A 56,757-nucleotide genomic window follows, 5' to 3' on the forward strand; every position below is an offset into this window, starting at 1 on the left:
CACCGCACGTCGATGGCCCGAGTCGCGCCGAGCCTAACGCCCGCCCCGGGGGGCCCGCCCGGAGGGAAGCGGTGCCGTGGCGCGGCACCAGGACCGGTGCCGCGCCCGCCGACACCTGTTCGGGTGACGACGGTCCAGGTCGCCCGCCCGGCTGCCGATCAGGAGGAGACGGTGGACGGCGACAGGAGGTCGTGTGCGGACGGGACTGCCGTTCGACGAGGTCCTGGTCGCGGCCCAGGCCGGGGCCGCGTGGGCCTTCGAGGTGCTCTACCGGGACCTCGCGCCGGCGGTGACCGGCTACCTGCGCCTGCACGGCGCGGCCGAACCCGACGACCTGGCCAGCGAGACCTTCATCGGGGTCCTGACCGGACTGGCGGGGTTCCGCGGGGACGAGGACGCCCTGCGGGCGTGGGTCTTCACCATCGCCCACCGGCGGCTGGTCGACGACTGGCGGCGCCGGGGTCGCCGTCCACAGCTGTCCGACGACGACGCGCTGCTCGGCGAGCTCGGCGGAGGCGACGCCGAGGACGACGCCATGGCCCGCATCGGCGCCACGGACGTCCACCGGCTCTGCGGCACCCTCCCGGCCGACCAGCGGGCCGTGCTGCTCCTCCGGGTCCTCGGGGACCTCACGGTCGACCAGGTGGCGCAGGTGCTCGGCCGCTCCGCGGGGTCGGTCAAGGCGCTGCAGCGCCGCGGACTCCGCAGCCTGCGCGTCGCCCTCGAGTGCACTCCACCCGGACGAGTGACCCCTGGCGCGCACCCTTCCGCGGCCCTCCGGCGATGACGAGGACGAGATGACCATCCCAGCCGACGCCCGAGCCGCCGAGGAGGCCTTCGAGGCCTGCCTCGCCGGCCGCCCGGTGGCCGACGGCGCCTCCGGCCTGGCCGCGTTCACCGACGCGGTCCGGGCGGGCGCCACCGCGCCGGGGCGGCCGAACGCGGCCCTGGCCGAGCTGCTGGCGACCGGTCTGCTCACCCCCACCCAGGAACCGTCCCGCGGGACGGCCGGGCACCCCGCCCGGACCTCACGGAAGAGGCCACGCATGTTGCTCACCACCCTCGTCGCAAAGATCGCCTCGGCCGGCGCCCTCGCCAAGGCGGCCGCCGGCACCGGCGCCGTCGTCGTCGCCCTCACCGGCGCCGGCACCGCCGGCGTCCTGCCCGATCCGGTGCAGGACGCCGTCTCCGGCGCCGTCGAGACGATGACCGGCGCTGACCTGCCCGACTCCGGTGACGCCACCCAGGGAACCGGCGACGCCGACGCGCCGGGAACGGCCGACCCGGCCGACGAGACCCCCGTCGAGGACGGCGTCACCGTCGACCCGGTCATCGACGACGGCTCCGGCACGGAGGGCGGCGACGGGACGACCGACCCCGCCGACCCCGGGACGGAGCCGGTGGACGAGCCGGTGACCGAGCCGGCCGACCCCGCCATCGAGGCGCCGGAGCCCACCGAGCCCACGGAGGGCACGGTCGGCAAGGCCCACCCGGACAACCACGGCGCGACGGTGAGCCAGCAGGCGCACGAGCGCAACGCGGCCCGCAAGGCGGCGCACGACCAGCGCAAGGCCGAGCAGAAGGCCGGCCGGGACGCCGCTCCGGCCCCGGCCCCGGCCCCGGCCCCGGCTCCGGCTCCGGCTCCGGCCCCGGCTCCGGCCCCGGCTCCGGCTCCGGCTCCGGCTCCGGCTCCGGCTCCGGCTCCCGTCGAGGAGGCGGTGCCCGTCACCTCGCAGCAGTCGGTCCCCGTCGAGCAGCCCGCCCCGGGCAACGGCAACGGCAACGGCAGCGGCAACGGGAACGGGAACGGGCACGGCCGGAAGTGACGCGGCGGGTGGGGCCGCGATCAGGTGACCGCGGCCCCACCGGCAAGCAGGAGGACGACGTCCAGGACGGTCAGCAGCATGACCGCCGGGAACGCCAGCCGGCGGAACCGGGCGCTGCCCGCGAGGGCGGCGACCGCGACGGCGGGCACCGCGAGCGCCAGCCCCACCCAGGCGGCCGTGGTGGGTGGACCCTCGGGGGCCAGGACGAGGACCAGGGAGGCGCCGCCCAGCAGGAGCGCGCCGAGGACGGCGGAGACGCGGGCGCCCAGCCGGTGGGGGAGCCCCCGCACGCCGGTCGCCAGGTCGTCCTCGATGTCGGGCGCGACGTTGGCCAGGTGCGCGGCCGCACCGAGCGCGCCGCCGGCGGCGACCAGCCACCACGGCGCCGTCGGGCCTCCGGGCGCCGCGGCGACGACGCCTGCCGGCAGCGCACCGAACCCGGTCACGTAGGGCACGACCGAGACGGTGGTGCGCTTGAGGCCGGCGTTGTAGGCCCAGCCGCTGGCGACCAGGACCAGCAGCAGCAGGCCGGGCACGAGGCCGAGGAACAGCGACAGGACGACGGCCGTGGCGGCCGCGCCCAGGGCCAGCGAGCGCAGCAGCGAGGGGGCGACCTCACCCTGCACGACCGGCTTGTCGGCGCGGGCCACGGCGCGGTCGCGGTCGGCGTCGAGCCAGTCGTTGCTCCAGCCGATGGAGGCCTGACCTGCGAGGACCGCCGCGCCCACCAGCAGGACCCGGCCCGGAGGCGCGCCGGCGGCGACGGCGAGGAGGGTCGCCACGACGGTCACGGCGGCGGCCGGTCCGGGGTGGGTGGCGAGCACCAGGGCGCGGCCGGTGACCCTGGGCCGGGCGGGATCCGCAGGCACATCGACCATGCTGCTGTCAACCCCTCCCGGGTAGTTCACGAGGCCGCTGACCTGCGGGTTTACGAATCTCGGCCGTCCCCTTCGTCAGTTTGCCGTGGTAACCTGTTGACAGCGAAAGGGGTCACACACACATGGGCTTCACTGTCGGCGAGACCGTTGTCTACCCGCACCACGGTGCCGCGCTCATCGAGGCGATCGAGAAGCGGGTCATCAAGGGTGAAGAGAAGGCCTACCTCGTGCTCAAGGTCGCCCAGGGCGACCTCACCGTGCGCGTGCCGGCCGACAACGCAGAGATCGTCGGCGTCCGTGACGTCGTCGGTCAGGAGGGGCTGAACAGGGTCTTCGAGGTCCTGCGTGCCCCGCACACCGAGGAGCCGACCAACTGGTCGCGGCGTTACAAGGCCAACCTCGAGAAGCTCGCCTCCGGTGACGTCAACAAGGTCGCCGAGGTCGTCCGCGACCTGTGGCGCCGCGACAAGGACCGCGGCCTCTCCGCCGGTGAGAAGCGCATGCTCTCCAAGGCGCGCCAGATCCTGGTCAGCGAGCTCGCGCTCGCCGAGGGCACCAACGAGGACAAGGCCGAGGTCCTGCTCGACGAGGTCCTCGCCAGCTGAGCTCGGCTCGGCTCACTCCCCGCACGTCCCAGACCACTCCCGTGCACGCCGTCGGCATCGTCGCAGCGGCCGGGAGTGGTCTGCGTCTGGGGGCAGATCGGCCGAAGGCGCTGGTCCCGCTCGGCGGGCGCGCGCTGGTCTGCTGGGCCGTGGACACCCTGCGCGACGCGGGCGTGGCCGACGTCGTCGTCGCCGTACCGGCCCCGGAACGGGGGGCCTTCGCGGCCGTGCTGCCGGCGGACGTGCGGCTGGTCGTCGGCGGCCCCACCCGGACCGCGTCGGTCCGGGCCGCCCTCGCGGCGGCCCCCGACCGGTCCGACGCCGTGCTCGTGCACGACGCGGCGCGCCCGCTGACGCCGCCCGACGTCGTCCGGCGGGTGCTCGATGCCCTCGCCCACGGCGCCGCGGCGGTGGTGCCGGTCCTCCCCGTGGTCGACACCACCGTCACCGTGGACGGCGACGGCGTGCTCACCGGCGCCGTGCCCCGGGAGACGCTCCGCCGGGTGCAGACGCCGCAGGGCTTCGCGCGGGCCGTCCTCGCCGACGCCTACGCGGCGCTGCCCGACGACGCCGAGTTCACCGACGACGCCGCCGTGGTGCGTGCCGCCGGCACCCCGGTCGCCACGGTGGCCGGTGACGAGCGGGCGGGGAAGGTGACCGTCGCCCACGATCTGGCGCTGGCGGAGCTCCAGGTGGCCGGGTGAGCACCGCCCTGCCGCGGGTCGGCCTCGGGGTCGACGTCCACCCGATCGAGGCCGGCCGGTCCTGCTGGCTGGCCGGGCTGGAGTGGCCGGGTGTCGACGGCTGCGCCGGCCACTCCGACGGCGACGTCGTCGCCCACGCCCTGACCGATGCGGTGCTGTCGGCCGCGGGGTTGGGCGACATCGGGGGGCTGCTCGGCACCGACGACCCGCGCTGGGCCAACGCGCGCGGCGCGGCGGTGCTCGAGCACGTGCGCGCGACCCTGAGAGCGGCCGGCTGGCGGGTGGGCAACGCCGCCGTGCAGCTGATCGGGAACACCCCCAGGGTCGGTCCGCGCCGGGCCGAGGCGGAGGGGGTGCTGTCGACGGCCCTGGGCGCCCCGGTCAGCGTCACCGCCACCACCACCGACGGCCTGGGGCTCACCGGCCGGGGGGAGGGGCGGGCGGCGCTGGCAACCGCGCTCGTCGTCCGGGCGGACGCCGGACCGAGCTGAGCGCCGCGGCTCCGTGGACTCCGCGCAGAGCTGGTGCTGTGCTCCGTAGACTCCGCGCGGTGAGCCTCCGCCTGTACGACACGGCCGCACGCGCGGTCCGCGACTTCACGCCCCTGCGTGCGGGCCAGGCCTCCATGTACGTCTGCGGGCTCACCCCGCAGGGCCCGCCGCACGTGGGGCACGTGCGGTCCGCGCTGGTCTTCGACGTGCTGCGCCGCTGGCTCACCGCCGGCGGGCTCGAGGTCACCTACGTCCGCAACGTCACCGACATCGAGGACAAGATCCTCACCAGGGCCGCCGAGCACGGCGTGCCGTGGTGGGCGTGGGCGTACCGCTACGAGCTGGCGGTCACCCACGCCTACGACGCCCTCGGCGTGCTGCCGCCCACCTACGAGCCGCGGGCCACCGGGCACATCCCCGACATGGTGGCGCTGATCGAGCGGCTCATCGAGCGCGGCCACGCCTACGCCGTCGGCGGCGACGTCTACTTCGACGTCCGCAGCTTCCCCGGCTACGGCGAGCTGACCCGGCAGACGCTGCGCGACCTCCAGCCGGCCGCCGACACCGAGACCGACGAGCGCAAACGCGATCCCCGCGACTTCGCGCTGTGGAAGGCCGCCAAGCCCGGCGAGCCGGAGACGGCCGCCTGGCCGACCCCGTGGGGCCGTGGCCGGCCGGGCTGGCACATCGAGTGCTCCGCGATGGCCGAACGCTATCTGGGTGCCGAATTCGACGTCCACGGCGGCGGGCTGGACCTGCGCTTCCCCCACCACGAGAACGAGCGCGCCCAGTCGATGGCCGCCGGCGACGATTTCGCTCAGTACTGGCTGCACCACGGCTGGGTCACCCTCGGCGGCGAGAAGATGAGCAAGTCGCTGGGCAACACCGCGCAGGTCGACGAGGTGGTCAAGCGGGTGCGGCCGGTGGAGCTGCGCTACTACCTGGTCGCCCCGCACTACCGGTCGACGATCGAGTTCACCGACGCAGCACTCGCCGAGGCCGGTGCGGCCTACCGGCGGCTGGAGACGTTCGTGCGGCGGGCGGCCGAGCGGGTGGGGGAGGATGCCGGCAAGCCCGAGCTGGTCCCGGAGTTCCGCGCCGCGCTGGACGACGACCTCGGCACCCCGGCCGCGGTCGCCGCCGTCCACGAGGCGGTCCGGCAGGGCAACACCGCGCTGGCCGACGGGCAGGACGACGCCGTGGCCGCCGCACTCGGGTCGGTGCGCGCGATGCTGGCCGTGCTGGGTCTGGACCCGCTCGACCCACACTGGTCCACCGGCGGGAGCGACGACCGGCTGACCGAGGTCACCGGCGGACTGGTGGGGCTGGCGCTGGAGCAGCGCCAGGCCGCCCGCGCGCGCCGGGACTACGCGGCCGCCGATGCCATCCGCGACCAGCTCACCGCCCTCGGCGTGCAGGTCGAGGACACCCCGAACGGACCCCGATGGGAGCTGAGCCGCTGATGGCCGGCAACAGTCAGCGACGAGGCCGCAGCAGCGGTGCCGGCAAGAAGACGGCCACTGCCGGCACCGGCGGGAAGAACCGCCGGGCGCTGGCCGGGCGCGGCGCGACACCGCCGGCCGAGGCCCGCACCGGGCACCCGGCGCAGCGGCGCGCGCAGGCCGACGCGCGGCGCCGGGCCGAGCGTGACCGCAGCCGACAGCGTGCCGAGGAGAGCCCGGAGCTGCTGCTCGGCCGCAACCCGGTCGTCGAGGCCCTGCGGGCGCAGATCCCCGCGACGGCTCTGTACGTGGTCACCGGCGACACCACGCGGGGCGCCCTGGACGAGCGGATCGCCGAGGCGATCGCGCTCGCCGGCGACCGCGGGCTGCCGCTGCTCGAGGTCGGCAAGGCCGAGTTCGACCGGATGTCCAACGGGGCGCTGCACCAGGGCATCGGCCTGCAGGTGCCGCCGTACCAGTACGCGCACCCGGAGGACCTGCTCGACCTCGCCCGCGACTCGGGCCGGCCGCCGCTGATCGTGGCGATGGACGGCGTCACCGACCCGCGCAACCTGGGGGCCGTGGTCCGGTCCGCGGCGGCGTTCGACGCGCACGGCGTCGTCGTGCCGCAGCGCCGGTCGGTCGGTATGACGGCCTCGGCGTGGCGGACCAGCGCGGGTGCCGCCGCGCGGCTGCCGGTCGCGCGCGCGGTCAACCTGGCCCGCGCACTCGCCTCCTACCAGGACGCCGGGCTGATGACCGTCGGCCTGGCAGGGGACGGCGACGTCGACGTGCACGAGTTCGACGGCTTCGCCGACCCGGTGGCGCTGGTGGTGGGGGCCGAGGGGACGGGCCTGTCGCGCCTGGTGCGGGAGCGCTGCGACGTCGTCGTCCGCATCCCGATCGCCCGCGACACCGAGTCGCTCAACGTCAGCGTCGCCGCCGGGATCGCCCTCTACGCGGCGGCGTCGGCCCGGCGGTGACACTGACGGCCCACCGGACGGCACCGCAGTCAGGTGCCGTCCCCCTGGTGCGCTGAGCCCCACCGCCACCTCGTCGCGGATCCCTCCGGGGGTCCACGCCTCACGACAGCAGTTGGGCGACGGTGTAGATCACCAGGCCGGCCAGGCCGCCGACCACGGTGCCGTTGACGCGGATCCACTGCAGGTCCCGGCCGACCTGCAGCTCGATGCGGCGGCTGGTCTCCTCGGTGTCCCAGCGCGCGACGGTGCCGCCGACCAGGTCGGCCAGATCGCCGGCGAACCGCTCGACCAGGTAGCCCGCGACGGTGTGCGCGCGCCGCTGGACCAGCTCCCGCACCGTGGGGTCGGTCTGCAGCAGCCGCGCGCCGTCCCGGATGAGCTCGGTGACCCGGGTCCGCAGGACCGACTCCGGGTCCGCGGCGGCGGCCAGGACGGCGTTCTTCAGGTTGCTCCACAGCGACCCCGACCAGGTCCGGACGGCGGGGTGCTCGAGCAGCTCCTTCTTCAGTTCCTCGATGCGGCCCGCGGTGGCCGGGTCGGTGCGCAGCGCGTGCACGTAGGCCCGCAGCCGGGCGTCGTAGTCCCGACGCAGCTCGTGCCGGGGGTCCTGGCCGACCTCCTCCAGGAACCCCTGCACGGCGGAGAAGACCCGGTCGAACACCCGGTCGTCCACCCAGTCGGGCACCCACGCCGGGGAGGCGTCGCCCAGCTGGGCGCGGAACACGACCCGGTTGTCCTCGAGGAAGCGGGTCAGCCCCCGCAGCGCGGCCGAGAGCACCTCCTGGTGGCGGTCGCCGTCGACCACGAGCTCCAGCGCGCGGGCGACGACCGGGGCCGCGGGGGTGGCGTGCAGCTTGCGGTCGACGAGGGCGGCGACGGCCGGCTGCAGGTCCTCGTCCTTGATCAGGTCGGCGACGGAGTGCAGCAGGGCCGAGGCGTCCCCGGCCAGCCGCTCCGCCCGCCCCGGGGCGGCGAGGAAGGCACCGAGCCGGCCGGGCACGTCGACCGTGGTCAGCTTCTCCTCGATCACCGCGCGGGTCAGGAAGTTCTCCTGGACGAAGGTGCCCAGGCTGGCGCCGATCTGGTCCTTCTTGCGCGGGATGATCGCCGTGTGCGGGATCGGCAGCCGCAACGGGTGCCGGAACAGCGCGGTGACGGCGAACCAGTCGGCCAGCGCACCGACCATCGAGGCCTCGGCCGTCGCCCGGACGTACCCGACCCACGCCCCGGTCTCCGGCCCCAGCAGCACGCAGATGACGAAGACGACCGCGGCGGCGGCGAAGAGCCCGGTGGCCAGCCGCTTCATGCGGGCGAGGTCACGCGCCCGCTCCGGGTCGTCGAGCGAGGTGGCGAGGGGCGCGGTCGGGCGGGGTGCCGGCACCCCGCCGAGCCTAGGCACCCCGCCGCCGCCCCCGCTCGTGGGCAGGTCAGCCGTTCGTGCTGCCGAGGGCGACGTCGACCTGGTCGGTGGCCTGGCCGCGGCGCACCGTGAGGGTCACCTCGTCGCCGGGCGTCGCGCTGCGGACCGCGGCGGTCAGCTCGGTCGAGGTCGTCACCACCCGGTCGCCGACGGCGGTGACGACGTCGCCGGCCTGCAGTCCGGCGTCGGCCGCCGGGGTGCCGGGCTCCACGCGCACCACCTGCGCGCCGGTGCCGATCTCGCTGTTGTCGCCGGCGGCCGCAGTCTGCGCGCTGACGCCGAGATAGGTCGTCTGCGCGGAGCCGTTCTCGATGATCTCCTCGGCGATCCGCTGGGCGGTGTTGCCGGGGATGGCGAAGCCGACGCCGATGCTGCCGCTCTCGGACTGGCCGCCGGGGCCCCCGGCGGCCACCGTGGCGATCGCGGTGTTGATGCCGATGACCTCGCCGGCGCCGTCGACCAGCGCGCCGCCGGAGTTGCCGGGGTTGATGGCGGCGTCGGTCTGCAGTGCGTCGATCACCGTCGCGTCGCCCTCGGTGGAGCCGGTGGCCACGGCCCGTCCGGTGGCGCTGATGATGCCGTCGGTCACGGTGTCCGACAGGCCCAGCGGCGCGCCGATGGCCACCGCCAGGTCCCCGACCTGGACGTCGTCGGAGTCGGCGAACGTCGCGGGGGTGAGGCCGCTGGGGTCGTCCACCTCGAGCACCGCGAGGTCGTAGACGGCGTTGGTGCCGACGACGGTCGCGTCGTGCAGCGTGCCGTCGGAGGTGCGCACCGAGACGGTGGCCCCCTCACCGGCCCCGTCGAGGGAGACCACGTGGTTGTTGGTGACCACGTAGCCGTCGTCGGTGAGCACGACCCCCGAGCCGCTGCCGGAGCCCGACGAGCCGGTCACGTAGACGGTGACCACGCTGGGCGCCGCCTTGGCCGCGGCCGCGGTCACCGAGGTGGCCGTCTCCGGGTTGGTGATCGTGACGTTCTGCGCGGCGACCGACCCACCGCCCCCGTCCGACCCGTCCGCGAGGACGGCGACGCCGGCGCCGGCCCCGCCGCCGATCAGGGCGCCGGCCAGCAGCCCGGCGACGCCCATCCGCCACCGGCCGGAGCGCTGACCCGGTCGTGGGGCGGGGGCGGCGGGGAACGGGGTGGTGCCGGGCAGGCCCGGTCCTCCGGGCGCGCCGGGGGTCCCGGGCTGCCCGGCGGCCGGGTACCCGGCGGCGTGGTACCCGGCAGCGGTGTACCCGGCGCCCGGCTGTGGCGCCGTCGGGGCACCCGGGCCACCGACGGGGTGCGCGCCGGTCGGGGCGGGTGCTCCGGGCGCGCCCGGCTGTCCCTCGGACGGCTGGCCGGGGAGCGGCTGCTGCCACGCCGACGGGGGTGCCCAGGTGCCGGGCGCCGGGCGGGGGGTGCCGTGCTCACTCACTGTCCGAGTCCTCCTCACGAGCAGCGGTCCGCTGCCCTCGCCGACCACTGTCGGCCTCGTCGCTGCCCCGGTGCTGGTGACTCGCTGTGAGGTCGCTGGACGCCCCTACCGGGGGACGTCGGCCAGCAGCCGCCCGCGCGCGACCAGCTCGGTGACCGCCCACACGCCCACCACCTGCGCGGCGAGCAGACCGACGAGGACCAGCAGCTGGGCGGCGCCGGCCTCCAGCGGGCTGCCACCGCCGAGGAGGACGCCGACGAACGCACCGGGCAGGGTGACCAGACCCACGGTGCGGGTCTGGTCCAGCGGCGGCACGAGCGCGGTGGCCGCGGCGGGGCGGGCGACCTCCAGGACGGCGTCCCGGCGCAGGAACCCCAGCGCCAGGGCAGCCTCCACCTCACCGCGCCGGGAGGAGATCTCCTCCCGCATCCGGCGGCCGGCCAGGGAGGTCGCCGTCATGGCGCCGCCGATGAGGATCCCCGCGATCGGGATCACCGCCTCGCCGCGCAGCGGAACGGTGCCGCCGGCCAGCACCAGGGCGATGACCGGTGCCGCCCCGACCGCCACCGGCACGGCGGCGGTGCCCACCCGGCGGGGTGCGCCCGGAGCGCGGACGGTCAGCCCGGTGGCCCGGCCGGCCGCGGTGGCCGCCGCGACGCCCAGCATGAGCAGCACGAACGCCAGCGACAGCGGCAGCGACCCCACCACGGCCAGCAGGCCCGCGGAGACGACGCCGAGCTGGACCGTCGCCCGCAGCGCGGCCACGACCACCGGCCGGTCCTGGCGGAGTCCCGACAGCCGGCCCGCGACCGCCGCGAGGGCGGTGAGCAGGCCGAGCACCACGGCGAGCCGGGGGCCGAGGTCGACCACGGAGGAACCCACGGGCGCCGATCCTGCCCGGTGCGTCTCCGCCCGCTGGCGCGCCCGGCGGGCTCACCCCTCGGCGCCGGCCTCCTCCCGGGCGTCCGTGGCGCTCCGACGGTGCCCCGACGGGACGAGCGCCATCGGCGAGGTGCAGTGCCGCAGCAGCCACCGGTGCAGCCCGTCCATCGACCGGTGCAGCAGGCCCCCGTGCCCGGCACTCATCGTCAGCAGCGGCGTCGGACAGGCGGCCGTCAGCACCCGGCCCCCGGTGACATGGGGGAGCGGCTGGTGGGACACGCGTAGATCCGGGAAGCGTTCGGCCCATGCCGCCGCGTCGGCCGTCCAGTCCGCGTCGTCGCCGGGCCGGGTGTGCAGCACGGTCAACGGCCGGCCCGTGCGCAGGGCCTCCTCGGCGGCGAAACGGGCCACCGGTTCGTCGTCCCCCGGGTCGCCGAGCCCGAGGACGGCGACGTGCGGGCGGCTCCCGAGGGTGGACGCCCGCTGGCGGGGCACGACGACGACCGGCCGCGGTGACCGGGCGGCGACCTTCTGGGCCACCGAGGCCAGCACCATCTCGTCGGCCGCCCCGGTGGTGGAGATGCCGAGGACGAGCAGCTGGGCGTCCTCGGCGGCCCGCAGCAGCGCCGTCACGGGGGCATCGGTGACCACCTCGGTGGAGGTGGCCACGGACGGTTCGGTGTGCCGGGCGACGGTGTAGGCCTGCGCGGTGGCCCCGCGGTCGCGCGGCACGTCGGGCGCGATCGCGCCGGCGTGCACGATCCGCAGCGGGGCCCCTCGCCGGGCGGCCTCCTCCGCGGCCCAGCGGACGGCTCGCAACCCGCACTCGCTGCCGTCGGCGCCGACCACGACCGGCGGCGCGGACGTGGCATCCTCCGCCGGTTGTGGCTGGGGCAGCGTGGTGCTGGGAGTGGGTGTCGTCGCGGACACGGGCACCTCCGGAGAGCAGTCGTCCCCCGTGCTGTGTGTCCCGAGCGTCCTACCGGAGACGCCGTCAGGGAAGACCTCGGCGGCCACGGTGCGTGCAAGGTGCCAGCGGTCTGGGTAGGGGCCGCTCGGGTCGCCGCTCCGTGCGGCGGCCGCCCCTGAGTCCGGCCGGCGTCCTGGAGGCTGCCCCGTGCCCATCCGCGGAGCTCTCGCCCGTCTCGTGCTGGGGATCGGCCTCGTGGCCGGTACCGGCTTCGTGGTCGTCGGCGGCCTGGCGCTGCCCCCGACGGGGCTGGCCGCCGTGGGCATAGCCGCGGTGGTCGCCGGGTGCCTGGCCGGGGGCATCGCGCGGGAGTCCTCCGGTCAGGACCGCCGCAGGACCGTGGAGGCGGCCTGGCAGGCCGCCGTGGCGACGGTCGTGGTGCTCCTCGTGCTCTCCGGCACCGCAGCCCTCGGCGGGGCGCTGCTCACGCTCCTGGTCGCCGGGGCGGGGGTCACCGCCGGCCTGGCGGTGTGGGGGATGCGCAGTCGCACACCGGCAGGGCAGGAACGTCCCGCCGAGGCGCCGCCGGCGCCGTCGTCCCCCGTGTCGGCGATGACCACCGGCGAGCTGGGCCGGGAGTGGGTGCGGACGACGGCCGCGCTGGCCGGTCCCCTGGACGCCGCGGCGCGGCAGGTGATCGTGGCGCGCCGCCAGGAGACGCTCGACGAGCTGGAGCGCCGCGACCCGGCCGGCTTCGCCCGGTGGCTGGCGGCCGTGCCGCAGCCGGGCAGCGACCCCGCGGACCACCTCCGCCACGGCGACCCGGCCGCCTGACGCGCACTCGGGGAGCGGCGGGTCGGCCCGGGTGTCCCTGGACCCGTTCCGGGGCCTCCGCAGCGACGGCCGTGCCGCCCGTGGGTCACCCGGTCGGGAGGATGAGATCGGCTGCATTCGCGTGCACGCTGGACCGCCCTGATCCCGGTCCGGAGGTCTGCCGTGAGGCCAGCGTCGGAGGACAGCGCTCCCGTCACGGGCAGCGAACCCCGCTCGCGCCCGAAGTCCGAGGACACCGGCACAGCGGGCGGCGGTACCGCTGTGCGGGACACCTCCGGCGGGGTGATGGAGCTCGTCACGGTGCTCGTGCTGGCGGTGACGACGATCCTCACGGCGTGGTCGGCGTTCCAGGCCAGCAAGTGGGGCGGGGCCATGTCGATCGCCTTCAGCGAGGCGTCGTCGGCCCGGATCGAGGCGGCTCGCTCCGATGCCACCGGGAACGCGCGCCAGTCCAACCACATCGGGTTGTGGACCCAGTGGGTGGCCGCCCAAGGGGCGGGGGACGCTCAGCTGGGCGAGTTCCTCGTCGAACGGTTCCCCGAGCCCTTGTCGAGCGCTCACCGGGACTGGCTCGCGGCGGGCGGTGCCTCCGAGGGCGCCCCCGACTCCCCGTTCGCGATGGCGTCGTACGTCCTGCCGGAGAGACTCGAGGCCGCGGCGGCCGACGAGCGAGCGTCGGATCGGTTTGACGCGGCTCTCGTGAACAACCAGCGCAGCGACGACTACACCGTTCTCACGGTGCTCTTCGCCGCCGTCCTCTTCTTCATGGCGATGGCCGGAAGGGTGCGTGCGCGCCTCTCCCGGGGGGTGCTGCTCGGGACCGGCCTCGTCCTCGGGGCCGTCGGCGTGCTACTCCTCACCGCCTTCCCCAAGCTCGTGTGAGGACCTACCGCACCACCCGCACGGGGATCCGCCGGAGCACGTCGTCGACGCTGCGACACCGGCGGCCCAGGCCGCCGTGCAGCGCTTGGGCCCGAGCTGAACGAGGTGGCCCGCCTCGCGCGGGCCGCAGTACGAGGGCTTCACGCTGAGGCACCCGGACAGCCCGGGCCTGGACGCGTCGCTGCGCAGCTGCGCCACCGTCGAGCGAGGTTCTGCGCGCGGGGGCGCGTCCCCTCCGTGGCCCGGACGTCAACGGCGGCGAGGTCCGGATCGCCGCAGGCGACCACGGACGCCCAGGTCGACGGGTTGCCCGAAGACGGACAGGCGGAGGCCCCGACGCGCCGTGAGAGACCGGCACCGCCTGATCCGCTGGGGACGGACGGTCGGCCGGTCGTCCGGCGCAGGGTCCCTGGTGCGTTGTCCCTATCCTTGTCCCGGGACTCGTTCCCATGTACCGCCGGCGTGGCGCAACTGGTAGCGCACCCGACTTGTAATCGGGCGGTTAGGGGTTCGAGTCCCCTCGTCGGCTCACTGTTCCCGTGGCGGCGGGGGTGCCGGTCCGCACCCCCACCGCCACGGTCCGGCTCAGCGGTCGGCGTGCCCGTCGTGGCCGCCGCTCACGGCTCCGCCACCGGCCGCGCCGCCGCCCGCGACCGCGGCCTCGGCCGGTGCGGCGCCGGGCAGCGTCTCGGCCGAGGCGAACCACAGCGTCGCGTGGGCCGCGGCGTCCCCGAGCTCGCTCAGCGACTGCTCGCTCACGTTCGCGATGTCGTCGCAGGCCTGGTGGTAGCACGCGTCGTAGGCGACGCCTGCCGTGCCGCCGTACAGAGCGACCTGCGCCTCGGTCTTGATCCCCTCGGCGCCGGAGAAGAGGCCGCCTGCCGGGATCCCCACGGCGATGAACGGCCCGTAGTCCGACCGACCGCTGAACTCCGTCGGCTCCGCCGCCAGGCCCGCGGCGGCGAAGTGGTCGAGGAAGACCCGCTCGATGTCAGCGCTGCCCGGGGGGCCGGCCACGGGGGTGTCCGAGCCGTCGCCGTCGTAGACGAAGCGGGCGAAGTTCGGGCTGCCGAGCATGTCGAAGTTCAGGTTCAGGGCGATGTCGGCCCGCTCCTGCTCGGTCAGGCCCGCCACGTAGTGGGTGGAGCCGAGGAGACCGGACTCCTCCGCTCCCCAGAACGCGAAGCGGACGGCGTTGCGCGGCTGGACGTCCAGAGCCGCGAACTGCTCGGCGATCTCCAGGACGGTGGCCGACCCGCTGCCGTTGTCGTTGATGCCGGGTCCCTCGGACACCGAGTCCAGGTGGGCCCCCACGACGACGACCTCCTCGGTGCGGCCGGTCCGCGTCTCGGCGAGGTAGTTGGAGGTGGTCCGCTGCTCGGAAAGGGTGGCGGTGGTGATGTCCACGCGCACCTCACCGGCGCCGAGCAGGGTGGTCAGCTCCTCGCCGATGGCGTAGGTCGTCCCGATCACCGGGATGTCCGACCCCTCGGGGAGCGGGCCGCCGAGGGTGCCCTGCACCACCTCCGTGCGGCCCTCCTGGCCCTCGTTGAAGATGATCAGCGCGCTGGCCCCGGCGGCGGCCGCGGCGAGCGCCTTCTCCCCGAACGTGCAGGTGCCGCGCTGGACCAGCGCGATGTTGCCGGCCTGGAAGCCCGCGTAGTCCTCGGCCTGGCAGCCGGCGTTGGAGCTGTTGGGCTCCGGGGGCGGCGGGACGAGGTTGTCGGCCACGGCCTGCAGCGGCGCCGAGGCGGCGCCCGAGCCGGAGAACTGGGCGACCGCGAACTCCTCCGCGGCGTAGGCCCGCTCGGTCGGCGCCGTGCGCGCGAACGTCGCCGGGGCGGTCTGCTCGAAGTACGGGAAGGTGAACTCCTGCTCGGTCACCCGGTAGCCGGCGTCGAGCAGTCGGTCGGCCACGTAGTCGCCGGAGGCGTCGTACCCGGCGGTGCCGCTGACGCGGGTGCCGCCGTTCTCCTCCGCGATCTTCTGGAGGGCATCCAGGTGCTCGCTGACGCCCTCGACGGTGACCGCGTCGCGGAGGGCGGAGGTGTCCGGGTTGGTGGCCGCGGCGGGGGAGGCGACCAGGGCGGGGGAGACGAGAGCGAGCAGGACCGGTGCGGCCCAGCGGCGTCGGAGGTGTGGGTGCACGGGGGCTCCTCTGTCCGGGGGCGGGATCAGGAACGGCGTTCCGCAGCCCTCCAGCACCTTCTGTGACGAACATCACGCTCGTCAAACCGGCAGGTGGCCCCGGCGAGCCGTCCCCCGAGGTCAGGCCAGCCGCACCTCCCCGGCCGTCAGCACGACGTCGACGGGGGTCAGCGCGGCGGTCGCCGGGCCCTGCAGCACCCCGCCGTCGGCCGGGTCGAACGCCGAGCCGTGGCAGGGGCAGACCAGCCGGTTCCCGCGGGTGGGCCGCACCGCGCACCCCTGGTGCGGGCACTCCGCCTCGTAGGCGGCCACCGTGTCACCGGCACGGACGAGGAGCACCCGCCGCTCGCCCACGGCGAGCTCGAGGGCGCCCTCGGCGGGCACGTCGTCGACGCGGGCGAGGACGGTGCCGCTGCCCGCGTCGGCTACCTCACGCACGCCGTCCCCTCCGCACCCGGCCAGTGCCAGGGCGCCGAGTCCGGCGCCGGTGGCGGCGAGGAGGGCGCGGCGGGACGGGCAGGCGGGCGATGTCACCGGGGGATGGTCTCCCACGCGCTCCGCGGAGCCGGTCAGTCGAAGCTGCCGGCGCCGCCGCGGCGGTAGGGGGAGCGGCGCTCGAGCTGCTCCCGCTCGGCGCGCTCGGCGCGCAGCCGGGCCGCCGTCCCGGCCGGGTAACCGGCCTTCGCGACCCGGTGCTCGATGGTCTCGGTCATGAAGGCGATGGAGAAGACCAGCCCCATCAGCACCCCGCCGGCGACCGCGGAGAGCCGGTAGGCCAGCGGGACCGGCACCAGCACCAGGCAGAGCACCAGGACCGGCAGCAGCTGGACGAGGGCGCGGGTCAGGTGGCGGCGGATCCAGCCCGGTTCGGTGGTGTCGGCCAGCACCCACGGCGACAGTTCGGCGGGCAGGCCGCCGCCCAGGGCATAGCGCACCCACTGCAGCGCGGTGGGGCGGCGCTCGGTCGGACGGGTGTGCACACCTCGACGGTAGGCCGCGACGGCGTTGCCGGGGAGCCGCGACCCGGAGCACACTGCTCCCGCCGTCTCGCCCGGGGAGGTCCCGTGCACATCCGCCAGCTGCTCCGCCGCAAGGGTGCCGACGTCGCCACCGTCGAGGCGTCGGCCAGCATCCGCACGGCGCTCGCCCTGCTCGCCGAGCACCGCGTCGGCGCGCTCGTCGTCTCCGCCGACGGGCGGTCGGTCGACGGCATCGTCTCCGAGCGCGACGTGGTCCGCGCGTTGCACGAACGCGGGGCCGCGCTGCTCGCCGAACCGGTCTCCAGCGTCATGACCGCCGACGTGCACACCTGCCGCCCCGACGCCGGGGTGGAGGAACTGGCCCGCACCATGACCGACCACCGCGTCCGCCACGTGCCCGTGGTGGACGGCGAGGCGCTGGTCGGCATCGTGTCGATCGGGGACGTCGTCAAGGCGCGCCTGGACGAGCTGGAGAGCGAGCGCGCCCAGCTCGTGGACTACATCCAGACGCCCTAGTCACTCCGCCGTCGCGACCGCGCCGCGGCGTACGGTGCCCCAGTGGACGAGCGGCGCGTGGGGGTCGCCTCCGGGCTGGCCGCCTACGGCATGTGGGGGCTGTTCCCCCTGTACTTCCCCCTGCTGGAGCCCTCCGGCGGCCTGGAGATCGTGGCCCACCGGGTGCTGTGGTCGCTGGTCTTCGTCGCGGGACTGCTGACCGTCGTCCGCCGCTGGTCGCACGTCCGCGCGGCGTTCACCGACCGCCGCACGCTGCTGGTGCTGCTCGGCGCCGCGCTGCTGATCGCCGTGAACTGGCTGGTCTTCGTCTGGGCCGTCAACTCCGGTCACGTCGTGGAGACCTCGCTCGGCTACTTCATCAACCCGCTGGTCAGCGTGCTGCTGGGCGTGGTGGTCTTCAGCGAGCGGCTGCGGCCACTGCAGTGGACGGCCGTCGGCATCGCCGCGGTCGCGGTCGTGGTGCTCACCGTCGACTACGGCCGCCCGCCGTGGATCGCCCTCGCCCTGGCGAGCAGCTTCGGCCTCTACGGGCTGATGAAGAAGGTCGTGCGGGTCGAGGCGGCGCCCGGTCTGTTCGTGGAGACGGCGCTGGTCGTCGTCCCCGCGGGGGCCGTGCTCGCCGTCCTGCACGCCCAGGGCGACGGGACCGCCGGCAACGCCGGTATCGGGCACCTGCTGCTGCTCCTGAGCTCGGGGATCGCCACTGCCGTCCCGCTGCTGCTGTTCGCCGCCGCGACCCGGCGCATCCCGCTGTCGACGGTGGGGCTGCTGCAGTACGTCACCCCGCTCATGCAGCTGGCGATCGGCGTCTTCGTCAACCACGAGCCGATGCCGCCGGCACGACTGGTGGGCTTCGTCATCGTCTGGATCGCCCTCGCCGTGTTCACCGCCGACAGCCTCCGCCAGGCCCGTGCCGGCAGCCGCCGGCGGGCCGCGGAGGCGGCGGTCGCGCCGGTCTGACGGCGCGCGCTGCGGGGTGCCCCGACGCGCCCCCGGATGTCGGTGGGCGGCGCTACCGTCGAGTCCTCACCACCTCCTGCGAAGGACGTCCGATGTCTGCCGAACCAGCTCCCGCGGTCTCCCCGCCGGGGGGCGAGGTGCTGCCCCCGCCCGACCCCACACCGCCCACCACGGAGCCGCCGCCGGTCGCTGCCGGCGGCCTGACCCGGCGTGAGCACGACATGCTGGCCTTCGAGCGGCAGTGGTGGCGGCGCCCGGGCGCCAAGGAGACGGCCATCCGGGAGCGGTTCGGCCTCGCGCCGACCCGCTACTACCAGGTGCTCAACGCCCTGGTCGACCGCCCCGCCGCACTCGAGGCCGATCCGCTGCTCGTGCGGCGCCTGCGCCGGCTGCGCGCCGCACGCGGGCAGCGGCGTTCGTCCCACATCCTGGGCAACGGGGGCTCGGCCGATTAGATTTGGTGACCGTGGGCAGGCACGCCGCGTCAGGCAGTGACATGACGGACCGGGGGACCTCCCCGGTCCCCCACGGACGACGCCGTACGGACGGCCCGACACCCCCGGTGGTGGTCGAGCAGGACCTGAGCGACCACCCGACGACCCCCGGCCGCAGCCGCGCCGACCGTCGTCGTGACGGCCTGCTCGACGCGGGGGAGGACCCGGGGCGCCGCCGCCCGCCGCCGCGCCCGGTACCCCCCGCGGCCCCGCCGGCCACGGCTCCGCGCCCACCGCGCGTTCCGCCGTCGGCCGCGCCGACCGGTGGTCGGCGCGACGGCGCCCCGGTGGCCGCGCGCGGGGGCCCTGCCCCGTCGGCGGGCGCCGTTCCGGCGGGCGTGCCCGTGGCCGCCGGCCGGTCCGGGGCGGCCCCCGTCTCCGGCCGCCCCGGCGCCGCCCCCGCCGCGGCGCGCGCGGCCGCCCCCGCCCGTCCCGTTCCTCCGGTCCGCCCCCGGCCGGTGCAGCCGGCGCCGGAGACGCAGATGCGGCTGCCCCTGCCGCCGGCCGCCGCGGGACCCGCAGCTCCACCTGCCGCCCCGGCCGGTCCCCGCACCACGGTGGCGCCGTTCCAGGCCGTCCCACGGCCGGACCCGGGCTCGGAGGAGCCCGCGTCACCCGCCGAGGAGCGCGCCGGGAGCCGTCCGGCCGTCGCGCCGACCGGCCACCCCGCCCCGCCGGCTGACGCGCCGTCGCCCGCCCGCGGAGCCCGGCCGGCGCCGGCCACCGACCCCTCCGACGCCGCTCCCGGCTACCGCGACTGGACCAGCCCGTCCCGCACCCGGGACGCCGCCCCACCACCGCCCACCGAGGCCATCCCCGACCGGGACCCGGCCCGGGAGCCCGCTGCCGCGGCGTCCGCCCGGACCCCCGCGCCGGCCACCGAGGCCATCCCCGACCGCACGCCCGCCGGCCGGGACCGGGACGACGAACCGCGCGACGACCTCGGCGGCACCGATCGCGGGCGGGGCCCCGACACGGGCCCGCACACCGGCACGGACACCGGCGTGGTGGGTGGCCGGGCCGCGTTCCGCGCCGAGCGCCAGGCCGCCGAGGCCGAACGCCGCAAGGCCGCCCGTCGCAGCGGCGGGTCGACGGCGGCCCGCCTCGACGACCCGGACGGCGGGGTGCGCCGCGGCTCGGGGGTCCGCCGCGCCGCCGCGGGACTGCTCGCCGTGGCCGTCGTGGCCCTGCTCGTCCTCGGCGTCTACTCCTTCACCGGCTCGGAGCCACAGGAGGCGTCGACCGGCCGGACCACCCCGGCCACCCCGTCGTCCTCGGCGCCGCCCGCCGCGCCCAGCTCGGCCCTGCCGCCGCTGGAGGTCGCGCCGCTGCCGCCGGCCGACGGGGCGCCCGCCGCCCCGGTACGCGTCCCGGTGACGGTGCTGAACGCCACCGGCGTCACCGGCCTGGCCGCCGACGTCGCCGAGGCGCTCGGGGCCCAGGGCTGGGAGTCGCCGGGCGTCGGGCAGTACCAGGGGGGTGACGTCGCCGTCACCACCGTCTACTTCGCCGCGGGCGACGAGACCCAGCGCCAGGCCGCCGTCCAGCTGGTCGAGCAGTTCCCGCAGATCACCGGCCCCGTGGAGCGCTTCTTCGAGGTGCCCGATGCGGCTGCGCCGGGTCTCGTGGTGGTGACCACCGGCGAGTGGCGGCCCTGAGCCGTCCCGGGTCGGGCGCGCCGGGCCGGAACACCGGGACGGCACCGTCCGTTGGCCGCTCCGTGCGTCCCCTCCGCGGGCCCGCGCGTCCCCGCCCGCGCTCCGGCGCGCGCGCGACGCTCGCCGCCCTGCTCACCCCGCTGCTCTCCGGCGTGCTGCTCGTCGCCGCCCCGGCTCCGCCGGCCGCCGCGGCGGAGGACGTCGGCACCGAGGAGGCGCTGGTCTCCTCCGGGGCGGGCGCGGACGCCGTCGAGCTCGACACCACCGTGTACGTGCCGGCGTCGGCGAGCGCCGAGGACCCCGCGCCGGCCGTCGTCCTCGCCCACGGCTTCGGCGGCAGCAAGGACTCCGTCGCCGACGACGCCCGCGACCTCGCCGGCCGCGGCTACGTCGTCCTCACGTACTCCGCACGCGGGTTCGGCGCCAGCACCGGCCAGATCGGCCTCAACGACCCCCGCTTCGAGATCGCCGACCTGTCCACGCTGCTGGACCGGCTCGCCGAGCGCGACGACGTCCTCCTCGACGGGGACGGCGACCCGCGCGTCGGCGTCGCGGGCGGCTCGTACGGCGGCGCGCTGGCCCTGCTCGGCGCCGCCTACGACGACCGGGTCGACGCGATCTCCCCGCAGATCACCTGGAACTCGCTGACCACCGCGCTGTTCCCCTCGCAGGTGGGTGCCGACGACGCCGGGACGCTCGCCGCCACCCCCGCCGGCAGGGACGCCGGCGTGTTCAAGCGCGTGTGGGCCGGCCTGTTCTTCAGCATCGGCGGGGCCCCGACCGGCGGGCTGCTGCCCGGGCTGGGCGGCGACGGGCCACCGGAGAACGGCGACGCCGGCGGCGGCACCCCCACCCTGCCCCCCGTCGACCCCGCGTCGGTCGACCCGGCCGCGGTGGAGCAGCTGCTGACCTGCGGCCGGTTCCGCGCCGACATCTGCGCCGCCTACCAGACCGCCGCGGCCACCGGCACCCTGACGCCGGAGATCGCCGCGGCGCTCGACCGGAGCAGCCCCGCGACCGTCCTGGACCGCATCGACGTGCCGACCCTGCTCGTGCAGGGCACCCGCGACTCGCTGTTCGGCCTCGACCAGGCCGACGCCAACGCCCGCGGCATCGCCGCGACCGGGGCCCCCGTGAAGGTCGTCTGGTTCTCCGGCGGCCACGACGCGCAGGCCTCCGAGCGCACCACCGAGCGGCTGCGCGAGCAGGTGGCCGGCTGGTTCGACTGGCACCTGCGCGACAGTGACGATCCCATCCGGGGCACCGACCCGGGCACCGGCTTCGAGTTCCCGGAGCCGACGGGCGTGAGCAGCGGCCTGAACGTCCAGGGCGGCTCCCAGACCGTCACCGCCGCCGGCTACCCGGGCCTGGCCGGTGGGGCACCGGCCGAGCGCACGCCGGTCGCCCTGGCCGGCGGCGTCCAGCCGGTCGTCACCCCGGCCGGCGGGTCGCCGTCGGCGCTGACCACCTACCCGGGGCTGGGCGCGGTCACCGCGGCGCTCGGCGGGACGGCGATCGAGATCCCCGGCCAGGCCGCCGCCTTCGACAGCCGGCCGCTCGACGACGCGGTGGAGGTCGTCGGTGCCGCCACCGTCGAACTCGCCGTCGCCTCGCCGTCGGGCACCGCGACGCTGTTCGCCAAGCTCTACGACGTCGGCCCGGACGGCGGGATGACCCTGCCGTCGGGCCTGGTCGCCCCGCTCGCGCTGACCGGGCTGTCCGCCGACCCCACGGCGCCGACCACGGTGCCGGTGACCCTGCCAGGGATCGTGCACCGCTTCGAGGCCGGGCACACCATGCGCGTCGTCGTCTCCTCGACCGACCAGGCCTTCGCCCTGCCGGCGGAGTCGGCCGTCTACTCCGTCGCCCTCGCCGGCGGGGACGATGCAGCGCTCGCCGTCCCGCAGGTCGAGGCGCAGGCCGAGGGGGCCGGCGGCACGTCGCGGTGGTGGGTCCTGCTGGCCGTGCTGGCGGCGCTCGGCCTGCTCGGCTGGGGCGTCGCGGTGCTGTGGGGCCGCCGGCGCCGCCGCCGCGTCTCGGCCGTCGAGCCCGACGGTGAGGACGTCCCCCTGCGCTTCACCGGCGTCACCAAGGCCTACAAGGACGGCTTCGTCGCCGTCCGCGACCTCTCCTTCGAGGTGCGCCGCGGCCAGGTGCTCGGCCTGCTGGGCCCCAACGGCGCCGGCAAGACGACGTCGCTGCGGATGCTCATGGGCCTGATCCGGCCCACCGAGGGCCGGATCAGCATCTTCGGGCACGCCGCCGGGCCCGGTGCGCCGGTGCTGTCCCGGCTGGGCTCCTTCGTCGAGGGCACCGGCCTGCAACCGCACCTCTCCGGCCGGGACAACCTGCGGCTGTACTGGGCGGCGACGGGCCGGCCGGCGGAGGACGCGCACATGGACGAGGCGATCGAGGTCGCCGGCCTCGGCGCGGCCATCGACCGGCCCGTGCGTCGCTACAGCCAGGGGATGCGGCAACGGGTGGCGATCGCCCAGGCGATGCTCGGCCTGCCCGACCTGCTCGTGCTCGACGAGCCGACCAACGGGCTGGACCCGCCCCAGATCCACGCGATGCGCGAGGTACTGCGGTCCTACGCCGCGACCGGCCGCACGGTGATCGTCTCCAGCCACCTGCTCAGCGAGATCGAGCAGACCTGCAGCCACGTCGTCGTCATGGCCAAGGGGCAGAAGATCGCCCATGGCACGGTCGAGGAGATCGTCGGCGTCGGTGGCGCGGTGCTCGTCGGGCTGGCCGACGACGCCGACACCGACCGGGCGATCGCCGTCCTCGAGGGGCTGCCCGGGGTGTCGGCGGGCCGCACCGACGAGGGTCTGGTGGCCGAGCTCGACGGCACCAGCCGGGCCCGGGCGCTGCAGGCGCTCGTGGCCGAGGGCATCGAGGTCGACCAGTTCACGCCGCGCCGTCGGCTCGAGGACGCCTTCCTGGCGCTGGTGGGAGAGTCATGAGCCGAGCCGTGGACACCGGGCACGTCCAGCCGACCGGGGCGGTGGCCGGTTACCGCCCCGAGCGCACCCTGCGGCTGTCGGTCGAGCTGCGGCGGCAGTTCAAGCGGCGGCGCACCCTGGGCGTCTTCGCGCTGATGGTGGCGCTGCCGCTGATCCTGATCGCCGCCCTGCAGCTGGGTGCCAGCGAGGAGGCCGCGGAGAACAACCGGCTCAACCTGGTCGACGTCGCCACCTCGAGCGGGTTGAACTTCACCCTGTTCGTGCTGTTCGCGACGACGGGCTTCTTCCTGGTCGTCGTCTACGCGCTGTTCTTCGGCGACACCGTGGCCGCCGAGGCGCAGTGGGGGTCGCTGCGCTACACGCTGGCCACGCCGGTGCCGCGGATGCGACTGCTCCGCCAGAAGTGGTACGCGGCGCTGGTGCTCTCGGTCGGCGCGCTGCTGACCCTCGCCGTGGTCGGGCTCGTCGCCGGCGGCATCGCGTTCGGTTTCGAGGCCATCCAGACCCCGGTCGGCGTGACCCTCCCGCAGGGGGAGGGCCTGCTGCGGCTGGCCGGCATGGTCGGCTACCTCGCCGTCCACCTGCTGGTCGTGGGGACGCTGGCGTTCTGGTTCTCCACCATCACCGACGCGCCGCTGGCCGCTGTCGGGGGCGCGGTGTTCACGATGTTCGTCTTCGCGATCCTGGACCAGGTCGAGCAGCTGGGCTCGATCCGCGACTGGTTCCCGACCGCGGAGGAGTTCGCCTGGACCGACCTGCTCCAGACGCCGGTCGACTCCGGTGACCTGTTCCGCGGCGTCGTCCAGTCGTTGGTCTACGCGGCGGTGTTCACCGCCCTGGCGTTCCGCCACTTCGCCCGCCGCGACGTCACCTCGTGATCTGTCGGTTTCCGCGGAAACCGACAGATCAGAGGCAGGCGCGGACGGCCTGCGCCCAGCCCACGCCCATGGCGGCGTCGGTCACCGTCACGTTGGGGACGGCGGCCAGCCGGCCGGCCATCCCGTCGACCGTGGCCCCGTTCGCGGTGATCCACAACCGGCCCACCGCGGGTGCCATCTCCAGGTCGCTCACGCTGTCGCCGATCGCCACGGCGTCGGCGGGCGTGAGGCCCCGCCGCGCCAGGTCCCAGGCGATCGCCGCACCCTTGGAGATGCCGCGCGGCATGAGGTGGTAGACGCGCGGTGGCAGCGCCTCGGGCGCCAGGGACATCCGCGACGTCGCCGGGATCGAGCCGTTGTCGTTCAGGGTCAGCCAGCCGGCGCCCATCTCGGCCAGCTCGGCGTCCACCGCCAGCGGGTCGACCCGGCCGCGCAGCAGCGCGTCGGTCCGGTGCGTGGCGTGCCAGGGCGTGTGCCACTCCAGCCGCCCGGCGTGGCGGGCCAGCAGCTCCTCGACGACGCCGAGCCCGGCCATCACCTCCATGGGGGTGCGGCCGTCGTACTCCGGCGGCAGCCCCCCGGTGAGGTGGTGCACGCTGCGCCCGGCGTCCCAGCTGACCACCGACCCCAGCTCGGCGATCGCGCCGTCCGCGGCGAAGATCCGCGCCGCCTCCACGAGCTGCTCGAACGTCCGCCCGCTGACCAGCACCAGCGGGACCCCGGCCCGGTGCAGGTCCAGCAGGGCGGCGGCCGGGCTGTCGGTGAGCTCGCGGGTCGCCGTGTGCCAGAAGGAGCCGCGCGGACCCACCATCGTGCCGTCGAGGTCGGTGTAGAGGATGCGCACGGGGGAGGAGGCTGCCACGCACACATCGTGGTCGGCCCGGTGCGGCGTGGCTCACGTGGGTACAGTCAGTGCCGTTCCACTCATCCAGAGGGGCAGAGGGACACGGCCCGACGAAGCCCCGGCAACCGCCGCCTGCGGGATCCACGCAGCGGAAGGTGCCAATTCCGTCCCACCCGGCTCGACGGCCCGGGGTGGGGAAGATGAGGAGGTAGTCGTCGCATGACCCTGACCGCTCCCGGTTCAATCCAGGCCGACTCGACTGGTGGCCGCCCCGCCCACTCAGGGCCCACCCCGGTGAACCCCGCACGCGGCCTGGTGTGTCGCAACTGCGGCACCACGTTCGGCCTGATCGCCGAGCACGCCTGCGCCGAGTGCTTCGGCCCTCTCGAGGTCGACTACGACCCGGAGGTCATGCGCGCGGTCACCCGCGAGCAGATCGAGGCCGGCCCGCAGAACATCTGGCGCTACGTCGCGCTGCTGCCGGTGGGCCACGACCCGGCGTCCCGGGTGTCCCTGGACCCGGGTATGACGCCGCTGGTGCGCGCCGACCGGCTGGCCGCCGAGCTCGGCCTCACCGGCGGGCTGTGGGTCAAGGACGACTCCGCCAACCCCACGCACTCGTTCAAGGACCGCGTGGTCAGCCTGGCCGCCACCGCCGCCAAGGGTCTCGGCTACTCCAAGATCGCCGCCGCCTCCACGGGCAACCTGGCCAACTCCGTCGCCGCGCACGCCGCGCGGGTCGGCGTGCCCTCGTTCGTGTTCATCCCGTCGGACCTCGAGCCGGGCAAGGTCGTGCAGTCGGCCGTCTACGGCCAGACGCTGGTCGCCGTCGAGGGCTCCTACGACGACGTCAACCGGCTGACCAGCGAGCTCGCCGAGACCGACGAGTTCGAGGACACCGCCTTCGTCAACCAGAACGTGCGGCCGTACTACGCCGAGGGCTCCAAGACGGTGGGCTACGAGATCGCCGAGCAGCTCGGCTGGCGGATCCCGGCCCAGGTCGTCATCCCGATGGCATCCGGCTCGCTGCTGACCAAGGTGGACAAGGCCTTCCGCGAGCTCACCGCCGCGGGCATCGTCGAGGCCACCGAGTGGACGGTCTTCGGCGCCCAGTCCGCCGGCTGCGACCCGATCGCCACCGCCTTCGACAACGGGTGGGACGTCGTCAAGCCGGTGAAGCCGACGGGGATCGCCAAGTCGCTGAACATCGGCAACCCCGCCGACGGCCCGTACGCCCTGGACGCCATCCGGCGCACCGGTGGGTCGGTCGGCCGGGTCGGCGACGAGCAGATCGTGCAGGGCATCCGCGACCTCGCCCGCACCACGGGCGTCTTCGCCGAGACCGCCGGCGGCGTCACCGTCGCGGTGTTGCGCCAGCTGGTCGAGGACGGCCGGCTGGACCCGGCGAAGGAGACCGTCGTCCTCAACACCGGTGAGGGGCTGAAGACCCTCGACCCGCTGGAGCCGGTCGTGGGACCCACCCACGTCGTGGAGCCGTCGCTGAAGTCGGTGCGGGCCGCCGGTCTCATCGGGTGAGCGAGTAGGGTCGGAGCCGGTCCGGGTCGAGGCTGTCCCCCGATCCGGTGTGGTGTGTGCGTGAGTTTGCTCTCACCACGCCTCTTGTGTTGTACCTTCTCCCGCGGTTCCAGTTCCACGTTCGTGTTCGACGGGCGGAAGAGCTAGACCCGACGCCGGAATGGCTGGCGTCGTCCGCACGCACGAAACGTGGGAGCACACGTGGCACAGGGCACCGTGAAGTGGTTCAACGCCGAGAAGGGCTTCGGCTTCATCGCCGTCGACGGCGGCCAGGACGTCTTCGTCCACTACTCGGCCATCCAGATGGACGGGTACAAGAGCCTCGACGAGGGCCAGCGGGTCACCTTCGAGGTCGTCCAGGGCGAGAAGGGTCCGCAGGCCGACGCCGTGCGCACCGCCTGAGCTTCCTCGCACGAGCCACCGAGGCCCGGTCCCCGTTCGGGGCCGGGCCTCGGTGGTGCCAGGGGTGGCTGCCGGGGCGTCCCCGACCCCCCCGTCCTTGCACTCGGCAGGGGCGAGTGCCAAACTCGGAGCTGGCACTCGACAGTGCCGAGTGCCAATCAGGTCGGATGCGGTGAGGCGCTGGTGCGCGGGCCGACGGAGTGCCCGCACCACCGGTGTCGTCCGTCGCGGGCGCCGAACCCGGCCGTGCAGCGATCCATGCATGGAGGACATCACCACATGGCCAAGATGATCGCCTTCGAGGAAGAGGCTCGCCGCGGTCTCGAGCGGGGTATGAACACCCTCGCCGACGCCGTCAAGGTGACCCTCGGCCCCAAGGGCCGCAACGTCGTCCTCGAGAAGAAGTGGGGTGCCCCCACCATCACCAACGATGGTGTGAGCATCGCCAAGGAGATCGAGCTCGAGGACCCGTGGGAGAAGATCGGCGCCGAGCTGGTCAAGGAGGTCGCCAAGAAGACCGACGACGTCGCTGGTGACGGCACCACCACCGCCACCGTGCTGGCCCAGGCCCTCGTCCGCGAGGGGCTGCGCAACGTCGCCGCCGGCGCCAACCCGATGGCCCTGAAGAAGGGCATCGAGAAGGCCGTCGAGTCGGTCACCGAGTACCTCCTCTCGACCGCCAAGGACGTCGAGACCAAGGAGCAGATCGCCGCCACCGCGTCGATCTCCGCCGCTGACCCCGCGATCGGTGAGCTCATCGCCGAGGCGATGGACAAGGTCGGCAAGGAAGGCGTCATCACCGTCGAGGAGAGCAACACCTTCGGCCTCGAGCTCGAGCTCACCGAGGGCATGCGCTTCGACAAGGGCTACATCTCGCCCTACTTCGTCACCGACGCCGAGCGCATGGAGGCCGTCCTCGACGACCCGTACGTGCTCGTCGTCAACAGCAAGATCAGCTCCGTCAAGGACCTCCTCCCGCTGCTGGAGAAGGTCATGCAGTCGGGCAAGCCGCTGGCGATCATCGCCGAGGACGTCGAGGGCGAGGCCCTGGCGACCCTGGTGGTCAACAAGATCCGCGGGACCTTCAAGTCCCTCGCGGTGAAGGCCCCCGGCTTCGGTGACCGCCGCAAGGCCATGCTGACCGACATCGCCATCCTCACCGGTGGCCAGGTCATCAGCGAGGAGGTCGGCCTCAAGCTGGAGTCCGCCGGCGTCGAACTGCTCGGCCGCGCCCGCAAGGTCGTCGTCACCAAGGACGAGACGACGATCGTCGAGGGTGCCGGCGACAGCGACCAGATCGCCGGCCGGGTCAACCAGATCCGCGCCGAGATCGAGAAGTCGGACTCCGACTACGACCGCGAGAAGCTGCAGGAGCGCCTGGCCAAGCTGGCCGGTGGCGTCGCCGTCATCAAGGCCGGCGCCGCGACCGAGGTCGAGCTCAAGGAGCGCAAGCACCGCATCGAGGACGCAGTGCGCAACGCCAAGGCCGCCGTCGAGGAGGGCATCGTCGCCGGTGGTGGCGTCGCCCTGGCGCAGGCCACCGCCGTCGCGTTCGACAAGCTCGAGCTCGAGGGCGACGAGGCCACCGGTGCCAACATCGTGCGCGTCGCGCTCGAGGCGCCGCTGAAGCAGATCGCCGTCAACGCCGGCCTCGAGGGTGGCGTCGTCGCGGAGAAGGTGCGCAACTCCGACACCGGCTGGGGCCTCAACGCCGCCACCGGCGAGTACGTGGACCTGGTCGCCAACGGGATCATCGACCCCGCCAAGGTGACCCGCTCGGCGCTGCAGAACGCCGCTTCCATCGCGGCGCTGTTCCTCACCACCGAGGCCGTCATCGCCGACAAGCCGGAGAAGTCCGCTCCGGCCATGCCGGGTGGCGACGGCGGCATGGGCGGCATGGACTTCTGATGAAGGACCCCGTCCTCCCCACCCCTCGCTAGCTCGGGGCGGGCCCGGGACGGGGCCGTTCCAGTCCGTCACCTGCAGGGGCGGTCCCGCACTCCGCGGGGCCGCCCCTGTCGGCGTGTGTGCCCTCTCTGCGCCGCCGAGATCGGCGATCTCGTCACCTGTGGGGCCGGGAACCGCCGAGATCGGCGATCTCGGCGCCGGCGGGGGTCGCCTCAGCCCTCGTCGGCGAAGCAGCAGAACTCGTTGCCCTCCGGGTCGGCGAGCACGTCCCACGCCACCTCGTCGTCCTTGGCCCGCAGCAGGGTGGCGCCCGCAGCCAGCAGGGCCGCGGTGTCCCCGACGACGTCGAGGTGCATGCGGTTCTTGACCGTCTTGGGCTCGGGCACCGGGTTGAGCCAGATGACCGGTCCGCTGCCCGCCGGGTCGGCGATCGGCACGGGCCACTCCGCCGGCCGCGGCGCCTGGTAGTCCCCGGGCTGCAGGTCGGTCAGGCGCACGTATCCGAGGGCGGCGCACCACCAGTCGGCCTGCGCCTGGTGGTCGACGGCGTCGAGGCAGAAGTCCTTCACGCGGGCGGGTGCGTCGGCCATGACCGCGCAGGGTAGGCGGCTGTCCGTGGCCGTGGTGATCGGGACGTCGGGGTGGCAGTACCGCGACTGGCGGGGCCGCTTCTACCCGCAGCGGCTGCCGCAGCGGCTGTGGCTGGAGCACTACGCCGAGCACTTCGCCATGGTGGAGAGCAACAACGCCTTCTACCGGCTGCCCGAGCTGACCACGTTCGAGGCGTGGCGGACCCGCACGCCCGCCGACTTCCGCTGGGCCGTCAAGGCCAGCCGGTTCCTCACCCACGTCAAGCGGCTGCGCGAACCGGAGGAGCCGGTCGCCCGGCTGATGGGCCGCGCCGCCGGGCTGGGGGAGCGGCTGGACGTCGTCCTGCTGCAGCTGCCGCCCACCCTGCAGGCCGATCCCGAGCTGCTGCGGACCTGCCTCGCGCAGTTCCCGGCCGGCACCCGGGTCGCCGTCGAGCCGCGGCACGTCAGCTGGTGGACCGACGAGGTCCGCGCTCTGCTCGAGCGGTACGGCGCCGCGCTGTGCTGGGCCGACCGCGACGAGCAACCGGTCGCGCCGCTGTGGCGCACCGCGGTCTGGGGCTACCTGCGGTTCCACACCGGGACGGCGCAGCCGTGGCCGCGCTACCGGCCGGAGACCCTGCGGCTCTGGGCCGAGCGGCTGGCCGCGACCTGGGGACCGGAGGAGGACGTGCTCGTCTACTTCAACAACGACCCGGGCGGTGCGGCGGTCATCGACGCCGTCGCCTTCGCCGAGGCGGTGCGCGCCACCGGCCGGACGCCGACCCGCGTGCCCACGCTCGACCAGGCGACCGGGCTGGCCTGGGCCGCCGCGTGAGCGGAGTCGCTCGGTGCCGGGAACCGATCCCCGGCGACCCCGGTCAGAGGACGGCGGGGTCCTCGGCGTGCCGGATGCCCAGCTGGTCGGCCGCCTGCCCGAGCACCGCCTGCACCGCCAGCGTGTCGGCCAGCGGCATGACCGCGCTCTCGGTGCGGCCGGCCCGCAGGCACTCGGTCACCTCGACCAGTTCGTGCGCGTAGCCGGTGCCGGTCTGGGGGCGGGTGATCGTCTCCGGTGCGGTGCCGGCGCGGTGCAGCACGATCGTCTGCGGGTGGTGGAAGCGGGGGAGGACGTCGATCCAGCCGGTCGTCCCGAACACGCGGGCCTGCCCGGGCGTCGGGTACCGCAGCGAGGTCGTGAGCGTCGCGGAGCGCCCGTCGTCGTAGCCCAGCAGGATCGAGGCCTCGGCGTCGGCCCCGGTGGGGAACAGCGAGCCGGCGACGTGCACCGTGTCGGGGGCGCCGAGCAGCATCTGGGCGAAGGACACCACGTAGACGCCGAGGTCGAGCAGCGCGCCGCCGCCGAGCTCCAGGGCGAACAGCCGGTCCAGCGGGTCGTAGTCGCGGGCCACGCCCAGGTCGGCCTGCACCGAGCGCACCTCCCCGATCGCGCCGTCGGCCACCAGCTCCCGCAGCCGCACGACCGCCGGCTGGAACCGCGTCCACATCGCCTCCATGACGAAGACGCCGCGCTCCCGGGCTCGGTCGATCACCTCCGTGGCCCCCGGCGTGGTGGCGGTGAACGCCTTCTCCACCAGCAGGGCCCTGCCCGCGTCGAGGGCGGCCAGCGCGACGGCGTGGTGCTGCGGGTGGGGCGTGGCGACGTAGAGGACGTCGACGTCCGGGTCGGCCAGGATGTCGGCGTAGGAGCCGTGGGCCCGCGCGAGCCCGTGCCGCTGCGCGAACGCCGCCGCCCGCTCGGCCGACCGCGAGGCGACCGCGACCGGCCGGGCGCCGGGGACGTGCGCGAAGTCGCCCATCACGCTCTCGGCGATGCGGCCCGGCCCCACGATGCCCCAGCGGATCTCCTCGGTCACCCGGGCGACGCTAGCCGGGCCAGGGGAGACTCGCGCCGTGGCCGTGCTGATCGACACCCCCGTGTGGCCCTGGCGCGGCCGGCTGTGGTCGCACCTGGTCAGCGACGTCTCCTACGACGAGTTGCACGCCTTCGTCGCCGCCGAGCTGGGCATCCCGCGGCGGGCGTTCCAGGGCGACCACTACGACGTCCCCGCGGACCTCTACGACGTCGCGGTCGCCGCTGGCGCCCAGCCGGTCGGCTGCCGCGAGCTGCTCGGCCGGCTGCGCGGTGCCGGCCTGCGACTCAAGAAGACCCGGCCCGCCGCCTCAGCAGGGTGAGCTCGGCGGTCAGGTTGGCCCGGGCGCGCGGCGTCCACTGCGCGGCCACGGCGGGCAGCCGGTAGAGCGCCGGCAGCGCGAGCAGGTGCTCCAGGACGGCGGTCCGCCCCGCGGTGAACTCCTCGTCGGAGAGGTGCTGGTACTCCTCGCGCACCGCCGAGGCGTAGGCGGCGTAGGACTCCGGCGGGCCGGCCAGCACCGCGAGGTCGGCGTCGCAGAGCACCGCGCCGTTCGCGTCGGCCGGTGCGGGGTCGTGCCCGGCGGTCAGCAGGACCAACCGGACCACCTCCTCGACGCGCTCCTCCGGCACCAGCCCGCGCAGGCCGGCGCGGGCGCGCTCGGCGCTGACCTGCTCGTTGTCCGGCCGGCGCGGGTCGTAGACGACGTCGTGGTACCAGGCGGCCAGCCGCACGGCGTCCGGGTCGGCGGCGGCGCCGGCCAGCTCCCCGACCAGCCCGAGGACCGCGGCCAGGTGCGCGAGGTCGTGGTACCGGCGGTGCGGCTGGCTCCACGCGGCCACGACGGCGGCCCACTCGGTGCGCGAGGTGGGGGAGTCGCCGGCCAGCTGCGCCCACGCCTCGAAGCCGACGAGGCTCATGCCACCCCGCAGGTGCGCAGCGTCAGCAGCGCGAACGCCCGCGCCGCGGTGAGCAGCTGGTCGATCGGCACCCGTTCCAGCGGACCGTGCGCGAGGTGCAGGTCGCCGGGGCCGTAGAGCAGCGTGGGGATGCCCGCGGCGGCGTACAGCCGCAGGTCGGTGCCGGCGGGGACGGCCCGCTCGGGCGGCTCACCGGTGCCGGTGTCGCCGACCGCCCGGCGGACGGCGGACAGCAGCGGGTGCCCGGCCGGCAGGGCGCCGCTGGCGAAGGCCCCACCGGTCCAGGTCAGCCCGACCGGGTGCTCGGCCAGCCACGGGTCCGCGGCGCAGAGGGCCGCCAGGCGCTCCTCGAACGCGGCCCGCGCCTCGGCCACCGGCTCGCCCAGCCGGACGCCGTAGCGACCGTCGGCGACCAGCCGGTCGGGGACCGAGCTGGCCCAGTCGCCGGCCCGGAGCCGGCCGATGTTGATGCCGTACGGGAACCGGGCCCCGTCGAACCGCGGATCGGCGTCGACCTGCCGCTCCGCCTCGAACCCGCGCAGCCCGGCGTGCACCGCGGCGAACAGCTCCACTGCGCTGACGCCCCGGTCGCGGTGCGCGGCGTGTGCGGCGTGGCCGACGACCTCCAGCCGGAAGGTCAGGGCCCCGGCGTGGGCGGTGACCACCGCGCCGGCGGTCGGCTCGGGGATGACGCACACATCGCCGCGGTGGCCCCGCTGCAGCGTGGCCCACGCGCCCAGGCCGCCGTCCTCCTCGCCGACGACGGCGTGCACGGCCACGGGCCGCGCCAGCCGCACGCCCGCCGTCCGGACGGCGGCCAGGGCGGCGAGGGAGGCGACGACGCCGGCCTTCATGTCGCAGGACCCGCGCCCGTGCACCGCGCCGCCGGCGACGTGCGGGTCGAACGGGTCCCGCGGCCACCGGGCCGGGTCCCCGGGCGGGACGACGTCGGTGTGGCCGGAGAAGACCAGCGCCGGCACCCCGTCCTCGGCGGCCGGCGCGGTGCCGACGACGCCCCAGGCCTCGGTGCGGTCGACCTCCTGCCCGGGGGCGTCCGGGACGGTCGCGGCGGCGGTGAGGTCGATCGGCCACCGGTCGACGTCGCAGTCGAGCTCCTCCAGCCAGCCGGCGACCAGGTGCTGGACGTCGCACTCCGCAGCCGTGCCCCCGATCGAGGGGACGGCGACCAGCGCGCGCAGCCGGTCGACCGACCACTGCTCGTCGACGGCGGCGAGGACGCGGGCCTCCGCGTCGGTCAGGTCGGCCACGTCGCGGAGTCTGGCACGCGACCAGTACGCGGCCCGGTGGACACCGTGCCGGTACCGGACCCCGGCCGCCCCGACCGATCCGGGCCGGCCCGTGTGAGCCGGCTCGGGCGGGGGTAGCCTCGAGAGCGTCCGGGCCGGGTGCATCGTGCCCCCGGGTGCCATTTGGTTACCGCCTTCACGGACCACCGCCCCGACTCCGGTCGGGGGCCTGGAGCCGTGTTGTGCATCTCGCCGCGAGGCGGCCGTCATCCGGTCCGGACCTCGACCCCGACAGCCCCCGTCCTCCGTGGACGGGGGCTGTCGCGTTCGACGTGCCACCCGCGCGCGCCCCGCTTACCGTGACTGACGCCATCCAGACCGCGCGAGACCCCCGGGAGTCCCCATGGCCGGCACGGCCCAGCACGGGAGCGGCACGACCGTCGACGAGCGACACCGGTTGCCGGTCAAGACCCTCGTCTCGGCCAGCATCGGCAACGCCGTCGAGTGGTTCGACTGGACGGTCTACGCGACCTTCGTCGTCTACTTCGCCGGCCAGTTCTTCCCCTCCGAGAACGAGGCGCTGGCCCTGATCGGGGCGACGTCGACGTACGCCCTGGCCTTCTTCTTCCGGCCGCTGGGCGGCATCCTCCTCGGCCGGTTCGCCGACCTGCGCGGTCGCAAGGCCGGGATGCTGCTGACCATCCTGTTGATGGCCGGCGGCTCGATGGTCATCGCGATCCTGCCGACGTACGAGCAGGTGGGCTGGCTGGCGCCGGTCCTGCTGCTGCTCGCGCGCATCGCCCAGGGCATGTCGCTGGGCGGAGAGGTCTCCAACGCGTCGGCCTACCTCGGTGAGATCGCGCCGCCGGCGCATCGGGGCCGGTACTCGTCGTTCTTCTACATCTCGACCGGCTCGGCGCTGCTGCTCGCCTCACTGCTCGGCGTCCTGCTGACGCGGGTCCTCGACGAGCAGCAGCTGCAGGACTACGGCTGGCGGATCGCGTTCTTCATCGGCGGCCTGCTCGGCCTGATCGGCATGTGGCTGCGCCGGTCGCTGGTCGAGACCGAGCAGTTCGAGGAGAGCGCGGAGAAGGCGCGGGCGACCAAGCACCCGCTGCTGCAGACGATCAAGCACCACCCGAAGGCCGTCATCCAGCTGTGCTCGTTCACGCTGCTGTCGACCCTGTCGTACTACACGTTCTTCAGCGCCCTGACGCCGTTCGCGATCTCGTTCCGGGACGCCGACGACAACGACGTCTTCCTCGCGCTCTCGATCGGCACGGCCCTGTTCGTGGCGCTGTGCTACCCGTTCGGGGCCCTGTCGGACCGGTTCGGGCGCAAGCCACAGATGCTCGTCTGGTCCGGCGGGTACGCGGTGCTCATCGTGCCGCTGTCGTTCCTGGTGCAGGACAACCTGTTCTCGCTGATCGTCGTCTTCTGCGTCGGGCTCGGGCTGTACGCGCTCCTCGCGTCCATCGCGCCGGCGATCATGAGCGAGCTGTTCCCCACCGAGCTGCGGGCCACCGGCATCGGGGCCTGGTACAACCTCACGGTCGCCCTGTTCGGCGGCACGGCGCCGCTGGTCATCACCGCGCTGTCCGAGGCCGGCCACCCGCTGTGGTTCTTCTGGTACGTGGCGATCGCCGCGGCGTTCGCGTTCGCCGTCATCCTCACCCTCACGGAGACCAAGGGCACCGAGCTGAAGTGACCTGAGGGGCCTCAGGCCGCGGTCGGGCGCGCAGGACTGCCCGACCACCCGATGCCCGGCGCCGCACCTCAGCACGACCGTCGACGTCGTCGGAACGGACGACGACAGGAGACGGTGATGGCGACCTACCCGAACCCCGGCCTCGAGGCCGAGCTGGCCTACCGCCGCGAGGTGCTGCGGCAGATCGGCCGCGGGACGCGCACCCGGCGCGGCCCGTGGCTGCGCCGCCGCCGGCCGGCGGCGCACTGACCGAGCACCCGGTCCTCCCCACCCCTCGCGACGGCCCTCCTGCAGGGGCCCGCCGCGAGCCTGCGAGTGGTGGGGGGCAGGAGGGTCCTTCTGCCACGATCCAGGGCGTGCCGCAGTGGGACGACCGACCGATGGTGGGCCGCGCCGAGGAGCTGTCCCGGCTGCTGGCCGCGGTCGGCCGTGCCCTCGAGGGCCGTTCCTGCGCGGTGCTGCTGGCCGGAGACGCCGGCGTCGGCAAGACGCGGCTGCTCGACGAGCTGGCCGTCCGCGCCACCGAGCGGGGGGTGCGGGTCCTCGTCGGCCACTGCGTCGACCTCGGCGACGTCGGCCTGCCCTACCTGCCGTTCGTGGACCTGCTGCGCCCGGTGACCGGTGAGCCGCTGGCCGCCGCCGGGCAGCCGGCGCTGGCCGGGCTGCTGTCGGGGCGCGCGCCGGTCGCCGTGCCGGAGCAGCCGGGTGGTGCGCCCGCCGACCTCGGCCGGCCGCTGCCGCGCCGGGAGCCCCGCCCCCTGTTGGACGACGGCCGGCTGCAGCTGTTCGAGGGGGTCGCCGCCCTGCTCACCGAGCTGGCCGTGAGCACGCCCCTGCTCCTCGTGCTCGAGGACGTGCACTGGGCCGACCGCTCCAGCCGCGACCTGCTGCGTTACCTGCTGGCCCGCCTCGCCGAGGAACCGGTCGCGCTGGTCGTCTCCTACCGCGCCGACGACCTGCACCGCCGTCACCCGCTGCGCCCGCTGCTGGCCGAGCTGGTGCGGCTGCCCGGGGTGGACCGGCTGGAGCTGGAGCCGCTGCCCGACGCCGCCGTCGGGGAGCTGGTGCGCGGGCTGGCCGACGGCGTCCCCGAGAAGACGGTGGACGACGTCGTCGCGCGGGCCGAGGGCAACGCCTTCTACGCCGAGGAGCTGACGGCCGCCGGCCTGGCGGGGGAGACGTTGCCGCTGGCGCTCACCGACGTGCTGCTGGCACGGGTGGAGCAGCTGGACGAGGCCACCCAGCGCGTGCTGCGGGTGGCCGCCGTGGCCGGGCGGGAGGTCCGGCACGACCTCGTGGCCGCGGTCAGCGGGCTCGCGCCGGCGGAGCTGGAGGCCGCGCTCGCCGACGCGGTGCACCACCACCTGCTGGTGGTCTCCGTCGGCGGCCGCTACCGCTTCCGCCACGCGCTGCTGCGCGAGGCCGTCCTCGCCGACCTGCTGCCGGGGGAACGGGTGCGGCTGCACGCCGCGGTCGCCGGCCACCTCACCGCCACCCCCGGTGCGGGCACCGCCGCCGAGCTGGCCCACCACGCCCGGGGCAGCAACGACCTGCCGCGGGCGTTGTCCGCCTCCCTCGACGCCGCCGTCGAGGCCGGCCGGGCGGGCGCGCCGGCCGAGCAACTGCAGCACCTGGAGGCGGCGCTCGCGTTGTGGCCGGCGGTGCCCGACGCGGCCGAGCGGGCCTGCCGGGACCACACCACGCTGCTCCTGGACACCGCCGCGGCGGCCCGGCGGGGCGGGGAGCTGCACCGGGCGGTGGCCCTGCTGCGCGAGGCGCTCCGGCTGCTGGGGGAGGACGGCGACCCGGTCGTGCGGGCGGGCGTGCACTCCACCCTCGCCCAGGCGCTGGGACGGATCGAGGACCAGGCCGCCGCGCACCGCGAGAGCACCCGGGCGATGGCCCTCGTGCCGGCGCAGCCGCCGTCGGTCGTCCGCACGTGGGCGGCGGCCACCCACGCGCGCACCAGCTACGACGTGAGCCGGTGGGCCGAGGGCGACGCCGCCGCCGACGAGGCGCTCGCGGCCGCCGACGCGCTCGGCCTGGACAGCGCCTGGGCCGACACCGCCGTCTCCCTGGCGCGGGTCCGCGGCTTCGGGGACCGCGTCGCGGTGCAGGCCCGGCTGGAGGAGGCGCTGGCGCGGGCCCGCCGGTCGGGTGACACCGACGTCGAGCTGCGGGTGCTGTTCAACCTCGCCGTCGTGCCGTACGAGGACGGCGACCTGGCGGGGGCCCTCCGCTGGGTCGAGGCCGGGCTGGCCCGCGCCCGCGAGCTCGGGATGGAGTGGGCCTTCTACCCCGCCGAGCTACGGCACCTCGGGGTGGTCGTCCGCTACGTGTCCGGCGACTGGGACGGCAGCCTCGGGCTGGCCGAGGAGCTGGTGCGGGTGCCCGACATGGCCGCGCACGTGCGCGCGGTCGGGCTGCTGGTGCAGGTCGGCCGCGGGGACCCGGCCGCCGCCGAGCGGGTGGCCTGGGCGCGGGGGCTGGCCGCCCGGCTGGACGCCCACGTCCTGCTGCTGCTGGCCACCGCCGGCGCCGAGATCGACCTGGCCGCCTGGGCCGGGGACGCCGGGACCGCCGTGGAGCGGGCCCGCGCCGCGGTGCAGCAGGTGCACGCGTACTGGAACTACGACCGGCTGGCGGTGGTGCGCCTGGTGGCGACGGCGCTCGCCCCGGTCGCGGACGCCGCGGCGGCCGCCCGGGGAGCCGGCGACGACGCGGCGGTGCAGCGGTGGGGAGCCGCCGGTGAGGAGCTGGCCGCGCAGGCCCGCTCAGCGGTCGAGGACCACGTGCAGGCGATCGGCGGGTACGGCGTGGAGGCCGCCGCCTGGCGGGCCCGGGTCGAGGCGGAGGCCGCGCGGCTGGCGGGGCGGGTCGCGCCGGAGCTGTGGCGGACCGCCGTCGACGCGTTCGGGTACGGGCACGTCTACGAGCAGGCGCGGTCGCGGGTCCGGCTGGCCGAGGCGCTGCTGGCGACCGGCGACCGCGACGGGGCCGCCGCGGAGGTGCGCGCAGCGGGGGAGGTGGCCGCGCGGCTCGGAGCGGCCCCGCTGCGCGCGGCCGTCGTCGTGCTGGCCCGGCGCGGGCGGCTGCCGCTGGACCTGCCGGGGGCGCGGCGCGTCGTCGAGGGCGGTGCGGTGTTCACCCCGCGGGAGAGCGAGGTGCTGCGGCTGCTGGCCCGGGGCCGGACCAACCGGCAGATCGGCGGCGAGCTCTACATCAGCGAGAAGACGGCGAGCGTGCACGTCAGCAACATCCTGGCCAAGCTCGGCGCGGGGAGCCGCACCGAGGCCGTGGCCCTCGCCGCCGCCCGCGGCCTGCTGCCCGCCCCGCGGTGATCATCGGCAGGTGGCTGTCCGCAGCGGCGCGCCGACCAGCCTGACGCCGATGATCGACCACCGGCGGTGTCAGAGCATCGTGCGGAGGCGTTCGCGGCGGGCGCGCAGGACGTCCACCGAGGCGGAGGCCGACGGCGGGCCGGGCACCGACTGGCGCAGCTGGGTGTGCACCACCGCGTGCGGCTGCGCCGTGCGGGCGGCCACCCGGCTGACCAGGCGGTTGATCTCGCGGCGCAGCTCGGCGGCGTCCCGCCAGGAGCGGCCGGTGTCGTCCTCGTCGGGGTGGTCCTCGACGGGGAAGAGCCCGGCGTCGTCGTCCTCGGAGTGGGCCCGCTGCGCGATCCGCAGCCGCAGTTCGTCGTCCCGCTTGGCCAGCAGCTCGGCGGTCTGCTCGGCGGTGAGCAGGCCGGGGATGCCGAGGAAGTCCTCGTCCTCGGGCTGCACGACCGGGGGGCGGCCCTCACCGGTGTGCGCCGTCCCACCGTGCAGGACGTGGGCGAAGCGGGCGTCGGCCTCCAGCGCCTCCCACTGCTTGACCGTGTTCGGGTCCTTCTCCTTGGGCGGCAGCGGTTCCAGGTCCAGCTCGTCGCCCTGCACCGTCTTCGGCGGGGGCATGACGTGGTTGCGCTGCTCCTCCATCGACGCGGCGAGGGTCAGCAGCGGTCGGACGGCGGGCAGGAACACCGTCGCCGACTCGTGCGGTGCCCGGGAGCGGACCACGCGGCCGACGGCCTGGGCGAAGAACAGCGGCGTCCGGTAGGAGGTCATCCAGGCGAGGACGGCGGCCCGCGGGACGTCGACGCCCTCGGAGATCATCCGGACGCAGACGGCGATCCGCGCCGACCCGGTGGCGAACCGCTCGATCTTCTTCGACGCCTTGGGATCGTCGGAGAGGATGACCTCGGCCGCCTTGCCGGTGACCCGCCGGACGATCTTCGCGTAGGCGCGGGCGTCGTCCTGGTCGCTGGCGAGCACCAGGCCGGCGGCGTCGGGCATGCCGTTCTCGCGCAGGTGCGTGATGCGGTCGTCCATGGCGGCGATGACGTGCGGCACCCACTGGCCCTTGGGGTCCAGTGCCGTGCGCCAGGCCTGCATCTCCACCGAGCGGGTGCCGGCCTCCGACAGCGAGGCGGCGACCACCTCGCCGGCGGAGTTCCGCCAGCGCGAGGTGCCGGTGTAGGCGGCGAAGACGACCGGGCGGACGACGTTGTCGGCCAGTGCCTCCTTGTAGCCGTAGGTGTAGTCGGCGCGGCTGACCAGGCCGATGCCGCCCTCGCCGTCGTCGCCCTCGAAGGAGTCCTCCTCGTAGCGGACGAAGGGGATGCGCTCGTCGGGCTTGGTGCGGAACGGCGTCCCGGTCAGGCACAGCCGGCGGGCGGCACGCCCGTAGGCCTCCTCGACCGCCTCGCCCCAGGACAGGCCGTCGCCGGCGTGGTGCACCTCGTCCAGGATGACCAGCGTCTTGACCGCGGTCGCGCGGGCGGCGTGCAGCATCGGCTTGCCCGCGACCTGCGCGTAGGTCGTCACGTAGCCCTGGGTGCCGGCGCGGACCGGGCCGACGGCGTTGGTGAGGTTCGGGTCGAGGACGATGCCCATCCGGTCGGCGGCCTCGGCCCACTGCAGCCGCAGGTGGTCGGTCGGGCAGACGACGATGACCCGGGCGACCTCGCGGCGGGAGAGCCGGCGCGCGGCGAGGGTGAGGGCGAAGGTCGTCTTGCCCGCGCCCGGGGTCGCGGTGACCAGGAAGTCCTTGGGCGAGTCCTCCTCGTACCTGTCGAGGGCGGCCTGCTGCCACGCCCGGAGCGGTCGGCTGGTCGTCTGCGGGCCTACGGCCTCCGCTCGTGCTGCACTCGCCATGTCGGGAGCCATCTTCGCGGGGGCGGGGCCGACACGCCCAACCGGGCACCTCCCGCGCGCCGCCCCGCCGCCGACGTATGGCGGGCGTGCACACGTCGCTGACCTGGGCTGACGTCCCCACGTCGCGCCGGGTGTGGGAAGCGTCATGCCCGCGCCGGACCGGCACGTCACGCCCCGCCGGTCACGGCGTTCCCAGGCGACCCGCGAGCGCGAGGCGGGACCCCCGGCACGTGCCACGAATGCTGGACGCAGGAACGTGCGTCGGGTCGAGGAACCGGCAGCGTCCTCGTCGCGGTCCTCGTGCGGACCGATCGGCGCCTGGTGCTCCCGCAGGTCGCGTGACCGGGGTCTCAGTCGGCGGGCTCGTCGACCCAGTCGGGGCCGTTGACCTCACCGGGGCCGGCCAGGTCGTCGGCGTCGACGATCGTGTACGCGTAGCCCTGCTCGGCGAGGAACCGCTGCCGGTGGGCGGCGTACTCGCTGTCGAGGGTGTCGCGGCTGACCACCGTGTAGAAGTGCGCCTGCCGACCGTCGGCCTTGGGCCGCAGCACCCGGCCGAGGCGCTGGGCCTCCTCCTGCCGCGAGCCGAAGGTGCCCGACACCTGGACGGCGACGGCGGCCTCGGGCAGGTCGATGGAGAAGTTGGCGACCTTGGAGACGACGAGGGTCTTCAGCTCGCCGGACCGGAACGCGTCGAACAGCCGCTCGCGCTCCTTGTTGGTCGTCGACCCCTGGATGACCGGCGCGTCGAGGGCCTGGCCGAGCTCCTCGAGCTGGTCGAGGTAGGCGCCGATGACGAGCTTCTGCTCCTCGGGGTGGCGGTCGAGCACCCGCCGGATGACCGGCAGCTTGGACTGCGCCGTCGCCGCGATCCGGTAGCGCTCCTCGGGCTCGGCGACCGCGTAGGTCATCCGCTCCTCGTCGTCGAGGGACACCCGGACCTCGATGCACTCGGCGGGCGCGATGTACCCCTGCGCCTCGATGTCGCGCCACGGGGCGTCGTAGCGCTTCGGGCCGATGAGGGAGAAGACGTCGTCCTCCTGGCCGTCCTCCCGGACCAGCGTGGCGGTCAGGCCGAGCCGGCGGCGGGACTGCAGGTCGGCGGTCAGCCGGAAGATCGGCGCGGGCAGCAGGTGCACCTCGTCGTAGACGATCAGGCCCCAGTCCTGCGCGTCGAAGAGGTCCAGGTGCCGGTACTCGCCCTTCCGGCGGGTGGTGATCACCTGGTAGGTCGCGATGGTGACCGGCCGGATCTCCTTGCGCTCCCCGGAGTACTCACCGATCTCGTCCTCGGTGAGCGTGGTGCGCGCGATCAGCTCCCGCTTCCACTGCCGCCCGGCGACGGTGTTGGTCACCAGGATCAGCGTGGTCGCCTTGGCCTCGGCCATGGCCGCGGCGCCGACCAGCGTCTTGCCGGCCCCGCAGGGCAGGACGACGACGCCCGAGCCGCCGGCCCAGAATCCGTCCACGGCCTCCTGCTGGTAGTCGCGCAGGTGCCAGCCGCTCTGGTCGAGGTCGATCGGGTGGGCCTGGCCGTCGACGTAGCCGGCGAGGTCCTCGGCCGGCCAGCCGACCTTGAGCAGCGCCTGCTTGAGCCGCCCGCGCTCCGACGGGTGGACGACGACGGAGTCCCCGTCGATCCGGGCGCCGAGCATGGGGGCCACCCGCTTGCTGCGGATGACCTCCTCGAGCACCGCGCGGTCGGAGGTGGTGAGCACCAGCCCGTGCACCGGGTTGTTGGCCAGCGTCAGCCGGCCGAAGCGGTCCATGGTGTCGGCGACGTCGACCAGCAGCGCGTGCGGCACGGGGTACCGCGAGTAGCGCACCAGCGCGTCGACGACCTGCTCGGCGTCGTGGCCGGCGGCGCGGGCGTTCCACAGCGCGAGCGGCGTCACCCGGTAGGTGTGCACGTGCTCGGGTGAGCGCTCCAGTTCGGCGAACGGGGCGATCGCCGCGCGGCAGTCGCGGGCCAGGGGGTGGTCGACCTCGAGCAGCAGGGTCTTGTCCGACTGGACGATGAGGGGTCCGGAGTCCACGGGCACCTTCCGGCAGCAGGCGTCCTGCCGACGGGCGCGGTCAGCAGGGGACGGGGTCACGAGACCACCGCCCAAAGATAACCGCGGCCGCCGACAGGACCTTCCCGTCGCGACGGCGTCAGGTGCGGGCCGGCTGCTCCAGCGGCTGTGGAGTGAACATCGGCGGCTCCTGGTCCGGCGTCAGGGCGGTCGGCCCGTACAGCCAGTCGACGAAGGAGTAGTCGTGCACGTCGCGGTGCCGCAGCAGCTCGTTGCGCGCCTCGCGCGGGCCGTCGGTGAGGTGCCACAGCTCGCCCCACGCGCGGGCGGTGGTGAGCACCCGCCGGCAGTGCTCCGGGCGCACCGCGTTGTAGGCCGCCAGCGCGGCGTCCCAGTCCAGGCCGCCGGCGGCCAGCTGCGCCCCGACGTGCTCGGACAGGACCCACGCGTCCTCGATGGCCATGACCGCCCCCTGCGCCAGGTACTGCAGCGGCGGGTGGGCGGCGTCCCCGGTCAGTGCGAGGCGCCCCTGGACCCAGTTCATGATCGGCTCGCGGTCGAACATCCGCCACCAGCGGTCGCGCCACATCAGCGGCAGGCCCGCCCGGACCTGGTCGCAGGTGTCGGTGAACGCCGCGTCGAGCTCGTCGGGGGTGCCCCAGTCCTCCTGGCCGGCGAGCGCCTTGGGCGACCGGAACACCGCCACCTGGTTGAACATCTCACCCTGACGCAGCGGGTACTGCACGAAGTGGCAGTGCGGCCCGACGTAGACCACGACGTCGGACATCGAGACGTCCATCGAGGCGACCTGCTCGGCGGGGATCGCCCCGCGGTAGGCCACGTAGGCCGAGCTGACCGGCTCGTCGTCGCTGATCAGCGGCCGGGCCACCGAGTACAGGCCGTCGGCGGCGAGGACGACGGGGGCGACCTCGCGGCCCCCCTGGTGGACGACGGCGACGCCGTCGTCCACGTGCTCGTAGGCGGTCACCGCCACGTTGTTGACCAGGTCGACGCCGGCGCGGCGGCAGGCTCGCAGCAGGGTGCCGTGCAGGTCGCTGCGGTGGATGACGACGTACGGCGAGCCGTAGCGCTCCCGCGCGTCGGAGAGGTCCAGGCGGGTGAGCACCGTGCCGTCGACGGCGTCCTTCATGACGAGGTTCTCCGGCCGCACTCCGAGGCTCAGCACCTCCTCGAGCAGGCCCCAGGACTCGAGGATCCGCGTGCAGTTCGGGGCGATCTGCAACCCCGCGCCGACCTCGCCGAACTCCGGCGCGCGCTCGAGCACGCGCACCCGCAGCCCCTTCTGGGTCAGCGCCAGGGCGTTGGCCAGGCCGCCGATGCCGCCGCCGACGACCAGGACGTCGACGTCGCTCACGAGGAGACCTCCGCGGCGGTGAGGTCGTCGACCACGGTGTTCTCGCAGCGGCCGAGGCCGGCGATCTCGGTGGTCACGACCTGCCCGGCGGACAGGTAGCGGGCGGGCTTGCGGGCGTGCCCGACCCCGCCGGGGGTGCCGGTGGCGATGACGTCGCCGGGGCGGAGCGTGATCATGGTGGAGACGTACTCGACCAGGGCGACCGGGTCGAAGAGCAGGTCACCGGTGGTGTCCTTCTGCACGGTCTCGCCGTCGATCCGGGTGCTGACCTCCAGCGTGGGCCGCACGCCGCCGGGCAGCTCGTCGGGGGTGACGAGGTAGGGGCCCAGCGGGGTGGTGGCCTCCCAGTTCTTGCCCTGCAGCCACTCGCGGGTGCGGAACTGCCAGTCGCGGCAGGTGATGTCGTTGAGCACCGCGAAGCCGGCGATGGCCCTCTCGGCCTCGACGCCCCTCGCCCGGCGGACCGGGGCGCCGATGACGACGGCGAGCTCGCACTCCCAGTCGAACTCGTCGGTCTCCGGGGGCTTGACGATGTCGTCGTTCGCGCCGACGAGGGTGTCGGCGTACTTGGAGAACAGCGTCGGGTACTCGGGGAGATCCCGGCCCATCTCGAGGATGTGGTTGCGGTAGTTCAGCCCGACGCAGACGACCTTGCCCGGCCGGGGGACGACGGGGGCGTAGGCGGCGCCGCGGACCTCGGCCACGTGCCCGGTGGCGGCCGCGGCGCGCTCCTCCCAGCCGGAGGTGGCCAGGAACTCGCCGAGGTCGGCGGCGCCGAGGTCGACGAGGTGGTCGTCGTCGACCCGGACGGCGCGGGTGCGGCCCTCCAGGGTGCGGATGGTGGCCAGCTTCATCGGTCGGTTCCTCCCACGGAGACGCGGTCCAGGTGCAGTGCCTCGAAGATCGGGGTGTCGCTGAACCGGAACAGGTCCAGCGCGCCGGAGTCGGAGTCCGACGGCGAGGCCTCCGAGCGCACCGACAGCGGCTCCCACGACGGGACGACGAACAGGTCGCCGCGCTCGACCCGCCAGGAGACCTCCCCGACGGTGACCGTGCCGGTGCCGTCGAAGACCTGGAACACCGAGGAGCCGGCCTCGCGGCGGGGCGCGGTCTCGGCCCCGCTGCGCACGCGGTGCATCTCCGCGCGGATGGTCGGCAGCACGTCGCCGCCGGTGGTCGGGTTGGTGTAGCGGACGGCGGCGTGCCCGGGCTCGACGGTGCCGGCGTGACCCTCGGCCTCGAGCTCCAGCTGGTCGGTCAGCGCGGCGTCGGTGTCGACCCAGCGGTAGTTCAGCAGCGGGGTGCCGACCGTCGCGCCGGGTGCGGACACCGGGCGCAGGCCGGGGTGGCCCCACAGCCGCTGCGAGCGGGACCGCTCGGGGGTGGTGTGCTCGGCGTCGCTGATCTGCTCGCGGCCGAACTCGAAGAACTGCGACTCCGTCGCGTACTGGAACGGGATGTCGAGGCCGTCGATCCAGGCCATCGGCTTCTCGGCGGCGTTGTGGTGGGCGTGCCAGTTCCACCCGGCCTGCGGGAGGAAGTCGCCGCGGTTCATCGGGACCGGATCGCGGCCGACGACGGTCCACACGCCCTCGCCCTCGACGACGAAGCGGAAGGCGTTCTGCGTGTGCCGGTGCTCGGGGGCGTCCTCGCCCGGCATCAGGTACTGGATCGCGGCCCACAGGGTCGGGGTGGCGTACGGCTTGCCGCCGAGGGAGGGGTTGGCCAGCGCGATGGCGCGGCGCTCACCCCCGCGCCCGACCGGGACCAGCGAGCCGGCGCGGTCGGCCAGCTCCAGCAGGTTCTGCCACCGCCACACGTGCGGAACGGCCTTGGACCGCGGGTGCGCCGGCATGAGGTCGCCGATCTCGGTCCACAGCGGGACGAGCAGCTCCTTCTCGAAGCCGCGGTACAGCTCCTCGAGCGCGGGCGAGGGGGCCGGCTGGCCGGGGGCGTCGACCGCGGTCAGCGAGACCGGGGAGGTGAGTTGCTGGGTCATGGCGGGCATTCCTCCGATACGGCGTTGTCCGGTGGACAGGGGCCTCGATCCAGGCCGGGGACCCGCCGCGCGGCGGCGCGGGTCTCCGCACGGGTGGGCGTCACCGTCGAGAGTGCCCCTGTGTTCTGCAGCACGCCCATACAATTCTGATGTGAAGAACCGTCCGTCCTACGCGATCGCCAGCGTCGACCACGCCCTGCAGCTGGCGACGGCGCTCCAGGTGGAGGGCTCCCTCAGCGTCAGCGAGGCGGCCGAGCGGCTGGGGGTGGCCCGCTCCACCGCCCACCGGCTGCTGGCGATGCTGGTCTACCGCGACTTCGCCGCGCAGGACGGTGACCGGCGCTACGTCGCCGGCCCGGTCCTCTCCCTCGGCGCCCACTCCCAGTCCCGGACCGCGCTCCTCCGCACCCTCGGCCTCCCGCACCTGGAGGCGCTGGTGGAGCGGGTCGGGGAGACGGCGAACCTGCAGATCCTGGCCGGGGACCACGTGCGGTTCATCGGGTCGGTGGAGTGCAAGCAGGCCCTGCGCGTGGGCGACCGCGAGGGCATGGTGTTCCCCGCCCACCTGACCTCCGGCGGCAAGCTCATGCTCGCCGACCTGCCCGAGGAGCAGCTCGACGCCTTCTACGCCGAGGAGAAGTGGGCCGATCGTCCCGGGGAGCGGCCGGACGTGGCCGCCCTGCGCCGGGAGCTCCGGACGGTCCGCGAACGCGGGTTCGCCATCAACGCCGGGCGTACCGAGACCGGCCTCACCGCGATCGGGCGGGCGCTGCGACCCGACGGCGGCCGGGCCGAGGCCGCCATCTCGGTGTCCCTGCCCACGGTCCGGTTCTCCGAGGAGAAGCTGCCGCACCTGGTCGCCGCGCTGGCCCTCACCGCACGGGACATCGAGCAGGACCTGGTGCGGGCGCTCGCCCGCGGCGCCTGACGACGGGAGCCGGGTCAGCGCCAGTCGCGCAGCCGCAGCGGCGCCTCGTCGCCACCGGGACGCCGCACCAGCACCTGGTTGACGCCCATCAGGCCGCGCTCGAACGCCAGCGCGCAGGCCGCCATGTACAGCCGCCAGACCCGGGCGCGGCCCTCGGTGCTGGTCCCGACGGCGGCGTCCCAGTGCTTCTCCAGCCGCTCGACCCAGGCGCGCAGCGTCAGCGCGTAGTGCCGGCGCAGGGCCTCGACGTCGAGCACCTCCAGGCCGCCGGACTCCAGGGCCGTGACGGTGCCGGCGAGGCTCTGCAGCTCCCCGTCGGGGAAGACGAACCGGGTGATGAAGGTGTCGGGGTCCCGGTCGGTGGTCGCCTCGTCGTTCCCGGCGATGGCGTGGTTGAGCAGCCGGCCACCCGGGCGCAGCAGGTCGTGGAGGGCGCGGACGTACCCCGGCATGCCCCCGGCGCCGACGTGCTCGGCCATGCCGATGGAGCTGATCGCGTCGAAGGGCCCGTCGGTCACGTCGCGGTAGTCCTGGACGCGGATCTCGACCCGGTCGCCGAGCCCGGAGTCGGCCACCCGCGCGCGGGCGAGCTCGGCCTGCGCCGGGGAGAGGGTGACCCCGACCACGGAGGCCCCGTACTGCCCGGCGGCGTGCAGCGCGAGGCTGCCCCAGCCGCAGCCGACGTCGAGCAGCCGCGTTCCCGGGGTGAGCCCGAGCTTGCGGCAGACCAGGTCGAGCTTGGCCTCCTGGGCGGCGTCCAGGCCGGTGGCGGGGGACTCCCACACCGCGCAGGAGTAGACCATCGTCGGGCCCAGCACCAGCCGGTAGAAGTCGTTGCTGATGTCGTAGTGGTGGGTGATCGCGGCGGCGTCCCGGGCGCGGGTGTGCCGGCGGCCGAACCGGCGCAGCCGCACCTCCTCCGGCGGCGGCGCCGGCGCCGGGCCGAGGGCACCCAGCCGGGCGGCGGCGCGGAGCAGGTCGAGCCGCTCGCGCACGGTCGCGGCGGGGGATGCGTGGCGGGAGGCCAGCCGCCCGGCGGAGGTCAGGGCCTCCAGGGTGGCGAAGACGTCGCCCTCCATGTCGAGCTCACCGGCGACGTAGGCGCGGCCCAGCCCCAGCTCGCCCGGCGACCAGGCCAGCCGCCGCAGCGCCCGGCGCGACCGGACGGCGACCACGGGTGCCCCCTCGGGCCCGGCCACCGAGCCGTCCCAGGTACGGAGCCGGACCGGCAGTTCCCCGACCCCCAGGACGCCCCGCAGCGCCGTGACCAGGGTGGTGGCGGTGCTCTCCTCGCTCCCCATGGCCAGCCAGGGTGGCCGCCGGCCGCCCGATGATCAAGCGGTTCCCGCGCAGGTCACGACGACGCGGCGGGCTCCTCGTCCTCGACCAGCGCCACCGAGGTGATCCGGTGGACGGCGAAGCTCCGGCTCTCGCCGCGCCGCTCGTCGTACCCCTGCAGGAACCCGCCGGCCAGGGAGACCGGCTGCACCACGCGCTGGCTGCCGCTGCCCTGCGCGTCGACGTAACCCAGCCACACCGGCACGCCCTCCCGGACGGCGCGGGACAGCAGCTCCAGCGTGCCGGCGGTCGTGACCCCGGGGACCTGGCGCACCGCCTCGCCGCGACGGGCGGCCAGCGCCGCGTCCCCGGCGCGGATCTCCCGCACGGTGGCGGCCAGCTCCTCGTCGGTGAGCGGCCGCGGCACGGACGCGGTCGCGGTCCCGGGGCGGCGACCGGCGGCGCGCGGCCGGGCCGGGGGTCGGGTGAGGACGGTGCCGCCCGGGGACTCCCCGGCCGGGGCGTAGCCCGCCTCGCGCAGCACGGTGAGCACCTCGTCGGCGCCCAGCCCGCTGACCAGCACGCCGGGTGCCAGCCGGCGCAGTTCGGCGCCGGCCGTCCGCCGGTCGTTGAGGACCTGGGAGAGCAGCCCGTGGTCGTCCGAGCGCACGTAGCTCTCGATGGCCCCCACCCGCAGCCGGCCGTGCTGCCGGGCCACGTCGTCGACCAGGTAGTCCAGCGCCTGCGGGACCGGGGTGCGCGAGGCGCGGGCGAGGAACTCGTGCAGGTCGGTGGCCGACCAGCCGGAGTCCAGGGCCCGGCGGACGCTGGCCTCCGACACCCGGAACACCGTCGCCCCGCCGGAGGACTCCACGTCGGCGACGACGGCCAGGGTGTCGGCGAGCTCGGCGACCAGGGGGCCCGGCGCGACCAGCGAGAGGTCGGGCTGGGCCAGCACGTGGTCGACCGGCTCCGGCAGCAGCCCCCGCATGCCGTCGGCCGCGCCGTCCTCCCCGTCGGCCAGCAGACCGCGGCCACCGGTGGACAGCACCCCGCCCACCAGCACCCCGAGCCGGGTCGCCTCGGTCAGCACGTCGGGGACCGGCGCGAGCCGGTCGGCCCGCCGCGGGGTGCGCCAGCGCAGCAGCGCCACGAGGTCGTCGGGGGCCACGCCACTGCCCCGCGGGTACTCGGCCAGCGCCGTCAGTGCCGAGCGGCGGATCGCCGGTGCGGTGTGCCGGACCAGGTCGGGGGACAGCGCGTTGACCGCCTTGCCGTTGAGGTCGCGCTGCCCGGCCAGCGAGGGCAACCGGACGGCGTCCAGCCAGCCGCCGGCCAGCGTGGCCCACCGGTCGGGGAGGTCCTGCTCACGCCACAGGTCGTAGGCGCGGGTGGGCAGCCACTCGTCGCGGTGCGGCCCCCCGACGTCGAGCAGGCCGGCGACGTGCGCCAGCTCCAGCAGCCAGCCGGCCTCGGGCTCGGACACGTGCAGGGCCCGCGCCAGTCGCTTCTGGTCGCGGACGGCGACCCCGCCGCTGCGCAGCAGCCCCGCGGGCTCCTCCTCCAGGAGGGTGAGCAGCTCGCCGATCCGGCCCACCGTCTCCATCGCCGCGCCGGCGGCCTGGCGGTCAGCCACGGCCGGGTCCCGGGTGACGACGGCCGGCTCCGGGCGCACGCGCGGGGCGCCGTAGGGGCGGTCGCCGCGCAGCAGCAGCCCGATCTCCCGCGGCAGCTCCACGTTCAGCGCGTCGATCCGGGCCAGCAGGCCCTGCTGCACCAGCCGGCGGGCGGGGGAGGCGCCGTTGCCGGCGCTGTCCGGGAGGTGGCCGACCGGGCGGTCGCCGGCCAGCCGCTCGAGGACCCCGCGCTCGTCGGCGGTCAGCTCGCCGACCGCCCGGGGCAGGTCCGGCGGCAGCGCCAGCCGCAGCTCGCTCGCGCGCCGGCCCAGCCCGGCCGGGTAGCGGACCGCCCGGCGCACCGGGTCCGGGGCGTGCAGGACGTCGTCGCCCCACAGGAGCGCCCGCGTCGCCAGCCGGTCCAGGGCGGCCGCGAGCACGTCGTCGGGCACCTCGGGCAGTGCGGCGGGCAGGTCCGCGGCGTCCACGCCGTCGGTGCCGGTGAGCAGGACCACGTCGAGCACCTGCAGGGTCGCGGCGTCCAGCTCGTCGAGCGCGCGGTCCACCGACACCGGGACCGCCAGCCGGCTGGCCAGGGCCACGACGTCGGACGGCGCCGGCCGGGCGACGTCGGGGCGGGCGGCCAGCAGGGCGCCGAGCTGTTCGTCGTTGCGGGTGCGCAGCCAGGCGGCCAGCGTGGCCGGGCGGTCGGCAGACATCCGGTCAACGTTACGTCGGCCGCACCACCCGGTGCGGCCGCGTCCACGGTCGCTGCGCCAGCATGGCCGCGTGCACCCGGCAGCCGAGGACCCGCAGACCAGCAGCGCGTTGACCGGCTACCAGGCCGGGGCACTGCGGTGGCTGGTCGGCGGTGGCATCGCCGTCGTCCTCGGGGTGCTGCTCGGCGCCGCGGCGGTGACGATCGCCGCGGACGCGGGCCGGGGGATCCCCGGCGTCGGCCTCGTCGTGGTCGTGCTGGTCATCGCCGGCACCGTCGGCGCCATCGCCGGGGGCGGGGCGCTGCTGCGGCACCGCCGCTGGCGGCGGGCGCTGCAGGCGGTGCCGTGGCAGACCGGGGTCCTGCGGATCGCCGGCCCGGCGGTGCTCGCCTTCGAGCCGGAGGGCTACGACGAGACCGATCCGCTCGCCGAGCCGGTGCGGCTGCGCCTGGAGAGCACCACCGTGTGGCGCACGCGGGCGGTCCAGCAGCTGCACGACGCGGTGGTCCGGGCCGCGCCGGTGGGCCCCCGGGAGTGGGTGCTCACCGCCGACGGGGTGCCCACGGTCTACGGCGCCCGGGTGGTGCGGAGCCGCTGAGGCACCCGCGGGTGGCGTAGTGCGTGCGTTCTGGGTACCCCGTCCGAGAAGATGTCCAGCGACGCGTGCACCGCGCGGTGCACGCACCAGACGGCAACGGAGGCGAACGGCGACATGGCCAAGCGGAAGACCAAGCACGCGCACCTGGTGGAGCCCACCTGGGGTCAGTCCGACAGCGGCGGCCCGCCGCTGACGGAGTTCACCGCCGAGCCGGCCGGGCCGCTCAACCCCTTCGGGGAGGACCACCAGTTCCCGCTGCCGCCCAGCCGCCTCCGGTACGCGCACCCGACCGACAAGCCCAACCGGGCCGGGCTGATGGCCGGCGAGCGGTGACGACGCCCGCGCTGCCGTCCTACAGCAGCGGGACGTCGACCGTCCCCCTGCTCGGCGACACCATCGGGGCCAACCTCGACCGGACGGCGGCGCGGGTGGGCGACCACGAGGCGCTGGTCGAGTGCGCCACGGGTCGCCGGTTCACCTATCCGCAGTTCGTCGCGGAGGTCGACGCGGTCGCCCTCGGCCTGGACGCCCTGGGCGTGGCCAAGGGCGACCGCGTCGGCATCTGGGCGCCCAACTGCGCGGAGTGGGCGTTCGTCCAGTACGCCACCGCCAAGCTCGGCGCGATCCTGGTCAACATCAACCCGGCCTACCGCACCCACGAGCTGGGCTACGTGCTGCAGCAGGCCGGCATCTCGGTGCTGGTGAGCGCACCGGAGTTCAAGACCAGCGACTACCGGGCGATGGTCGGCGAGGTCCGCGGGCAGTGCCCCGACCTGCGGGAGGTGGTCTTCCTGGGGTCCGCGGAGTGGGAGCGGCTGGTGGCCACCGGCCGGGCCGGGGACCGCGGGCTGCTCGCCGAGCGGGAGACGCAGCTGTCGGCCGACGACCCGATCAACATCCAGTACACCTCCGGGACGACGGGCTTCCCCAAGGGCGCCACGCTCACCCACCACAACCTGCTCAACAACGGGTTCTTCGTGGGCGAGGGCTGCGGCTACACCGACGCCGACCGGATCTGCATCCCGGTGCCCTACTACCACTGCTTCGGCATGGGCATGGGCAACCTCGCGGCCACCTCGCACGGCGCGACGATGGTCATCCCCGCACCCGGCTTCGACCCGGCGCTGACGCTGCGGGCGGTGCAGGAGGAGCGGTGCACCTCGCTGTACGGCGTCCCCACGATGTTCATCGCCGAGCTGGCCCTGCCCGACTTCGGCAGCTACGACCTGTCCAGCCTGCGGACCGGCATCATGGCCGGCTCCCCGTGCCCGGTCGAGGTGATGAAGCGGGTGGTCGCCGAGATGGGCATGACCGAGGTGACCATCTGCTACGGCATGACCGAGACCTCACCGGTCTCCACCCAGACCGGCGCCGACGACGACCTCGACCGGCGCACCTCCACCGTCGGCCGGGTGCACCCGCACCTGGAGGTGAAGGTGGTCGACCCCGGCACCGGGCTGACCGTGCCCCGCGGGACGCCCGGGGAGTTCTGCACCCGCGGCTACTCGGTGATGCTCGGGTACTGGCAGGAGCCGGAGAAGACCGCCGAGGTCATCGACGCCGCCCGCTGGATGCACACCGGCGACCTCGCCGTCATGGACGCCGACGGCTACCTCAACATCGTCGGCCGGATCAAGGACATGGTGATCCGCGGCGGGGAGAACGTGTACCCGCGCGAGGTCGAGGAGTTCCTCTACACCCACCCCGACGTCCTCGATGCCCAGGTCATCGGTGTCCCCGACGAGCGGTTCGGGGAGGAGCTCATGGCCTGGGTGCGGCTGCGGGAGGGCGCGCCGCCGCTGACGGTGGAGGCGTTGCGGGAGTTCTGCACAGGCAAGCTCGCCCACTACAAGATCCCGCGCTACGTGAAGATCGTCGACGCCTTCCCGATGACGGTCACCGGCAAGATCCGCAAGATCGAGATGCGCCAGGTCTCGGTCGAGGAGCTCGGCCTGCAGTCCGCCGCCGCCGTCAAGAACGCCTGACGGCCGCCCGTTCCTGTCGGTTTCCACGGAAACCGACAGGAACGGGGCGGCTCACGCGGGGCCGACCGGGACGACGAGGGCGCGGTGGTCCGACAGTGGCAGCCGCACCGCCTCGGCCGGCCCGGTCGCGGTGATCGGTCCCCGGCCCAGGACGTGGTCCAGCTGCCGGGTCGGGGTGTCCACCGGGAAGGTCGGGGCCCGGCCCAGCGGCTGCAGCCCGCTCACCCGCACCGCGTGCCCGTGCTCCATGTTCAGGTCGCCCATCAGCACCAGCGGCTCGCGGGTGCCGGTCAGCGAGCGCACCAGCTTCGACAGCTGCAGCGTGTTCCAGCCGGGGATGAACGACAGGTGCGTGTTGGCGACGGTGAACTGCCCCTGCGGCCCGTCGAGGACGGCGGCGACGGCGACCCGGGGCTCGTCACCGACCATCTTCGGGCGCGGCGTGCCGCGGAACCACACCGGCACCCGGCTGCGCAGCGCCGGCAGCCGGACCACCCGCCAGGACACCACCGGGTACCGCGACAGCAACGCGATCCCGTAGCTGGCCGACCCCGGCTGCTCGTCGCCGGTGGCCGCCATCCAGGTGCCGCCCGGGGTGCCCGACAGGGCCGCCACGAACTGGGAGTCCACCGCGCCCATCGCCTCGGCGGCCACCGCGGTCAGGTCCGCGCCCATCGAGCGCGGCTGGTCGCGGTCGACCTCCTGCAGGCCGAGGACGTCGGCGTCGAGGGTCTTCACCGCCGCGGCGAGCCGCTCGACGTCGACGCGGTCGTCAGCGGGGGAGCGGCCGTGGAGGATGTTGAACGTCGCGATCCGCACGCAGGCTCCTGTGCCCCGGACGCCGCCGTCCACACCGGCACGTTCCGAGCACCGCACTCCGGGTAGCAGTCCCCGCGTGCTGCCAGACGACCGGGATGAGATCCGTGACCTCCTCAAGCGCACCGCGGTCGCGCTCAAGCAGGGCGACGTGCCCTTCGCCCTGTGCGGGGGCTACGCGGCGTGGGTCCGCGGCGCACCCGAACCCGACCACGACGCCGACTTCCTCGTCCCGGCCGCGGAGTCCGAGCGGGCGGCCAAGGTGCTGGCCGAGGCGGGGCTGGAGGTCGTCGACCCGGCCGAGGACTGGCTGACCAAGGTCGTCCAGGGCAACTCGTTCGTCGACGTGCTGTGGCGCACCTGCGGCGTCCCGGTGGAGCACGACCTCATCGACCGCGCCGAGGAGCTGCCGGTGCTGTCGGTGCACATGCCGGTGCTGGAGGCCACCGACATCGTGGTCACCAAGCTGATGGCCCTCGACGAGCACTACTGCGACTACTCCCGGCTGCTGCCGGTGGCCCGTGCGCTGCGCGAGCAGGTGGACTGGGCGCGGGTCCGCCGGGACGTCGAGGCCAACGACTTCGCGGCGGTCTTCCTGATCCTGCTCGACCGGCTCGGGGTCGTGGAGGGAGTCGCCGGCGAGGGCTGAGCCCGGCGACGTGCGGGCAGCCGGGGCGACGGATCCCCACCGGGCTCCCCTCCGGCGGTCCCTCAGCGGGAAGGCGCGCGGGCGGCCTGGGCGGTCGGCTGTCCGCCGGACCTCCGTCGGCGGGCGCCTGTCCCTGAGGAGACCGGCCACTCGACGACCCACGTCTCACCTGGGGTCAGGGCGGCCCACCGAGCGGTCGCGTCCCGGAGTGCCTGCGCGGCCGCCTGCAGTCGTCCGGGCGGGAACCCCGACGCAGCGACCTGGCTCGGCAGGACCTCCGCGGCCCGGGCCAGCCGGCCGACCAGGTCGGCCACGTGTTCGGCCCGGTTCACCGCCGCGGCACGCTCCCGCTTCAGCCGTTCGGACCGGTCTGCGGCGTGCGGGGGCCGCCGACCGCTGACGTGCCGCATGCTGCCCCACACCGCCCCGTCCGCGACGCAGCCCCAGACGCCGTCCGGGATCCGCAGCTCGGTCTCGACGAGGGCGTGCACCAGGTCGTGCGGCGGCTCGGCGCCGCCGCCCGCGCCACGCATGGCGAAGACAACGCCGTCGTCCCGCTCGACCAGGGTCTCCACCGGCCGACGGTCGGCCATCCGCTGGAAGGTCATGCGCACGTGCGCAGTGTCTCCAGCACGACAAACGACTTTCCCGGACGGCGTGGGTCAGCGGCGGCGCAGGACGCGGCCGTCAGGGAGCCCGCGGCCACCCAGGAGCGCGACCAGCGGGCCGCTGTCCGCGCGGACGGGTTCGCCGTCCCCCCAGCTCCAGGCGGTGTCGGCGGCCTCGAGGCGGACCCCGGCCAGGTCGACCCCGAAGACCGCGCCGTCCGCGGCGGCGAGGTGGTCGAGGACGGCGACCACGGCCTCGGCCGGTGCGACCGCCGGCCGGCCGAGCGCGACCGTCACGTCCAGGGAGTGGACGACGGCGTGGCCCAGCGCAGCGGCTGCGCCACCGCCCGGCGGCTGCCACCCGTGCAGCACCGGCGAGCGCAGGGCGTCCAGCAGCCCGGCGATCGGCAGGGAAGCGTCCCGGGCCGCCACGGTGTCGGAGAGCACGGTGAAGTCGCCGCGCGCAGCCGCCATCTCGGCCCCGAACTGCTCGGCCGACAGCCGTGCTGGCATCGTCACGTGCGCCACCACGTGCCGGATCTGCCATCCCGTGCACAGCGACGGGGCGTCCCAGGTGTCGGCGGGCCCGGAGGCCAGCAGGTCGGCCAGGCCCTCGTACGTCGAGGCCACCCAGGTCTGGAGGTCGCGCGCGTCCCCGTCGTGCCTGATCTCGTCCATCTCGATCCCTTCCGTCGCCCAGCCGGCCGCGGCGCCACGTCGGGAGCACCTCCAGGGAGACGCCCGCCGGCGCCGGGACTCATCGCTCCGGCCAGCCTCCTCCACCGGCTGAGCCCCCGACGGGCTCAGCGGGGGCTGAGCACCGCGACCAGGGCGGCCGCGGCCACGAGGACGACGACGGCGGTGGCCAGCGCCGCCAGCCCGGGCACGGCCACACCCCGGCCACGATCGAGCGCCTGGCGGGCGAGCCGGGCGCGCAGCGGGGCCAGCCCACCCAGCAGGCCAAGCCCGAGCAGCGCGACGACACCGGCCACGGCCAGCCGGGTCGGCGCCGCGGCCTCGACCGACGAGTGCGCGAGCAGTCCGGCGACAGCGAGCACGCCCAGGCCGGTGCGCTGCCAGGCGAGGTCGGTGCGCTCGGGTTGCGTCTCCCGGACCGGGCTCACCGGCCGCTCACCGGCCGACGACCTCGACGCCGACGAGCACCGCGACGACCACGAGGACGGCGGCCACCGCAGCCACCACCGACGGCAGGAAGTGGCTGGCCGGCAGGGGGCGGTCGGCGGCGATCGCCCGCTCGTTGCCCCGCCACCGGAGGTACCCGCCCAATGCGGTGCCCAGGCCGGTCAGCACGAGCGCCACGGCGACCGCGGCGCTGCCCCAGCGCACGCCCAGGTCGGGCGCGAACTGCGCCACCGCGACCCCGCCGGCGACCAGGGCGAGCCCCGTCCGCAGCCAGGCCAACAGCGTGCGCTCGTTGGCCAGCGTGAACCGGTAGTCGGGGTGGCCGGCGGGCTCCTCGGCGGTCGGCACCCGGCCAGGCTAGGGCGCAGGTGGGAACGGGGAGAGGACCGCGCCCGCGACGACTAATCTGGGCACCGCGGCCCGCGTGCCGTGACGTCCTCCCGGCCCGGTGCCGGGTCCGTGAGCAACCGACCGAGGGATCAACGTGCCGACCGGCAGAGTCAAGTGGTTCAACCCCGAGAAGGGTTTCGGCTTCCTCTCCCGCGAGGACGGTCCCGACGTCTTCGTGCACAAGGACGCCCTGCCGGCCGGCACCAGCGAGCTCAAGCCGGGCCAGCGGGTGGAGTTCGGCATCGTGGCCGGGCGACGCGGTGACCAGGCGCTCCAGGTGCGGGTGCTCGACCCCCTGCCCTCGGTCACGGCGGCGCACGCGGCGGCCACCCGGAAGAAGCCCGACGAGCTGGTCCCGATCATCGAGGACCTCATCAAGCTGCTGGACGACGTCTCCGAGGGCCTGCGTCACGGCCGGCACCCCGACCGGCCGATGGCCCGCAAGGTCGCCGCGGTGCTCCGCGCCGTCGCCGCCGACCTGGAGCACTGAAGCAGGCCCCTGCCCCCGCCACGCGCATGGGGGCAGGGGAGCGGGTCAGCCGGGGGGCGGTG

General features: G+C 75.2%; 55 protein-coding genes, 1 tRNA gene and 1 riboswitch (1 of these 57 cut by a window edge). Of the genes, 30 read left to right on the plus strand and 26 right to left on the minus strand.

The features are described 5' to 3' along the window. Positions 1–193: 193 nt before the first annotated feature. On the plus strand, positions 194–787 hold the full coding sequence (locus CRP39_RS13395) for an RNA polymerase sigma factor (RefSeq protein WP_172442431.1): 594 nt from the start codon (positions 194–196) through the stop codon (positions 785–787). A gap of 10 nt (positions 788–797) precedes the next feature. Beyond that, entirely contained in the window at positions 798–1,826 is a 1,029-nt protein-coding gene (locus CRP39_RS27215; protein WP_097206866.1) for an ICP22 family protein, read from the plus strand. 20 nt (positions 1,827–1,846) lie between these two features. On the opposite strand, the gene CRP39_RS13405 is transcribed toward CRP39_RS27215, so the two are convergent. After that, positions 1,847–2,695, minus strand: a complete 849-nt coding sequence (locus CRP39_RS13405) for a UbiA family prenyltransferase (RefSeq protein ID WP_245853842.1) — start codon at positions 2,693–2,695, stop codon at positions 1,847–1,849. Positions 2,696–2,826: 131 nt separating this feature from the next. Between CRP39_RS13405 and CRP39_RS13410 the strand changes: the two genes are divergently transcribed. Genes CRP39_RS13410 through rlmB form a run of 5 tightly spaced genes read left to right on the plus strand, consistent with a single transcriptional unit; the run spans position 2,827 to position 6,929 of the window. Beyond that, a complete protein-coding gene (locus tag CRP39_RS13410; protein WP_097206868.1) occupies positions 2,827–3,309 on the plus strand; it encodes a CarD family transcriptional regulator in 483 nt (160 codons plus the stop codon). Positions 3,310–3,350: 41 nt separating this feature from the next. Next, on the plus strand, positions 3,351–4,013 hold the full coding sequence (gene ispD, locus CRP39_RS13415; protein WP_097206869.1) for a 2-C-methyl-D-erythritol 4-phosphate cytidylyltransferase: 663 nt from the start codon (positions 3,351–3,353) through the stop codon (positions 4,011–4,013). Then, the gene (ispF, locus tag CRP39_RS13420; RefSeq protein WP_097206870.1) at positions 4,010–4,504 is read left to right on the plus strand and encodes a 2-C-methyl-D-erythritol 2,4-cyclodiphosphate synthase; all 495 of its coding nucleotides are present in this window, start codon (positions 4,010–4,012) and stop codon (positions 4,502–4,504) included. Before ispD ends, ispF begins: the two co-directional genes overlap by 4 nt. Before the next feature lie 59 nt (positions 4,505–4,563). Further along, positions 4,564–5,967, plus strand: a complete 1,404-nt coding sequence (gene cysS / locus CRP39_RS13425; protein WP_097206871.1) for a cysteine--tRNA ligase — start codon at positions 4,564–4,566, stop codon at positions 5,965–5,967. Beyond that, positions 5,967–6,929 (plus strand): 23S rRNA (guanosine(2251)-2'-O)-methyltransferase RlmB, encoded by a 963-nt coding sequence (gene rlmB, locus CRP39_RS13430; protein WP_097207033.1) that lies wholly within the window; start codon positions 5,967–5,969, stop codon positions 6,927–6,929. Before cysS ends, rlmB begins: the two co-directional genes overlap by 1 nt. 100 nt (positions 6,930–7,029) lie before the next feature. Here rlmB and CRP39_RS13435 read toward each other — a convergent pair whose 3' ends face one another. The 4 genes from CRP39_RS13435 to CRP39_RS13450 form a co-directional block, all read right to left on the minus strand. Next, positions 7,030–8,310, minus strand: coding sequence for a DUF445 domain-containing protein (locus CRP39_RS13435; RefSeq protein ID WP_097206872.1), 1,281 nt, complete (start codon positions 8,308–8,310; stop codon positions 7,030–7,032). 46 nt (positions 8,311–8,356) lie between these two features. Further along, positions 8,357–9,772, minus strand: a complete 1,416-nt coding sequence (locus tag CRP39_RS13440; protein ID WP_281253773.1) for a S1C family serine protease — start codon at positions 9,770–9,772, stop codon at positions 8,357–8,359. Positions 9,773–9,877: 105 nt separating this feature from the next. Continuing rightward, positions 9,878–10,654, minus strand: coding sequence for an ABC transporter permease (locus CRP39_RS13445; protein ID WP_097206873.1), 777 nt, complete (start codon positions 10,652–10,654; stop codon positions 9,878–9,880). Positions 10,655–10,705: 51 nt separating this feature from the next. After that, complete coding sequence (locus CRP39_RS13450) at positions 10,706–11,584, minus strand: universal stress protein (protein WP_097206874.1); 879 nt, start codon at positions 11,582–11,584, stop codon at positions 10,706–10,708. A 187-nt stretch (positions 11,585–11,771) separates the two neighbouring features. Between CRP39_RS13450 and CRP39_RS13455 the strand changes: the two genes are divergently transcribed. From CRP39_RS13455 to CRP39_RS13465, 3 genes are all read left to right on the plus strand, one after another. Further along, positions 11,772–12,398: a hypothetical protein gene (locus CRP39_RS13455; RefSeq protein WP_143426634.1), complete on the plus strand. Its 627-nt coding sequence runs from the start codon at positions 11,772–11,774 to the stop codon at positions 12,396–12,398. 261 nt (positions 12,399–12,659) lie between these two features. Then, positions 12,660–13,280, plus strand: a complete 621-nt coding sequence (locus CRP39_RS13460) for a hypothetical protein (protein ID WP_097206876.1) — start codon at positions 12,660–12,662, stop codon at positions 13,278–13,280. Positions 13,281–13,736: 456 nt separating this feature from the next. Continuing rightward, a tRNA-Thr gene (locus CRP39_RS13465) sits at positions 13,737–13,809 on the plus strand. Between the two features lie 56 nt (positions 13,810–13,865). Here CRP39_RS13465 and CRP39_RS13470 read toward each other — a convergent pair. The 3 genes from CRP39_RS13470 to CRP39_RS13480 form a co-directional block, all read right to left on the minus strand. Continuing rightward, positions 13,866–15,428, minus strand: a complete 1,563-nt coding sequence (locus CRP39_RS13470) for a M20/M25/M40 family metallo-hydrolase (protein ID WP_216359727.1) — start codon at positions 15,426–15,428, stop codon at positions 13,866–13,868. Between the two features lie 120 nt (positions 15,429–15,548). Further along, positions 15,549–15,962, minus strand: coding sequence for a Rieske (2Fe-2S) protein (locus CRP39_RS13475; protein ID WP_216359728.1), 414 nt, complete (start codon positions 15,960–15,962; stop codon positions 15,549–15,551). 35 nt (positions 15,963–15,997) lie between these two features. Next, positions 15,998–16,408, minus strand: coding sequence for a DUF5313 family protein (locus CRP39_RS13480; RefSeq protein WP_097207037.1), 411 nt, complete (start codon positions 16,406–16,408; stop codon positions 15,998–16,000). Positions 16,409–16,492: 84 nt separating this feature from the next. Here CRP39_RS13480 and CRP39_RS13485 point away from each other — a divergent pair, with 84 nt between their 5' ends. From CRP39_RS13485 to CRP39_RS13510, 6 genes are all read left to right on the plus strand, one after another. Next, positions 16,493–16,924, plus strand: a complete 432-nt coding sequence (locus CRP39_RS13485; RefSeq protein WP_097206877.1) for a CBS domain-containing protein — start codon at positions 16,493–16,495, stop codon at positions 16,922–16,924. A gap of 42 nt (positions 16,925–16,966) precedes the next feature. Next, on the plus strand, positions 16,967–17,884 hold the full coding sequence (rarD, locus tag CRP39_RS13490; RefSeq protein ID WP_097206878.1) for an EamA family transporter RarD: 918 nt from the start codon (positions 16,967–16,969) through the stop codon (positions 17,882–17,884). Between the two features lie 92 nt (positions 17,885–17,976). After that, positions 17,977–18,339 carry a DUF3263 domain-containing protein gene (locus tag CRP39_RS13495; RefSeq protein WP_097206879.1) on the plus strand — a complete coding sequence of 121 codons (363 nt, stop codon included), beginning with the start codon at positions 17,977–17,979 and terminating at the stop codon, positions 18,337–18,339. Positions 18,340–18,860: 521 nt separating this feature from the next. Beyond that, positions 18,861–20,036, plus strand: coding sequence for a LytR C-terminal domain-containing protein (locus CRP39_RS13500; RefSeq protein WP_143426635.1), 1,176 nt, complete (start codon positions 18,861–18,863; stop codon positions 20,034–20,036). A 62-nt stretch (positions 20,037–20,098) separates the two neighbouring features. Continuing rightward, positions 20,099–23,002 carry an alpha/beta fold hydrolase gene (locus CRP39_RS13505; RefSeq protein WP_097207038.1) on the plus strand — a complete coding sequence of 968 codons (2,904 nt, stop codon included), beginning with the start codon at positions 20,099–20,101 and terminating at the stop codon, positions 23,000–23,002. Next, positions 22,999–23,880, plus strand: coding sequence for an ABC transporter permease (locus CRP39_RS13510; protein ID WP_097206881.1), 882 nt, complete (start codon positions 22,999–23,001; stop codon positions 23,878–23,880). Before CRP39_RS13505 ends, CRP39_RS13510 begins: the two co-directional genes overlap by 4 nt. A 28-nt stretch (positions 23,881–23,908) precedes the next feature. On the opposite strand, the gene CRP39_RS13515 is transcribed toward CRP39_RS13510, so the two are convergent. After that, a complete protein-coding gene (locus CRP39_RS13515; RefSeq protein ID WP_245853844.1) occupies positions 23,909–24,742 on the minus strand; it encodes an HAD family hydrolase in 834 nt (277 codons plus the stop codon). 59 nt (positions 24,743–24,801) lie between these two features. Beyond that, positions 24,802–24,931: riboswitch (SAM riboswitch) on the plus strand. Positions 24,932–25,018: 87 nt separating this feature from the next. Between CRP39_RS13515 and thrC the strand changes: the two genes are divergently transcribed. From thrC to groL, 3 genes are all read left to right on the plus strand, one after another. Continuing rightward, positions 25,019–26,260, plus strand: coding sequence for a threonine synthase (gene thrC / locus CRP39_RS13520; protein ID WP_097206882.1), 1,242 nt, complete (start codon positions 25,019–25,021; stop codon positions 26,258–26,260). 201 nt (positions 26,261–26,461) lie between these two features. Beyond that, positions 26,462–26,662 (plus strand): cold-shock protein, encoded by a 201-nt coding sequence (locus CRP39_RS13525; protein ID WP_091109274.1) that lies wholly within the window; start codon positions 26,462–26,464, stop codon positions 26,660–26,662. Positions 26,663–26,941: 279 nt separating this feature from the next. Continuing rightward, on the plus strand, positions 26,942–28,570 hold the full coding sequence (gene groL, locus CRP39_RS13530; RefSeq protein WP_097206883.1) for a chaperonin GroEL: 1,629 nt from the start codon (positions 26,942–26,944) through the stop codon (positions 28,568–28,570). Positions 28,571–28,782: 212 nt separating this feature from the next. Here groL and CRP39_RS13535 read toward each other — a convergent pair whose 3' ends face one another. Next, positions 28,783–29,160, minus strand: coding sequence for a VOC family protein (locus tag CRP39_RS13535; RefSeq protein ID WP_097206884.1), 378 nt, complete (start codon positions 29,158–29,160; stop codon positions 28,783–28,785). On the opposite strand from CRP39_RS13535, the gene CRP39_RS13540 reads away from it, so the two are divergent. Beyond that, positions 29,159–29,977 carry a DUF72 domain-containing protein gene (locus tag CRP39_RS13540; RefSeq protein ID WP_221200616.1) on the plus strand — a complete coding sequence of 273 codons (819 nt, stop codon included), beginning with the start codon at positions 29,159–29,161 and terminating at the stop codon, positions 29,975–29,977. The two genes, CRP39_RS13535 and CRP39_RS13540, sit on opposite strands and share 2 nt — an antisense overlap. A 43-nt stretch (positions 29,978–30,020) precedes the next feature. Here CRP39_RS13540 and CRP39_RS13545 read toward each other — a convergent pair whose 3' ends face one another. Next, entirely contained in the window at positions 30,021–31,016 is a 996-nt protein-coding gene (locus tag CRP39_RS13545; protein ID WP_097206886.1) for a Gfo/Idh/MocA family protein, read from the minus strand. A gap of 37 nt (positions 31,017–31,053) precedes the next feature. On the opposite strand from CRP39_RS13545, the gene CRP39_RS13550 reads away from it, so the two are divergent. Then, complete coding sequence (locus tag CRP39_RS13550; RefSeq protein WP_097206887.1) at positions 31,054–31,335, plus strand: DUF4031 domain-containing protein; 282 nt, start codon at positions 31,054–31,056, stop codon at positions 31,333–31,335. On the opposite strand, the gene CRP39_RS13555 is transcribed toward CRP39_RS13550, so the two are convergent. Both CRP39_RS13555 and CRP39_RS13560 read right to left on the minus strand, forming a co-directional pair. Next, positions 31,301–31,933 (minus strand): HD domain-containing protein, encoded by a 633-nt coding sequence (locus CRP39_RS13555; protein ID WP_097206888.1) that lies wholly within the window; start codon positions 31,931–31,933, stop codon positions 31,301–31,303. The genes CRP39_RS13550 and CRP39_RS13555 overlap by 35 nt on opposite strands. After that, on the minus strand, positions 31,930–33,201 hold the full coding sequence (locus CRP39_RS13560) for an ArgE/DapE family deacylase (protein ID WP_097206889.1): 1,272 nt from the start codon (positions 33,199–33,201) through the stop codon (positions 31,930–31,932). Before CRP39_RS13560 ends, CRP39_RS13555 begins: the two co-directional genes overlap by 4 nt. A gap of 382 nt (positions 33,202–33,583) precedes the next feature. Between CRP39_RS13560 and CRP39_RS13565 the strand changes: the two genes are divergently transcribed. The 3 genes from CRP39_RS13565 to CRP39_RS28055 all read left to right on the plus strand — a co-directional run bounded on the left by CRP39_RS13565 (position 33,584) and on the right by CRP39_RS28055 (position 38,229). After that, positions 33,584–34,888, plus strand: a complete 1,305-nt coding sequence (locus CRP39_RS13565; protein WP_097206890.1) for an MFS transporter — start codon at positions 33,584–33,586, stop codon at positions 34,886–34,888. Positions 34,889–35,005: 117 nt separating this feature from the next. Then, positions 35,006–35,137 (plus strand): hypothetical protein, encoded by a 132-nt coding sequence (locus tag CRP39_RS28050; RefSeq protein ID WP_260179597.1) that lies wholly within the window; start codon positions 35,006–35,008, stop codon positions 35,135–35,137. A gap of 107 nt (positions 35,138–35,244) precedes the next feature. Beyond that, positions 35,245–38,229: an ATP-binding protein gene (locus CRP39_RS28055; RefSeq protein ID WP_097206891.1), complete on the plus strand. Its 2,985-nt coding sequence runs from the start codon at positions 35,245–35,247 to the stop codon at positions 38,227–38,229. Between the two features lie 69 nt (positions 38,230–38,298). Here the strand turns inward: CRP39_RS28055 and CRP39_RS13575 are convergent, their stop codons facing one another. From CRP39_RS13575 to CRP39_RS13595, 5 genes are all read right to left on the minus strand, one after another. Continuing rightward, positions 38,299–40,086 (minus strand): DEAD/DEAH box helicase, encoded by a 1,788-nt coding sequence (locus CRP39_RS13575; protein WP_097207040.1) that lies wholly within the window; start codon positions 40,084–40,086, stop codon positions 38,299–38,301. 350 nt (positions 40,087–40,436) lie between these two features. Further along, positions 40,437–42,122 (minus strand): DNA repair helicase XPB, encoded by a 1,686-nt coding sequence (locus tag CRP39_RS13580; protein WP_097206892.1) that lies wholly within the window; start codon positions 42,120–42,122, stop codon positions 40,437–40,439. Positions 42,123–42,240: 118 nt separating this feature from the next. After that, positions 42,241–43,476 carry an FAD-dependent oxidoreductase gene (locus CRP39_RS13585; RefSeq protein ID WP_097206893.1) on the minus strand — a complete coding sequence of 412 codons (1,236 nt, stop codon included), beginning with the start codon at positions 43,474–43,476 and terminating at the stop codon, positions 42,241–42,243. Continuing rightward, entirely contained in the window at positions 43,473–44,330 is an 858-nt protein-coding gene (locus CRP39_RS13590; protein WP_097206894.1) for a fumarylacetoacetate hydrolase family protein, read from the minus strand. Before CRP39_RS13590 ends, CRP39_RS13585 begins: the two co-directional genes overlap by 4 nt. Beyond that, positions 44,327–45,475 (minus strand): cupin domain-containing protein, encoded by a 1,149-nt coding sequence (locus tag CRP39_RS13595; RefSeq protein WP_097206895.1) that lies wholly within the window; start codon positions 45,473–45,475, stop codon positions 44,327–44,329. The genes CRP39_RS13590 and CRP39_RS13595 overlap by 4 nt, the downstream gene beginning before the upstream one ends. A gap of 151 nt (positions 45,476–45,626) precedes the next feature. Here CRP39_RS13595 and CRP39_RS13600 point away from each other — a divergent pair, with 151 nt between their 5' ends. Continuing rightward, complete coding sequence (locus CRP39_RS13600; RefSeq protein WP_216359730.1) at positions 45,627–46,403, plus strand: IclR family transcriptional regulator; 777 nt, start codon at positions 45,627–45,629, stop codon at positions 46,401–46,403. 14 nt (positions 46,404–46,417) lie between these two features. Here the strand turns inward: CRP39_RS13600 and CRP39_RS13605 are convergent, their stop codons facing one another. Continuing rightward, the gene (locus CRP39_RS13605; protein ID WP_097206897.1) at positions 46,418–47,704 is read right to left on the minus strand and encodes a class I SAM-dependent methyltransferase; all 1,287 of its coding nucleotides are present in this window, start codon (positions 47,702–47,704) and stop codon (positions 46,418–46,420) included. A 53-nt stretch (positions 47,705–47,757) separates the two neighbouring features. Next, positions 47,758–50,016: a helicase C-terminal domain-containing protein gene (locus CRP39_RS13610; protein WP_097206898.1), complete on the minus strand. Its 2,259-nt coding sequence runs from the start codon at positions 50,014–50,016 to the stop codon at positions 47,758–47,760. A 70-nt stretch (positions 50,017–50,086) separates the two neighbouring features. Here CRP39_RS13610 and CRP39_RS13615 point away from each other — a divergent pair, with 70 nt between their 5' ends. The 3 genes from CRP39_RS13615 to CRP39_RS13625 all read left to right on the plus strand — a co-directional run bounded on the left by CRP39_RS13615 (position 50,087) and on the right by CRP39_RS13625 (position 52,599). Further along, a complete protein-coding gene (locus CRP39_RS13615) occupies positions 50,087–50,614 on the plus strand; it encodes a hypothetical protein (protein ID WP_097206899.1) in 528 nt (175 codons plus the stop codon). A gap of 114 nt (positions 50,615–50,728) precedes the next feature. Further along, on the plus strand, positions 50,729–50,947 hold the full coding sequence (locus CRP39_RS13620) for a hypothetical protein (protein WP_097206900.1): 219 nt from the start codon (positions 50,729–50,731) through the stop codon (positions 50,945–50,947). Continuing rightward, positions 50,944–52,599, plus strand: a complete 1,656-nt coding sequence (locus CRP39_RS13625; protein WP_097206901.1) for an AMP-binding protein — start codon at positions 50,944–50,946, stop codon at positions 52,597–52,599. Before CRP39_RS13620 ends, CRP39_RS13625 begins: the two co-directional genes overlap by 4 nt. Before the next feature lie 51 nt (positions 52,600–52,650). Here the strand turns inward: CRP39_RS13625 and CRP39_RS13630 are convergent, their stop codons facing one another. Then, a complete protein-coding gene (locus CRP39_RS13630; protein WP_097206902.1) occupies positions 52,651–53,418 on the minus strand; it encodes an endonuclease/exonuclease/phosphatase family protein in 768 nt (255 codons plus the stop codon). A 76-nt stretch (positions 53,419–53,494) separates the two neighbouring features. On the opposite strand from CRP39_RS13630, the gene CRP39_RS13635 reads away from it, so the two are divergent. Further along, a complete protein-coding gene (locus CRP39_RS13635; RefSeq protein WP_097206903.1) occupies positions 53,495–54,064 on the plus strand; it encodes a nucleotidyltransferase family protein in 570 nt (189 codons plus the stop codon). A gap of 62 nt (positions 54,065–54,126) precedes the next feature. Here CRP39_RS13635 and CRP39_RS13640 read toward each other — a convergent pair whose 3' ends face one another. From CRP39_RS13640 to CRP39_RS13655, 4 genes are all read right to left on the minus strand, one after another. Further along, positions 54,127–54,678 (minus strand): protein kinase family protein, encoded by a 552-nt coding sequence (locus CRP39_RS13640; protein WP_143426636.1) that lies wholly within the window; start codon positions 54,676–54,678, stop codon positions 54,127–54,129. Between the two features lie 48 nt (positions 54,679–54,726). Then, positions 54,727–55,350, minus strand: coding sequence for a maleylpyruvate isomerase family mycothiol-dependent enzyme (locus tag CRP39_RS13645; protein ID WP_097206905.1), 624 nt, complete (start codon positions 55,348–55,350; stop codon positions 54,727–54,729). 125 nt (positions 55,351–55,475) lie between these two features. After that, positions 55,476–55,796 carry a DUF202 domain-containing protein gene (locus tag CRP39_RS13650; protein WP_097206906.1) on the minus strand — a complete coding sequence of 107 codons (321 nt, stop codon included), beginning with the start codon at positions 55,794–55,796 and terminating at the stop codon, positions 55,476–55,478. Positions 55,797–55,803: 7 nt separating this feature from the next. Further along, complete coding sequence (locus CRP39_RS13655; RefSeq protein ID WP_097206907.1) at positions 55,804–56,163, minus strand: YidH family protein; 360 nt, start codon at positions 56,161–56,163, stop codon at positions 55,804–55,806. A gap of 136 nt (positions 56,164–56,299) precedes the next feature. Between CRP39_RS13655 and CRP39_RS28345 the strand changes: the two genes are divergently transcribed. Then, positions 56,300–56,695 carry a cold-shock protein gene (locus CRP39_RS28345; protein ID WP_097206908.1) on the plus strand — a complete coding sequence of 132 codons (396 nt, stop codon included), beginning with the start codon at positions 56,300–56,302 and terminating at the stop codon, positions 56,693–56,695. 45 nt (positions 56,696–56,740) lie between these two features. Here the strand turns inward: CRP39_RS28345 and CRP39_RS13665 are convergent, their stop codons facing one another. Next, positions 56,741–56,757, minus strand: partial view of a DUF2771 family protein gene (locus CRP39_RS13665; protein ID WP_097206909.1) — the 3' portion only. Its footprint extends 460 nt past the window's final position; the window shows 17 of its 477 coding nt (coding positions 461–477); its start codon lies off the right edge, out of view — the gene reads right to left on this strand; the stop codon is at positions 56,741–56,743.

It is taken from the genome of Geodermatophilus sabuli (assembly GCF_900215145.1).
GTDB classification, from domain to species: Bacteria; Actinomycetota; Actinomycetes; order Mycobacteriales; family Geodermatophilaceae; genus Geodermatophilus; species Geodermatophilus sabuli.

Coding starts and splice junctions, on each gene's coding strand:
- CRP39_RS27215 (WP_097206866.1), top strand. CDS start 798: ATGACCATCCCAGCCGACGCCCGAGCCGCCGAGGAGGCCTTCGAGGCC.
- CRP39_RS13410 (WP_097206868.1), top strand. CDS start 2,827: ATGGGCTTCACTGTCGGCGAGACCGTTGTCTACCCGCACCACGGTGCC.
- rlmB (WP_097207033.1), top strand. CDS start 5,967: ATGGCCGGCAACAGTCAGCGACGAGGCCGCAGCAGCGGTGCCGGCAAG.
- CRP39_RS13495 (WP_097206879.1), top strand. CDS start 17,977: ATGTCTGCCGAACCAGCTCCCGCGGTCTCCCCGCCGGGGGGCGAGGTG.
- CRP39_RS13500 (WP_143426635.1), top strand. CDS start 18,861: ATGCGGCTGCCCCTGCCGCCGGCCGCCGCGGGACCCGCAGCTCCACCT.
- CRP39_RS13510 (WP_097206881.1), top strand. CDS start 22,999: ATGAGCCGAGCCGTGGACACCGGGCACGTCCAGCCGACCGGGGCGGTG.
- groL (WP_097206883.1), top strand. CDS start 26,942: ATGGCCAAGATGATCGCCTTCGAGGAAGAGGCTCGCCGCGGTCTCGAG.
- CRP39_RS13540 (WP_221200616.1), top strand. CDS start 29,159: ATGACCGCGCAGGGTAGGCGGCTGTCCGTGGCCGTGGTGATCGGGACG.
- CRP39_RS13535 (WP_097206884.1), bottom strand. CDS start 29,160: ATGGCCGACGCACCCGCCCGCGTGAAGGACTTCTGCCTCGACGCCGTC.
- CRP39_RS13555 (WP_097206888.1), bottom strand. CDS start 31,933: ATGAGCCTCGTCGGCTTCGAGGCGTGGGCGCAGCTGGCCGGCGACTCC.
- CRP39_RS13565 (WP_097206890.1), top strand. CDS start 33,584: ATGGCCGGCACGGCCCAGCACGGGAGCGGCACGACCGTCGACGAGCGA.
- CRP39_RS28050 (WP_260179597.1), top strand. CDS start 35,006: ATGGCGACCTACCCGAACCCCGGCCTCGAGGCCGAGCTGGCCTACCGC.
- CRP39_RS13575 (WP_097207040.1), bottom strand. CDS start 40,086: ATGGCGAGTGCAGCACGAGCGGAGGCCGTAGGCCCGCAGACGACCAGC.
- CRP39_RS13590 (WP_097206894.1), bottom strand. CDS start 44,330: ATGAAGCTGGCCACCATCCGCACCCTGGAGGGCCGCACCCGCGCCGTC.
- CRP39_RS13595 (WP_097206895.1), bottom strand. CDS start 45,475: ATGACCCAGCAACTCACCTCCCCGGTCTCGCTGACCGCGGTCGACGCC.
- CRP39_RS13605 (WP_097206897.1), bottom strand. CDS start 47,704: ATGGGGAGCGAGGAGAGCACCGCCACCACCCTGGTCACGGCGCTGCGG.
- CRP39_RS13610 (WP_097206898.1), bottom strand. CDS start 50,016: ATGTCTGCCGACCGCCCGGCCACGCTGGCCGCCTGGCTGCGCACCCGC.
- CRP39_RS13620 (WP_097206900.1), top strand. CDS start 50,729: ATGGCCAAGCGGAAGACCAAGCACGCGCACCTGGTGGAGCCCACCTGG.
- CRP39_RS13645 (WP_097206905.1), bottom strand. CDS start 55,350: ATGGACGAGATCAGGCACGACGGGGACGCGCGCGACCTCCAGACCTGG.